This window comes from Pseudomonas sp. LRF_L74 (assembly GCF_965644255.1).
In the GTDB taxonomy this organism is placed as follows: Bacteria; Pseudomonadota; Gammaproteobacteria; order Pseudomonadales; family Pseudomonadaceae; genus Aquipseudomonas.
The window spans coordinates 279,031-334,113 of sequence record NZ_CBFFRH010000003.1 but is presented as its reverse complement, the minus strand read 5'-3'; the positions used below and the strand labels follow the sequence as shown (position 1 = coordinate 334,113).

The following is a 55,083-nucleotide window of genomic DNA, read 5'->3' as shown; positions in this document are numbered from 1 at the left end:
GGGGTCATGGTGGCATTGTGCCTGGGTCGCGGGTCGAGTGCTGGATTGCGTTGCTCTGCGATAACGAATGGCAACGTCATCGATTGAGGCGGGCGGAGCTCGTTGCGAGCCCCGCCGGGGAACTCGGTTCCTACTTCATGAAGGCTTCTTTGAGCAGCGCTTGCATATCCGCCCAGGAGCGCTCGTCCGCTTCTTTCTGGTAGCCGACGTCGAGGCCATGGCCTTTGTGCGCATCGGCATCCGGGTTGCTGAAACCATGCTTGGCGCCTTCCAGGGAGACGAGTCGATAGTCCGCGCCGGCCTTGTCCATTTCTTCCCGGAACGCCGCGACCTGCTCCGCCGGCACCATGCTGTCGGCTTCGCCATGCTCGACCAGGACCTTGGCCTTGACGCTGCCGGGCGTTGCCGGGGTGTTAGTCGCCAGCACGCCGTGGAAGCTGACCACGGCTGCCAGCGGCACGCCCTGACGGGCCATGTCCAGCACCACTTTGCCACCGAAGCAATAACCAATGGCGGCCAGACGGCGGTCGTCGGTCTGTGGTTGTGCCTGGAGCAGTTGCAGACCGGCTTCGAAGCGCGCCTTGGCCGCTTCGCTGCTGGCCAACGCCTCTTTCATGAAGGCTTGCGCATCGGCGGGGTGTTCGGTGTGCTTGCCTTCGCCATACATGTCGATGGCCAGGGCGCTGTAGCCCAGTTCCGCGAGGTCGTGGGCACGGCGTTTGGCGTAATCGTTGAGGCCCCACCATTCGTGCACGACGATTACCCCAGGCCGCTCACCTTCGACGGCGTCGTCCCAGGCGTGGTAGGCGATCAACTGGGTGCCATCGGCTGCCGTGTAGGGAATCTCACGACTCTGGATGGCGGCCTGGGCCAGGGAACTGGCGCAGAGCAGCAGGCCGAGCAGGGCGGTTCTCATGATGGTTCTCCAAGACGGTGGCGGGTTTCGTGGCTGCATTGACCGCCGGAAACCCGCTGCGTTTCACACTTGCTTGCTTTTCAGCATATAGATGAATGCGGCACTGCACAGGCCGAACATGACCAGGGCGCCCAGCCCGATGAGCACTTTGCCGGCGATGAGCAGGAACAGTCCGCCAGCGACCATCAGCAGCGAGAATACCAACAGTATCCACAGGGTGGGTTTGTTGTGGCTGGCCGCCGAGTTGCGATAGCCCTCCTTGAGGGTCAGTTTCTCGGTACTGAGTGGGCAGTCCTTGAGCAGGGTTCGGGTGTGGATCAGGAACCAGGCGACCAGGCCGATGGTGGCCGGGACCAACAGAAGCCAGAGGCGGAATACGCTGAGCACGATGATCACTGGCAGGGTGATCTGGTAGTAGAGCTTGACGAAGTTGCGCAGGCGAACGCGGGTTTCCTCATCTGGAATGACGCGTCCCTTGCCCAGCACCCCCCAGGGATAGAAAACCGTGTTGCCTTGGCTGTCCTTCTTGAACGTGCCATCCGCCAGACCGTCGAAATAGCCCACCTTGAATCCTCCTGTATGGGTGAAGGCGTCTTTATGCCAGATCGGCCGGCTCATGTCCTTGCGGCATGCCCCAGAGAAAACGAAACGGGCCCCGCAGGGCCCGTTCGATGAAGCAACCGCTGTCTCAGAAGCGAGACGCCAGTGTCGAGCAGATGCCGTCCGTCACATCACCACAGAAGTGATTCAGCGAGGTCATCAGTACCTGGCCCGGCGTGGACTGGGAGTCGACCGACATCATCACGCTCAACGCGGTGATGGTCACGATGGAGAACACGAACAGCTTGCGTGCCCACAGTTTGTCGTCGACGGCCTTGTAGCCGGAAACACCCATCCACAACCAGTACGCGCCACTGACGGCGGCAACCACGAAGTAGTTGTAGCCGGCATAACCGCTGATGGTGAGCATCAGGGTGGCGACCAGGAACGCGGCGATGTACAGGACGATGCTGCGCTTGGCAGCGGGTACGCCCTTGATCACCGGCAACACCGGAATGTTGGCGGCCTGGTAGTCGTTGAAGCGGAAGATGGCGATGGCATAGGAATGCGGCATCTGCCAGAGGCTGAAGATCAGCAGCAGGATCGCTGCCCCTACATCGAACTCGTTGCTTACAGCGCAGTAGCCCACAACCGGCGGAGCGGCGCCCGACAGACTGCCAACCAAGGTTCCATAAACCGAATTCCGCTTGAGGTACAGGCTGTACAGCCCGACGTAGACGACGAAGCCCATCAGGACCAGGGCGACTGCAAGCAGGTTCGTGGCTTTATAGAGCAAGGCAACGCCTGCGATCCCGAGGATGCAGGCGTAGACGATGGCATGAGTCGGCGGAACCAGGCCTTTTACCAGCACCCTGTTCTTGGTCCGCTCCATCTTTTCATCGATGTCCCTATCGATGTAGTTGTTGAACACGCAACCGGAAGCAATGACCAGCGCGACGCCGAGTGCCGTTGCCAGGAACAGCATCAGGTCGATATCCCCCTTGGAAGCCAGGAAGAAGCCACCGGCGACGGAAATCATGTTTCCGAAGACGATGCCTGGCTTGGTCAGGAGCAGGTATTGCTTGAACATCGCGGGCCGCTCTCTTTAGTTGGTCATCATGTAGTGGTGCATGCTCCAGATGATCCAGATCGAGAGCGCGACAACGATGATGGTGATCAGCACGGTGAACACGAAGGCAACGGTGTTCCAGCGTTGCTCGGAGGAGGTGTTCATGTGCAGGAAGTACACCAGGTGCACGAAGATCTGCACCACGGCCAGGCCTACGACGGTCAGCAGGGTGGCCGCCTGGGGCATGACCGGGTGCATCACGAGTGCGAACGGGATCACGGTCAGGATTACCGACAGGACGAAGCCGGTTACGTAATCCTTGGTGCTGCCGTGGCTGGCACCTGCCGAGGAGTGGTGATCATGAGCCATTACAGAGCCCCCATCAGATAGACAACGGTAAACACGCAGATCCAGACCACGTCGAGGAAGTGCCAGAACAGGCTCAGGCAGCTGAGACGGGTTTGGTTCACCGGGGTCAGGCCACGAGAGGCGACCTGATGGATCAGGATCGCCATCCACACCAGACCGGAGCTCACGTGCAGGCCGTGGGTACCGACCAGGGTGAAGAACGCGGACCAGTAGGCGCTTACCTGCGGGCCGGCACCGACGTGGATCAGGTGGTGGAACTCATAGAGTTCGATCCCGATGAACACGGCGCCGAACACGAAGGTAGCGGCCAGCCAGGTCAGGACCTTGCCCTTGTCGCCACGGTACATGGCGAGCATGGCGAAGCCGTAGGTGATACTGGAGAACAGCAGGGCGAAGGTTTCGACCAGAACCAGTTTCAGGTCGAACAGCTCCTTGGGAGTAGGGCCGCCGGCGAACGCGGTGCTGAGCACCGCGAAGCCTGCGAAGATACTCGCGAAGAGGATGCAGTCGGTCATCAGGTAGATCCAGAACCCGAAGACCTTCATTTCACCTGCGTCATGGTGATGCTCATGATGGTCATCATGAGCGGCGTGGTTGCTCAACACTTCACTGGACATGATTTACGCCTGAGTAGCTTTAGCTTGAATGTGTGCCTGTTCGATACGGGCAATTTCGTCAGGTTGTACGTAGTAGTCGACATCCTGGTTGTAGCTGTTGCGAATCAGCGACACGAAGGTACCGACGAAGCTGATCGCGGCCAGCCACCAGATGTGCCAGATCAGGGCGAAGCCGAAGATCAGGGCGAACGCCGACATGACCAGGCCGACACCGGTGTTCTTCGGCATGTGGATCGGCGCGTAGTGGCTCGGTGCAACTGGCAGACCTTCACGCTTGGCCTCGAAAAACGCGTCCAGCTTCTCACCGTTCGGAGTGACGGCGAAGTTGTAGAACGGAGGTGGCGAGGAGGTGGACCACTCGAGGGTACGGGCATTCCATGGGTCGCCGGTGACGTCGGCCAGTTCCTTGCGCTTGATGATCGATACGACGATCTGGATGACTGTGCACAGGATACCGATACCGATCAGCACGGCACCGACCACGGCGAGGTGCAGCCATGGCTCCCATTCTGGGTTGGTGGTGTGGTTCAGGCGACGGGTCATGCCCATGAAGCCCAGAATGTATAGCGGCATGAATGCCAGGTAGAAACCTACCAGCCAGAACCAGAACGATGCCTTGCCCCAGCCTTCGTGCAGCTTGAAGCCGAACGCTTTGGGGAACCAGAAGGTGATACCGGCCATGTAGCCGAATACCGCGCCGCCGATGATCACGTTATGGAAGTGAGCGATCAGGAACAGGCTGTTGTGCAACAGGAAGTCGGCACCCGGAACGGCCAGCAGAACGCCGGTCATGCCACCGATGGAGAAGGTGATGATGAAGCCCAGGGTCCACAGGATCGGGGAGTTGAACTCCAGGCGACCGCGGTACATGGTGAATAGCCAGGTGAAGATCTTCACACCCGTCGGGATCGCGATGATCATCGTGGCGATACCGAAGAAGGCGTTGACGCTGGCGCCAGAGCCCATGGTGAAGAAGTGGTGCAGCCAGACAATGAAGGACAGGACGGTGATCGCAACGGTTGCCCAGACCATCGAGTGATAGCCGAACAGACGTTTGCGAGCGAAGGTCGCGGTGACTTCGGAGAACATGCCGAATGCCGGCAGGATCAGGATGTACACCTCGGGGTGGCCCCAGGCCCACAGGAGGTTGACGTACATCATCGGATTTCCACCCAGTTCATTGGTGAAGAAGTGGAAGTCCAGGTAACGATCCAGGGTCAGCATGGCGAGCACGGCGGTCAGGATCGGGAAGGCGCCGAGGATGATCACGTTGGCACACAGGATGGTCCAGGTGAAGATCGGCATTTTGAACAGGGTCATGCCCGGTGCACGCATCTTGATGATGGTGACGAAGAAGTTCACACCTGTCAGCAAGGTACCGATACCGGATATCTGCAAGGCCCATATGTAGTAGTCGACACCGACCCCAGGGCTGTACTCCTTGCCTGACAAAGGCGGATAGGCGACCCAGCCGGTCTGGGCGAACTCACCGACGAACAGCGAGATGTTGGTCAGCAGGACGCCGACGACGAACAGCCAGAAGCTCAGGGAGTTCAGGAACGGGAAGGCGACGTCGCGTGCGCCGATCTGCAGCGGCACGACGATGTTCATCAGGCCTACCACCAACGGCATCGCCACGAAGAAGATCATGATCGTACCGTGGGCGGTGAAGATCTGATCGTAGTGGTGAGGCGGCAGGTAACCCTCGTTGCCACCGGTGGCGATGGCCAGTTGGGTACGCATCATGATGGCGTCGGCGAAGCCACGTACGAGCATGACCAATGCGACCAGAACGTACATGATGCCGATTTTCTTATGGTCGACCGAGGTCAGCCACTCGGTCCACAGGTAGGACCATTTCTTGAAGTAGGTGAGGGCTGCGAACAACCCAAGACCGCCCAGTGCCACGGCGATCATCGTGACGACGAGGATCGGCTCGTGTAGGGGTATTGCGTCTAATGTCAGTTTTCCGAACATCTTTTACTCCTCCGCACCAGATTCATGATGCGCGGCCTCGCTCACATGTTTCTTGAAGTCGATGTACTGGCCGATCACCTGCCGGAACAGGCCAGGCTGGACGTTGAAGTACTCGACGGGGTTGTTTTCGCTGGTCTTGGCCAGCGTCTTGTAGGATTCGAAGTCCAGGGTGTTAGGCGATTGCTTGGCCTTGGCGACCCATTGTTCGAACTCTTCGTTGCTGCTGGCGTAGGTCTGGAACTTCATGCCAGAGAAGCCGTGACCGCTGTAGTTGCCGGACAGGCCGAAGTACTGGCCAGGCTCATTGGCGATCAGGTGCAACTGGGTGCGCATGCCGCCCATCGCGTAGACCATGCCGCCCAGTTGCGGGATGAAGAAGGTGTTCATCACGCTCTGGGAAGTGATCTGGAAACTGATCGGGGTGTTGGCCGGGATGTGCAGTTCGTTGACGCTGGCGACGCCTTGCTCCGGATAGATGAACAGCCATTTCCAGTCGAGGGATACCACTTCGACGGTCAGCGGCTTCACGTCCGATTCGATCGGCTTGTACGGATCGAGAGAGTGAGTGGTCTTCCAGGTGATGATCGCCAGGATGATGATGATGATGCAGGGCACGCCCCAGACGATCATCTCGATCTTGTGCGAATGGGCCCACTCCGGCGCGTAGGTCGCATCCTTGTTGGATGAGCGATAGCGCCAGGCAAACGCCAGGGTCATCAGGATGACGGGGACCACCACGATCAGCATCAGCAGAGTGGCGGTAATGATGAGGTTCCGTTGCTCGATGCCGATCTGTCCTTTGGAATCGAACAGAGCCCAGTCGCAACCGCTCAGCGAGACGGCGGCGACGATCATCAGAAGCGTACGGAACAAGCGGTGGTACTTCTCTTCTCTCATTTCACGACCTTCAGCAAGTGATATTCCACATATCGTTTCGTGTTTTGCCTAAGTCCAGGCTTGGTGCCCGAAGATCTGCAACTCCCGGTTAAGGCATTAGCCGCTACCGCGCCGAGGCGATCTCGCAACTGCCAGTCGACTGCGAGTCTTTCCTTCGGTCTTTTTCTTGTTTATTTATCCAGCTTGCGGGGCGTCTTACAGGTTCGGCGGCGGCGAAGTATACAGGGCCAGGTCTGATAGGGCCTTGCCAATTTGTCGACATTCACTTGTCCAGAACCGCCCGCCAGGCGGCCTGCCGTGCTCGTTGTCCTGGCCCGCTCAGTGCGGGAGCGATCTGCCGGTGGCGCCAGACATGGCTGCAACTCCCGGAAGACGTGGCTTTTCGGCACTGAAATGACAGGTTACGAAAGGGCAGGCGATACCCCTTGAAATCCCGAGGGAATAATAACGGACGTTCTTCCATCGATAGTGCGGCAATGGGTCGCACCTGTTGTCGCGGCTTGCGTTCAGTGGTTTTGCGCTGGGTCAGGGCTTTTTCTGTCGGCCCAGTCGCAGTAGCAGCCGACCGCCATGGTGTTGGCCGCTGAAACGTGCCGATCCAGGGCGAGCGCATCGAGGACCGGCTCGACGAAGCTGTTCGACGAGTTGCATACCAGGCCTTCGCTGTATGGGCCGGCATAGGCCAGTTGGCCATTTTTATCCCAGATGGCGATGGCCGGGCTGGCCGGAATCGACTCCATGCCTTCGAGCGTGTCCAGCGGCTTCAGCTTGCCCTTGAGGTAGGGCGACATTTCACCTTCGCTGCCGGGTTTCTGCACGCTGTAGAACTCGACGCTGGAGAAACGGTAAAGGCCGATCAGGTAATTGAGGTGGGCGTCGGTTTCCTGGTGGCAGGGGCACTGGGGGTCCCAGAAATGCACCACGCGGATCGGGCCAGGGCCGGCCAGTTCCTTGGGCAGCTTGAGGCCACTGCCCTGGAAGAACACGGCCTGCTCGCTATAAGGGCGCAGATAGGCGACACCGAAACGCGACCAGATCCAGCCGCCGACGATGAGCAGCGAACCGACGACGAGCAGGGAGAGGATCAGCAGCAGGCGTCTCGATGGCATGCGCAGGTTCTACCGTGGATCGCGGCCGAACTTGATCTTGAACTGCTTTTCCATTTCCTTGCAGCTGTCCGTGGCGAAGGCACGTGAGGTCTGGGCCACATCGGGATCGTTGGCGCGCGCCCAGCATGCGGTAATGGCGGCTTGTTCGTTGGCTTCGACTTCGGGCGTCTTGTCGCGGGTGATGGCGTAGATGATGATCGCGAACACCAGCACGATGAACGCCAGGCCGGCCAGGATCAGCCAGAGACAGCCGCCGCGCTTGCCGGAATCTTGATCGTTGGGGGATGTTGCCATGACTGCACTCCTCGTCGAGGGCGCGCAACATAGCATTTTTGCTCTAAGGCGGGCAGTGGATATGTGTTTCCGATCCTTGTCGCCAGGCTTTGCAAATGGCTCGCTACCACTCGTCAGCCAGCGTGCCGTAAGGGCTGCGGGCGAGCCTGGCATTCTAGCCGAACCTATTGCGCTGAACTTAACTCCTAACTTGAGCGAGCCTTGATCAGAGTGGCGTCGGCCAACCGCAAGGTTCGTGAATGCGGGCCGTTCGGCGGCCCGCGATCAGGCGAGCCATAGGAGTCATGTCATGATCAATCATGTCTGGGGGCTGCTGTCCCATCCGGGGCGCGAATGGCGGTCCATTCATCGGGAAGGCGAGACCATCACCCACCTGTATGCCCATCACGTCCTGCTGATGGCGCTCATTCCGGTGATCAGCGCGTTCATCGGTACCACGCAGATCGGCTGGCGCATCACCACGGAAGAAGTGGCGAGAGTGGACCTGGCGACTGGCGCCGTGCTGGGGGTTACCTTCTATGTCCTGATGCTGTTCGCGGTCGGGATCATGGGCAACGTGATCCACTGGATGTCGGACCGTTTCCCCAGCCGGCCAAGCCGTGAGCGCTGCGTCATCTTCGCCGGCTATGTGGCTACGCCGATGTTCATCGCCGGTATCGCGCTGCTTTATCCAGCGATCTGGCTGCTGGCGATCGTCGGCGTGATCGGCCTGGGTTATTCCAGTTACCTGCTTTATGTCGGTTATCCGGCTTTCCTGCGCATCCCGTTCAAGGAAGGCCTGGCGATTTCCGGCGGCACCCTGGCTATCGGTTTGCTGGTCCTGGAGTTGCTGCTCGGTCTGACCGTGGCCCTGTGGGGGCTGGGATTCGACGAGTACGCGGTGAGCTGGTCGCTGTTCAAGTGGTAGGACCATCACCCGCCTGAGTGGCGGTCCGCTCTGGCGCAAGCAGCGTTGGCACGGCCCGCCCTGGTGGCGTGATACCCATGGAGACATAGATGCTGGTGAAGGTATCCATGCCCATGTCGGCTGGCTTCACCCATTCGACCGGTACATAAAGGAGACCGCCTCCAATCGGAATCGGCGCGGTCGGTACCAGGATCGCGTAGTAGTCACGCCCGTCGATTTCTATTACTTGTGGATTGGGTAGCAGGGCGAGGACAGCCGTGCCTTCGCCGCCAAAGAAGCACCATACCGGGCTCATCGCCGCCAGGTCGGCGTCCTGCTTCTTGTCCAGCAGGCCGACGAAACGATCGGCCAGGCCATAGAGGTTGCCGAATAACGGTATGCGCCGCAGGGTCAGGTCGATGAGCTTGCTCAGTGGGCCTTTCAGGCCCAGCTGTACCGCCAGTCCCAAGGGATAAAGCGCCAGGATCAGGATGCCCGATCCGATGAGCCAGGCCAGCAACGGATTGTTGACGAATGGCTGGCCGAGGCCGGCGAACAGTTGACCAATGGGGCTGTTCGGGCCAACGAAGCGATTGAGCAGACTGACCAGCCAGCCCACCAGGGCCAGGCTCAGGACCAGTGGTAGCAAGGCGAGAAGGCCAGCCAGCCAAGTGGTGATCAGGGACTGGATACTGCGTTTGACGATCATCTACGGGCTCCATTCTTGGCTGCATGCCTTCTCGCGGGGCCAAGAGGGCGGCTAGGAATCATACGGATTTGCGCATCCATTGCGTGCTTGCCATCGGGGCGAAGTCGTCCAGTCGCTGCGGGATAACCGCCACCCATTGGCGGATAGTCGCCACGTTGCGCGCTCATGTGTTCTTTTTGTTCTATCAATATGTTGATTTATATGGGTTTTATATGATTTTTGCCAGGTGGCATATGCTTTGCTAATGGGGTTGCAACCTCTCTCCCGATAGAGAGCCAACAACAAATCCCTCCAGTGCAGGAGGGTTAGCGCTGAACGCGGCTGTACGACATCAGAGGGACATTGACGTCGAGCAGCGAGGTGAGGACCTGCCATGACCCGCAAACCTTTATATAAAAGCCTGTATGTACAGGTGCTGGTGGCCATTGCCATCGGTATTCTCCTTGGCCATTTCTCGCCTGACCTGGCCGTCACCTTCAAGCCTCTTGGCGATGGTTTCGTCAAGCTGATCAAGATGGCCATCGCGCCGATCATCTTCTGTACCGTCGTTACTGGTATCGCTGGCATGCAGAGCATGAAAGCGGTTGGCAAGACTGGCGGCTACGCGTTGATGTATTTCGAGGTCGTTTCCACTGTGGCCCTGCTGATCGGCCTAGTCGTGGTCAACGTGTTCCAGCCGGGCCATGGCATGCATGTCGACCCCGCGTCGCTGGATACCTCGGGCATCGCTGCCTACGCTGCCGCTGGCGAGAAACAGTCGACCATCGAGTTCCTGATGAACGTGATCCCGGGCACCGTCGTTGGCGCGTTCGCTTCGGGCGACATTCTGCAGGTCCTGTTCTTCTCCGTACTGTTTGGCTACGCCCTGCATCGCCTGGGTGACTATGGTCGCCCAGTGTTCGATTTCATCGAGCGTATTTCCCACGTGATGTTCAACATCATCAACGTGATCATGAAGGTCGCTCCGATCGGTGCCTTCGGTGCCATGGCCTTCACCATCGGCAAATACGGCGTTGGCACCCTGGTGCAGCTTGGCCAACTGATGGCGTGCTTCTACATCACCTGCCTGCTGTTCGTCCTGGTGGTGCTGGGGGCTATCGCGCGGGTTCATGGCTTCAGCATCCTGCGCTTCATCAAGTACATCCGCGAAGAGCTGATGATCGTTCTGGGTACCTCGTCCTCCGAGTCCGCCCTGCCGCGCATGATCTCCAAGATGCAGAAGCTGGGTGCCGACAAGTCCGTGGTGGGCCTGGTCATCCCGACTGGCTACTCGTTCAACCTCGACGGTACTTCCATCTACCTGACCATGGCTGCCGTGTTCATCGCCCAGGCCACCGACACGCCGATGGACATCACTCACCAGATCACTCTGCTGCTGGTGCTGCTGATCGCATCCAAAGGGGCAGCCGGCGTGACTGGTAGCGGCTTCATCGTCCTGGCCGCAACCATCTCCGCCGTGGGCCACCTGCCGGTTGCCGGCCTGGCACTGATCCTCGGTATCGACCGCTTCATGTCCGAAGCCCGCGCATTGACCAACCTGGTCGGTAACGGCGTCGCTACCATCGTGGTCGCCAAATGGTGCAAGCAGCTCGACGAGACTGCCCTGCAGAATGAATTGGCTTCGGGCGGCACGCCTGACGAAATCAGCCTGCAGAAAAGCGCCTGATCGTTATCTGATCCGCTGACCAAAAGCCCGTCTCCGACGGGCTTTTTCATTGAGGAAGGGGCGGGTAGGGCGTATGCCCGGCTTCCATTTCACCTGGGATCCGATGCGCACTATCTGGCCCGGGTAGGCAATCCGGGGGATTGCTGCATTGCCTTTTCGATACGGCAGCGAATGGCCATCTATCGGCATGGCCATTTCCATATGTCGGAATGCCACTTCGTGTAACATTGCGCCACTGGGCAGGCGCCAGAAAATCGCCTAGCCTCTTCTTCAGTTGCACGGTGTTCTTCTTGTTGAAGTGTTGCGCGGGAGGTTCGGTATGAAAGTCTGGTTCGAGCGATTCACCTGGAAAATCATGGGGTGGCTGGGGCTTCAGCCGCGAATGCAGCCGATTCCCGTGCGCCATGAAGGCACAAGCCCGGTGCGTGACCGTCGTTCGGCGCGTTAGTGCTGGCTGGTGTCACGACACGATCCGTCAGTGTTTTCTGTATTGGTTTCTGCGTAAGGTGGGCGGCGGCCAGGAAAGGACATTCGTTGATTTTCTGCGCCGCCATGCCGAAGGGCATAGTCTGTGCTAGACAATAACGGTGAGTCAGGAATTCCACCGTCATTCAGTCAAGGATGGTCGCGATGCGCCAAAACCAACCTGTCACCCAGCGGGAAAGAACCTTTGCAAATGCTGATCGCCTTATCTCCACGACTGATCTGAACAGCACTATCACCTACTGCAATGATGCGTTTGTCGAGATCAGCGGCTTCAGCCGTGAGGAGTTGATCGGCCAGCCGCACAACCTGGTCCGTCATCCGGACATGCCGCCTTCCGTATTCGGCCACATGTGGGAAACCATCAAGCAGGGCAAGCCCTGGATGGGTATCGTCAAGAACCGTTGCAAGAATGGCGATTACTACTGGGTCAGCGCCTATGTCACGCCGATCTACGAGAACGGTCGCATGGCCGGCTACGAGTCGGTGCGTTCGGTACCCAGCGAGGCGCAGAAGCTGCGTGCGGAAAAACTCTATGCCCGCCTGAGCGCCGGCAAGCCGCCAGTGCCGCTACTGGAGTATTGGACTTACGACCTGCTGCGTTCCTGGCCGCTGATCCTTGCGGGCCTGGCGCTTTTCGCTTCGCACAGGATATTGAGCGGTCCCTGGCTGCAGGGCTTCACCGTCGTGGCCTTGTTCGCCCTGGGTTCCTGGCAACTGTACAGCAAGTGTCAGTTGATCCGCCGCACCCTGTCCGAGCATCCCAAGGCCTTCACCAGTGCGCTGGTCGCCCTGACCTACAGTGATAACCGGGGTGCCCAGGCGCTGCTGGACATGGCCATGATCAGCGAGGAGGCGCGCCTGCAGACGGCATTGACCCGCCTGGAGGACACGGGGAATGGCGTGCGAACCCGCGCTGCACAGTCCGCCCAGTTGTCGCGTTCGGGAGCCGACCTGCTGGAGCAGCAGCGTAACGAAACGGACCAGTCTGCCACGGCGATCAACCAGATGGCCGCGACGATCCAGGAAGTCGCCAGCAACGTACAGAACACCTCGCATGCCGCCGAAGAAGCGGAAGGCCTGGCCAATCTGGCCGGCAACTGGCCGACGGCAGCCTGGAGGCGATGCGCAACATGGAGAGTGCGGTTCAGGCCATTGGCACGGCAGTCAACGAGCTGGCGGGAGCGACCCAGTCGATCGGCAGCGTTGCCGATGTGATTACGTCCATCGCCGAGCAGACCAACCTGCTGGCGCTCAATGCGGCTATCGAGGCGGCGCGTGCGGGCGAGCAGGGGCGTGGTTTCGCCGTGGTTGCCGATGAGGTGCGAGCGCTGGCCGGGCGCACACGGGAGTCGACCGAGCAGATCCATCAGATCATCTCGTCGTTGCGCAATGGCGCGGACCGGGCCGTGCTCACTGCCAGCCGTGGCGAAGAAATCTCGCGTGAAAGCGTACGCAGCGTGGAAGCGGTTCGCGAGGCGCTCAACGGCATCAGCCAGGCGGTGAGTCGCATCAATGGCATGAGCCAGCAGATGGCCGCCGCGTCCGAGCAACAGGCCCATGTTGCCGAGGACATCAGTCGGCAGATCACCCGTATCGCCCAGTTGTCCGATAACAGTGCCGCCCAGGCCAACCAGGGCGCCGAGCTGGGGGTCGAACTGGAGCGCATGGCCGAGTACCTGCACAGTCTGGCCGAGCGTTTCAATCGCTGATCGGCGCCAACCGGGCTGTGGCACACTGTGTGGCCATTGCCCGGAGCCGTCATGTCCCGCCCTCGCTGCCCTCGTTGTTGCCGGCCATCCAGCCACTGCCTGTGTGGGCTGATTCCCTCATTGTCGAGTGCTACCCGTGTGCTTGTCTTGCAGCACCCGGATGAGCAGAGCCATGCGCTGAATACTGCCCGACTGGCGGTTCTGGGATTGCGCAATGCACAGTTACAGGTGGGCGAGATTTTCGAGCCGCTGCCGCCTGACGTCAGCGAGGCCTATCGTATTCGCCTGCTGTTTCCGGGCGAGCGGGCCGCAGTCTTGCCGTTGCCCGATTCGCCGCAAGAGAAGCTGCGACCTTTGTTGCTCGTGGTTCCCGACGGAACCTGGCGTAAGGCACGCAAGCTGTTGCACCTCAACCCCTGGCTCGCGGCCCTGCCTCGCGTCAGTCTGCCCGAGGGACGGGGCTCGCGCTACCGCTTGCGCAAGGCGCCGGCCGCGGATGCGTTATCGACCATCGAGGCGATTGCGCTGGCGCTGGAGTTGCAGGAAGCATGCGACTATTCGGCCCTGTTGAGACCGTTCGAAGCGCTGATCGAAGGGCAGATCGAGGCGATGGGGGCGCAGACTTTCAGGCGCAATCATTGTCGGGAAGATCGAGGGCTTTGAGGGGCGGTGGACCGAAGCACGCAGCCAGCGCTCTGTTTATCCGCCATTGGCGATGCGCAGCGGTGGATAATGCGCGTCCCGACCCGCCTGGCGAATTGTCGTGTCTTCAACACCAGCGCTTAGGCTCTTTCAGCGTTCGCGCATGGCTTCCGAGCGGGCCTTGAGTACCGGTTTGAGGAGGTAGTCGAGCACGCTCTTTTCGCCGGTGACGATGTCGACGGTCGCCACCATGCCGGGAATGATCAACAGAGGGTGTTCTTCGCTGCCCAGGTGGTTCTTCTCGGTACGCACCTGGATCGGGTAGAAACTGTTGCCGTCCTCATCGGCGATGGTGTCGGCGCCGATCAGTTCCAGGCTCGCCTTCATGCCTCCGTAGATGGTGTAGTCGTAGGCGGTGAACTTGACCGTGGCTTTTTGCCCGGGGTGGAGGAAGGCCACGTCCTGCGGGCGGATGCGTGCTTCGATCAGCAGGTTGTCTTCCAGCGGCACGATCTCGAGCATGTCATTACCTGGCTGAACCACGCCGCCGATGGTGTTGACCTTGAGCTGCTTGACCACGCCCTTTACCGGCGAGACGACGAGGGCGCGATTGACCCGGTCGTCGATGGCCACCGTGGTCGAGGTGATTTTCTTCAATTGCGTGCGCGTTTCGTTGAGTTCCTTGAAGGCGTCGGAGCGGAAGCTCAGGGTCGATTCTTCCTGGCGGCTGCGGATTTCCTGAATCGCCGATTCGGCACGGGGAATGGCCAGGGTGGTGGCATCCAGGGAGCCGCGTATTTCTACCGCGCTGCGGCGCAGGCGCAGGATCTCCACGGGTGAGATGGCGCCGGTGTTGACCAGCGGTTCCGACATGTTCAGTTCCTGCTGAACCAAGGCCAGGCTGTTGCGGTATTGCTGGGCCTTGGAACGAAATTCGGCCAGTTCCTGGGTCTTCTGGCTGAGCTGTTCGCCCAAGGTGTTCTGCTCGCTTTTCAGGCGTTGCTGGCGCGAGCGGAACAGGGCCAGTTCGTCTTCAGCCAGTTGTGGTGCCTGTTTGACCAGATCGTCCGAGAGGCTCAGCTCGCGCCCTTCGGCCTCCGCGCTCAGGCGTTCGATGCGTGCGCTCAGGGCGAAGCGGTCGGCTTCGGTCTCCCCGCGATTGGATAGAAAGCGTGTGTCGTCCAGGCGCAGCAGCTTGTCGCCCTTGTCCACGACCTGGCCTTCGCGCACGAAAATCTCGGTGACGATGCCGCCCTCGAGGTTCTGGATAACCTGGATCTTGCTCGATGGAATGGCCTTGCCTTCGCCCGTGGTGACTTCTTCCAGGACCGCGAATCTGGCCCAGACCAGTGCTGTTAGCAGGCAGGCCGAGACGGCCCAGACGGTTATCCGGGCCAGCCATGGCGAGTCCTGCTGGACCGCGCCATCGACTTCGGGCATGAATTCCGTGTCTTGCCGCGCGCCGCGAAAGTAGCCGCGCAACGAGTGTCCCAGCTCCATCGCAATCTCCTAGACGCTGGCCAGGCCGACACGGCCTTTGCGCAATGCTTCGATGACGGTGTCCTTCGGGCCATCGGCGACGACCTGGCCCTTGTCGATGACGACCAGGCGATCCACCAGGGTCAGCATCGAGGCTCGGTGGGTGATCAGCAGCAGCGTCTTGCCTTGCGCGATGCCGTGCAAGCGTGTGCGCAAGGCATCCTCGCTGGCGTTGTCCATGGCGCTGGTTGGCTCGTCGAGCAGCAGAATCTGTGGGTCGAGCAGCAGCGCGCGGGCCATCAGCACGGCCTGGCGTTGCCCGCCCGAGAGCAACTGGCCGCGCTCGCCGACGGGACGGTCGAAGCCTTGCGGGTGCTGGCGCGCCAGTTCGGAAACCCCGGTCAGGTCGGCCACTTCGAGCATGCGCGTATCGCTGACGTAGCGTGCGCCAAGAGTCAGGTTGTCGCGCAGGCTGCCGGCCAGCAGCGGCATGTCGTGCGCCACGTAGCCGATGTGATGGCGCAGGTCGGCTACGTCCAACTGGCGCAGATCGAGTCCGTCGAGTAGCAGTTGGCCTTCGCCGGGACTGAAGAAATTCATCAACAGGCGGGCCAGGGTGCTTTTGCCGGAACCGCTGCGGCCGATGATGCCGACCCGCTCGCCGGCGCTGACCTGAAGGCTGATCTTGTCGAGGGCGGGGATGTCCTGGCCGGCGTAGTTGAAGCTGACCTGCCGGGCTTCGATGGCGCCTTTGATGTGGGCGCGCTCCAGCGGGCGTTGACCGGCCTCGCGCTCCTGGGGCAAGGCCATCAGGGCGTCGGTACTGGTCATGGTCAGGCGGGCTTGCTGGTAGCGGGTAATCAGGCTGGCGATCTGCCCCAGCGGGGCCAGTACGCGACCTCCGAGCATATAGCAGGCCACCAGGGCGCCGACGCTCAGTTGGCCGGCAATGATGATGTAGACCCCGGCGACGATGGTCGACATGCCGGCCAGTTGCTGCAGGAACAGTGTGCCATTGGTCGCCAGGCCGGCGAGAAAGCGCGCGTGGTTATCCAGGCGGGTGAGGGCGCCGTGGGTCTTTTCCCAGCGGTGCTGGCGTTCGCTTTCGGCGCCACAGGCCTTGAGGGTTTCCAGGCCGCCCAGGGTTTCGATCAGCAGTGCCTGGCGCTCGGCGCCCAGGGTCAGGCTCTTTTGCACCGTATCGCGCAGCCGAGCCTGGATGATCAGGGCGAACAGGGCCGTCAGCGGAAAGGCGAGCAGCGGGATAGCCACCAGCCAGCCGCCGAGCAGGCCGATGATCAGGATCATCAGCAGCGAGAACGGCAGGTCGATGAGGCTGGTCAGCGTCACGGCGGTAAGGAATTCGCGCAGTCCCTGGAAGTCATGGATGCTTTGGGCGAACCCCCCGACCGTGGCGGGGCGCGCGCGCATGGCCATGCCGGTGATGCGTTCGAACAGGGTGGCCGACAGCACCACGTCGGTCTTCTTGCCGGCGATGTCCAGCAAGTGCGAGCGCAGTACCCGCAGCAGCAGTTCGAAGCTACTGCCGATGAACAGGCCGATCACCAGTACCCATAAGGTCGCGGTCGCCTGATTGGGCACCACGCGGTCGTAGGTCTGCATGACGAACAGCGGTACCGCCAGGCCCAGCAGGTTGATCAGCAGGCTGGCCAGCAGCGCGTCGGCATAGAGCCTGCGGGACAGCCGCAGAGTGTCGCGGAACCAGGCATCGACCCTGGGCACCAGTGGTTTGCGCACGCTTTCCAGCGGGTGTTGCGGGCGGGCGAAGAAGGCCTGCCCGCTGTACTCCTGGTCCAGTTCTTCGGCTTCGATCCATTGTTCGCCACCATCCGCCTCGCATGGCAGGATCAAGAGGCGGCCCTGTTCGCCAATCCGGCTCAGCACCGCGCTGCGGCCATGCTTCAAGAGCAGGAGAAGCGGCAGGTTGAGGGGCGAGATGCTGCTCAGCTCGCGGCGCAGCACGCGACCTTGCAGGCCGGCACGGGCGGCCGCGCGCGGCAGCAGTTCCGTGCTCAGGCGTTGGGCGGGCAGCGGGAGCCCGGCGGTCAGGCTGGCGCGGCTGGCCTTGCAGTCATGCAGGGAGCAAAGAATCAGCAAGCCATCGAGCAGCGGGTCGTCGTGGCTCTGGCGCTGATCGTGCGCAGGAGCGGGTTCCATGTGGGTCAAGGTGTCTTCTCCTGAGCGGCGAGCAGCGTCATCAGGGCGCTGCTCGCCTGGCCATCGTCACTTCAGCTCAGGCAGGCGTGCTTCGCTCTTCACTTCCGATGCGGCGACCGCTTCCGCAGGCAGTACCACTTGCTGGCGCCGCAGCAGCTCACCCATCGCAGAGATCACGCGGTACATGGAAAACTCTTCGGTGTAGCGGACTTCCACATAGCGTCGGTTGGCTGTGAACAGTTCGTTCTCGCTGTCCAGCAGGTCGAGCAGGGTGCGTTGGCCAAGGCTGAACTGTTGCTGGTAAGCCGCACGAACCCGGGCGGTGTAGTCGGCGTAATCCCGTGCGCGCGGTGTTTGCTGGCGGGCGTTCTCCATGGCGTTCCAGGACAGCGCCAGGTTTTCGTTGAGCGTACGCAGCGCGTTGTTGCGAATGTCCATGGACTGGTTGATCTGGTGCGCCGCCGACTCCAGGCGGGCCTTGTCACGGGTACCGTTGAACAGGTTGTAGTTCATCACCACACCGGCTCGCCAGGTGTTGTAGTGGCCTTCGTCACCCTGGACGTTGTCGTTGGCGGTGGTCGCCAATTCCACGTCGAAACGCGGGTAGAAGGGGGACTTCGCCACTTCGTACTGTTTCTCGGCGGCATTGACGTCGGCCTGGGCCGATTTCAGGAAGGGGTTGTTGTCGATCACGGCCTGGCGGGCTTCGAGCAGGTTTTCCGGCAGGCTGCCGTTGAGCGAGGCGGGGGCTTCCAACTGATCCGGCAGGCGGCCGACGGCGCTGATGAAATTGGCTTCCGCGTCGGACAGGTTGACCTGCTCGGTGTAGAGATTGTTCGCGGCCAGGGCCAGGCGCGCTTCGGCCTGGTCGAAGTCGGCGGTACTGCCGACGCCACGCTGGCTGCGCAGGCCGATCTGGTCGTGGATGCGGCTGTGGGCCTGCATGTTGTTCTCGGCCAGGGCGACCATTTCGCGGCGCTTGAGCACTTCCAGATAAACCTCCACGGCCCTCAGCGCGAGGCTTTCCGAGGTGCCTTGCACGTAATAGGCGCGGGAGTTGACCACTTCCTTGGTGCGGCCGACTTCGTTGAGCGTATTGAAGCCGTCGAACAGCATCTGCCGCAGGCGCAGCTCGGCGTCGCGGTAGTTGAGGTTTTCCTTGTGGTGATTGCCCTGGGCTCGGGTGCTTGGGCTGTCGGTACTTTCCCGGCCAGTTCCGGCCATCAGGTCTACAGTCGGAAGGTAGCCACCCTTGGCGTACTTCAGGTCTTCATTGGCTGAGAGACGACTATTGATGCTTGCCCGCAGTTCGGGGTGCGTGTCAATGGTGCTCTGAATGGCCTCGGTCAGGTTCATTGCCAGTGCCGACGAGCATGCGGTGGCCAGCAGTAAACCGCCATACAGAGGGGCAAGCGCGCGCATTCTATCTCTCCTTGCTTAGTGTTTTTTCTGTTAGTCAAATTAATGACTTAATTCCATTCTCAAGCTGACTGCGCTTGTAAGTTCAAGTCTATGAACATATTTTTCAGCTTACTAAGAAATATTTGGAATTGGACATATTCCAAAAAAATATTAGTGGAAATGGGAGAAGCAGCACATTGTCTCGCCGAATAACAGGTAAAAAGACGCCTGGCAGGCGTTTCATGCTGCTTTTTGGCGGGAAGGTCACGTTTTCGAGTTGTGTGTGGGGATGTTTTTTCTGATGGATTAGGCGGTTTCCGGACGTGACGTTTTTTTGTCATTTCCCGCTTGAAAGGTGGTCGTCCAGTATTTCCAGGCAGTGTTTCCTCCGTATCAAACCAGGTGATGGATCCCCTTACATGGAGTGCGTCCACTTGATCGGGCGCGGTACGGAGGAAGGTGTATGGCGAGGTTGATGGGGGTCGTTGTCCAGGTTGTCGGCGAGGTCTTCGCACTGGCGAGCGATGGGTCGCGGCGATTGCTGATAGAGGGCGACCGAGTCTATTCCGGTGAACGGTTGCAGACCGGTGCGGGCGGCGCTGTCTCGGTGAACCTGCCGGGAGGCCAGCAACTGGTGCTTGGCCGCGACAGCGAGATCGTACTGAGCGAGCAGTTGCTCAGCGGTACACCCGTGGAGCGACCCGCCAATGATCAGCCTGCGCCGGCAAGTGATGCGGACCTGAACGACGTCGAGCAACTGCAAGCGGCCATCGAGGCTGGCGTCGACCCGACACGACAGGCCGAGGCGACAGCCGCCGGGCCGGCGGTAGGCGCTGCTGGCGCGGGCGGTGGTGGCGGAAGCTCCTTCGTGCTGCTCGATGCCGTTGGTGGCGTCGTTTCATCCACCACCGGTTTTCCGACTGCTGGGTTGGTGGCGGTGCCGCTGTTCCCGGAAAACGAGTTCGATGCGCTGGACCAGGAGCCCGACGCGATACCTGGCGTCACGCCCAGTGGCTTGCCAGGCACCGGCGAAAATCTGCTGGTGTTGATGGACGACGACGCGTTGCCGGGAGGCAACCCCGGTGGTGTGAACGATATCGAGGACTCGCTGAATACGACAGGCATCCTCAGTCACGATTTCGGGCCGGACGGTGCCGGCACTATCGTCCTGTTGGCGACGGGCGCGCCAGAAGGTTTCACCTATGTGCAAACCAACGATGGGCTGCTGGTCCGGCAGGGCGCCGTGGATGTGCTGCGGATCACCCTGGACAGCGCCTCGGGAGAATATTCGGTTACCCAACTGAATGCCTTGAAGCATCGGCCGAGCGAGATCAACGAGGGCACTCTGACGTTCAACTTCGACTATCAGGTGACTGACGGCAATGGTGACGCCGCAGTGGGAAGCCTGACCTTGCAGGTGAACGACGACTCACCTGTAACCCAGGTCGATTCCGCCAGCTACCATGCCGGTCTGGACGGCACCGTAAGCACCCTGGCGGGCAATCTGCTGGCTGGCGACAGTCACGGTGGCGTGGCCGACCAGGCTGGGGCCGATGGCTGGTTGAAGGATGCCGATGGCAATGGCATTCCGCTGGTGGCGGTGAGTTTCGAGGGGCGGGTCCACCCGTTGCTCGATGGCAATCCGGTGAGTATCGAGCTTGGCGGCGGGCGCGGCACCATTCAGTTTTTCGCCAGCGGCCAGTATCTGTATACCCCCGGAGAGCTGGAGCCCGGGACCGAGATTCTGAACTTCCAGTATCGGGTCATGGATGGCGACCGGACTGTGGTCCCCGGCCAGTTCAATTTGACGCTGACTGGCCATAACCACTTGCCCGAAGTGGGCACGGCTACAGTGGATCTTTACGAAAGTGGCCTGGATGGTGGCAGTGGAGTCGGTATCACCACGACCCGGATCGAGGGCTCGCTGAATATCAGTGACGCGGATGGCGATACGCTGGCGGTTTCGCTGGTGGCTCCGCCGGACGGCGAGTTCACCTCCAACGGCGAGCCTGTGCTCTGGAGCAGTGATGGTGCGGGCGGGCTTGTCGGCAGCGTTGGTGGGCAGGCCGTGGTCAGCCTGAGCATCAATGCCACTGGCGAGTACAGCGTAGAACTGAGCGCGGCGCTCGATCATCCGGCTGATTCGGACAGCGTGGGTTACGAATTCGTGGTGCGTGTCGAGGATAGTCATGGCGGGGTCAACGAAGGTTCGATCCGCGTCAACATCCGCGACGACGCCCCCCTGGCCCAGGACCTCCAGGTCTCCACGCCTGAACCGAGTGCCGACACCAACCTGATGATCATCCTCGATACCTCGGGCAGCATGGACTACGAGGCGAGGGGCACTGACTTCGCCAACAGGATGGCCCTGGCCAAGGCGACGATCATCAACCTGATCAATGCCTACGACGGCCTGGGCGACGTGATGGTGCGCCTGGTCGGTTTCGCCTCCGAGGCGACCTCGGACCTGGCCAATTCCGGGCAGCTCTGGCTGACCGCCGAGGATGCGATCAAGGTCATCGAGCAACTGTCCGACATGTTCGGCAATGGCCTGACCAACTTCGATGCCGCCTTGCTCGAAGCCCAGCAGGCCTTCGCCGATCCGGGCAGGATCGTGGATGCGCAGAACGTCTCCTACTTTCTCTCCGACGGCCAGCCCACGGCGAATTCGGACTGGGGGATCGAGGGCTCGGCCGGGAATGAGGGTATCGATGGCGTCGAAGAAAGTGCCTGGATCGCCTTTCTCGAGGAAAACCTCATCAAGTCCTATGCCCTTGGCATGGGGCTGGGCAGCACCAAGGATCAGCAGCAGCTCGATCCCATTGCCTATGACGGACAGACCGCAACGGATACCGATGCGCTACTGGTCAAGGACCTTGCGCAACTGGACGAGACCTTGCAAGGCACCGTCGGTGCGGCGGTTGTCTCAGGTAACCTGCTCGACTACAACGCTGCTGCCGGAGGGGGCTTCGGTGCCGACGGTGCCGCCGCGCAGCCTTTGCTTTCGATCAGCCATGCTGGCGTCGTCTACGACAGCAGCTCTCCTGGGTATGCCGCCGACAGCAACCTGCTGACCTTCACCACCCAAGAAGGCGCGATCTTCACCATCGATCTGCTCACTGGCGCATACACCTATAGCCTGGACAGGGATATTGCCGACGATGTCCATGAAACCTTCGCCTATGTTCTGCTCGACAGCGATGGTGACCAGTCCCAGGGCAGTTTCGTGCTGACCGTCGAGGATCGCAGCGAAGTGCAGGCCTACGATAATTTCGCCGAAGCGCTGATCCAGCAGGTAGTGCGCGCAGGGGGCAGCGAAACCCAGGTGCTGGCCAACTTTTCCACTGTGCAGAATGGCCTGGGCGGGGTCGATAATCCGTGGATTTTCGACAAGGTGAACAACAGCAACGTCGATGGCGACGAGCGCAGCGTGACGGTCAGCACCGATGTGTTCGGCGCGGATGACAGTCATTGGGGCATCAATGGCTCGGAGGTCGCTTTCGTTGCTGACAAGGCCTTGCAACTGGTGGATGGCAGTGGCGATAGCGATGCTCGGACCGAGGTTCTCACCCCGGTCTTCACGGTGGACAGCGGCACCACGGCAACGCTTTCCTTCGAGCTGGGCATCGCCGCGCAGGCCGGCGGTGACGAGGTGAGCTGGACGCTCTATCGCTTGGGCGACGAGGGTTGGGAAAGCACGGGGTTGGGCGGCACGCCGAATACCGGCAGTACCATCACCACCGATACGCTCGAGGCGGGTCGCTACCGCTTGCTGGTCAGTGCCAACGACCGCACCGACAACAACCAGCAACTGCGGGTGGCCCTGGATAACCTGACAATGGTCACCACCGCGGCGGCGATGTGGGTAACCGATGTGACGCCAGTAACCGGCAATCTGTTGACCGATCCCAATGACCTGTTCGACAGCCGGGAGGCCTGGGGCACCGTCGATGACAAAGGCAGTGAGGGCGCGACCCTGCAACTGTTCGATGGCAGTGATTTCATCGACGTGCAGAGCAGCGTCACCATCGCCGGGCAGTATGGCAGCCTGACCCTTTATGCCAGCGGCTCCTATACGTATGTGCCCGATGCCGAGCTGGACAACGTCGGCCAAGAGGAGCGCTTCACCTACAAATTGGCGCAAGCCGATGGCGACAGCGATACCGCCAGCCTGGTGATCCGCCTGAGCGACGTTGCCCATGTGGCGCCCAATGTCGTCAGTGATAGCGGCGATCTGCTCGGTAGCGAAGCCAGCGATGTGTTGCTGGCCGGTAGTGCGGGGCAACTGCTCGATGGCGGCGCGGGTGACGATCGACTCGAAGGCGGCAGCGGCGCTGACCGACTGCTCGGTGGCGAGGGCGATGACAGACTCATCGGAGGGCGCGGCGACGATATCCTGGTTGGCGGCAACGGCGCCGACCTGTTCGTCTGGAACGCCAGCGACCGTGGCAGCGATGCCCATGACGTGGTTCGGGACTTCAATGCTGCCGAAGGCGATGTCCTCGATCTGTCATCCCTGCTGGTCGGGGTCGATGACCCGACGGATGCCGATGTCTTGAGCCAGTACCTGAGCTTCGACGTGACCGATACGAGTACCGTGGTCAGTGTTTCCAGCACCGGCCAGGTGGCTGACGCGGCGAAGATCGATCAGACCATCACCCTGGAAAACGTCGTGCTGTCTGGCGGAGACGCCGGCAGCATCATCCAGGGCATGCTCGACAACCATACCCTCGTCGCCTGAAGGAGCCTCCCGGCCGAGAGGCCGGGTCAGGTTTTTTCCAAGGTCTTCTGCCGCAGGATATAGATCGTCACCAGGATCGCGCTGGTCAGCATGAAGGCGCGGGCCCAGAGCAGCGGGACGACGTAGCTGGAGACAGCAATGCTCAGCCACATCAGGCCGATGGCGTAGAGCTTGCCCTTGAGCGGGATACCGTTGCCTTCCAGGTAGTCACGAATCCATGGGCCGAGCCGGCGATGGTTGACCAGCCACAGGTAGAAGCGCTCGGAGCTGCGCGCAAAGCAGGTGGCGGCCAGTAGCAGGAAGGGGGTGGTGGGCAGCACCGGCAGAAAAATGCCGAGAATGCCCAGGGCCACGCTCAGCCAGCCCACCGCGATCAATGCATAACGGATACTGCGATGGTGGCTGCGATGAATGGTGCGCGGCGCCAAGGCTCAGTGCGGGCGGGGTTTCAGCAGGGCGGGCTTCTCGTCCGGTGCCTGGAACAGCAGGAACAGGGCGGTCAGCAACTCGGGGATCTGCGCGACCATGCTGTCGACCAGATCGACATCACGGGCGATCTCATCGAATTCCGGCTGCTCATCGAACAGTCCCGAGGCCACCATGATCGGTAGCAGCAGTTCGCTGACTTCGTCTTCGGCGCGCTCGAACCAGACGGCTTCGCGCAGGAATACGCCTTCCATGAAGCCGATGCACCAACCGCGCAGGTCGGAGTCGTCCGGGTCATCGCCCAGGTCCAGCTCGCAGGGCAGTTCCGGATCGTCGTCACTGGCCAGTTGCCGGGCGATATGGGCCTTGAGCTGGACCAGGGCGATTTCGATGGCATCCCGCTCGATGTCGTCACGGTAATGCGGTGGCTCGGCGAACAGGGCATCGATCCATTCGCGTTCACCCACTGGCTCCGGGCAGATAGACAGGGCGGTCAGGTAGCCATGGGCGGCGACATAGTCCAAGGCTTCCTCGTGCAGGTCATCGGCGTCGAGGAATGTTTGCAGACGGGACATTTGCTCGGCGAAGGACATCGTGGCACTACCTAGAAAGTGAGGATCAGCGCGGATTCTAGACCGCATCGGGGCTAAAAGCACGGACTGCGACAGGGGGCGGCGTCACTTGGGTGCCATTGCCGTATACTGCGCCGCCTCGCAACGGAGACCGGTATGCTCGACCAGGCACAACGCATCCTCAAAGACGTATTCGGCTACGACGCCTTTCGCGGCAACCAGGCGGCGATCATCGAATGCGTCGCGGGCGGCGGCGATGCTCTGGTGCTGATGCCCACCGGTGGTGGCAAGTCGCTGTGTTTCCAGGTGCCGGGCCTGTTGCGCGACGGCCTGACCGTGGTGGTTTCTCCGCTGATCGCACTGATGGAGGATCAGGTCGCTACGCTCGATGAGCTGGGCGTCGCGGCCGTGGCGTTGAACTCGACCCTGGACATGGACCAGCAGCGCGACATTGCCGAGCGTATCCGCCGTGGCGAGATCAAGATGCTCTACCTGGCGCCAGAAAGGCTGGTGCAGCCGCGCATGCTGGCTTTCCTGCAGCGTCTGCGGATTGGCCTGTTCGCTATCGACGAGGCCCATTGCGTATCGCAGTGGGGACACGATTTCCGTCCTGAATACCTGCAACTCGGGCAACTCGCCGAGCTGTTCCCGGGCGTGCCGCGCATTGCCCTGACCGCCACGGCGGACATGCGTACTCGCGAAGAAATCATTCAACGCCTGCACCTGCAGGGCGCCGAGCGTTTTCTCTCCAGTTTCGACCGGCCCAATATCTTCTACCGCATCGTGCCGAAGGATCAGCCGCGCAAGCAGTTGCTGGGGTTCCTTGCCGCGCGCAAGGGCGACGCCGGGATCGTCTATTGCCTGTCGCGCAAGAAGGTCGAGGAGGTCGCGGCCTTTCTTTCCGTCCAGGGTTTTCCCGCGCTGCCGTATCACGCCGGGCTGAGCAACGAGTTGCGGGCCTTCAACCAGAAGCGCTTTCTCAACGAGGAAGGGCTGATCATGGTGGCGACCATTGCCTTCGGCATGGGCATCGACAAGCCCAACGTGCGTTTCGTCGCCCATCTCGACCTGCCCAAGTCCATGGAGGCTTATTACCAGGAAACAGGCCGGGCCGGACGCGATGGCCTGCCGGCCGATGCCTGGATGGCCTACGGCCTGCAGGACGTGATCTTCCTGCGGCAGATGCTGAACAACTCCGAAGGCGACGAGCGCCACAAGCGCGTCGAGCAGCACAAGCTCGACGCGATGCTCGCCTTGTGCGAGGAAACCCGCTGCCGGCGCCAGGCGATGCTGGCCTATTTCGACGAGAAGCTGCCGCAGCCCTGCGGCCATTGCGACAACTGCCGCGATGGCGTGAGCACCTGGGATGCCACCGAGCCGGCGCGCCAGGCCCTGTCGGCGATCTATCGCACCGGCCAGCGTTATGGTGTCGGCCACCTGGTCGACGTGCTGCTGGGGCGTGACAACGAAAAGGTACGTACTTTCGGCCACCAGCATCTGGCTGTATTCGGCGTCGGCAAGGGTTTGAGCGAGCACGATTGGCGGACGCTGTTTCGTCAGTTGGTCGCCCAAGGGCTGGTGGATGTCGATCTGGATGGCTATGGCAGCCTGCGTCTCTCGGAAACCTGTCGTCCATTGCTGCGCGGCGAGGTGAGCCTGGAGTTACGGCGCGACCTCAAGCCGCAACAGGCGGCCAAGGCTTCCGGCAGCAGCGCCAGCCAACTGGTGCGCGGTGAGGAGCGCGAGCAGTGGGAAGCGTTGCGTGCCCTGCGGCGCAAGCTGGCGGAAGAGCACAGTGTGCCGCCCTACGTGATTTTCCCCGATGCGACCCTGCTGGAGATGCTGCGCAGCAAGCCTTCGTCCCTGAGCGACATGGCGCGGATCAGCGGGGTGGGCGCGCGCAAGCTGGAGCGATATGGGCAGGCCTTCCTGGCTGTCCTGTCCGCTGGCGAGGCCGCCGCTCCTGCTCCGGTGGCCGACCTGCGCCACGAACTGATCACGTTGGCCCGTGCGGGGATGACGCCGACACAGATCGCTGCGCAACTGTCCTGCACGGAGCGCAACGTCTACGCATTGCTGGCGCAAGCCATCGGTCAGCAGCAGCTTGGCCTGGACCAGGCGCTCGACTTGCCCGAGGATCTGCTGGGCGAGGTTCAGGAGGCGTTTCTCGATGGCGAGGGTGAGCTGCCTAGCGTCGCCGAAATCGCCGAGCAGTTTGCCGGACGAGTGCCTGAGGGCGTGCTGCATTGCGTGCGCGCCGCATTGCAGGCGGAGTTCGATGTATAGCGCAGGGCAATGCACACTTGGCGTGGCGGCCAGCGAAGGTTAAGGTTAGGCCACTAATGATTAGGCCTGCTTGCCGGACAAGGTAATGGCGGCCGGTGCCACACGAATCTTGCAAGGTAAGCGATGCAAAAGTACGCGCAACATAGTTTCGGCATGCAACTCGCCCAGGTTTCCCGTGGCTGGCGTGCCGAGCTGGATCGTCGATTGTCGGATCTGGGGTTGTCCCAGGCGCGCTGGCTGGTGCTCCTGCACCTCAAGCTGCTCGGCGAAACCCCGACCCAGCGCGAGCTGGCCAAGACTGTTGGCGTGGAAGGCCCGACCCTGGCCCGTCTGCTCGATGGTCTCGAAGCCCAGGGGCTGGTGCAGCGCCTTGCGGTGCAGGAGGATCGCCGCGCCAAGAAAATCGTGCTGACGCCCCAGGCGCAACCGCTTATCGAGCGCATCGAAAGTATCGCCGTGCAACTGCGCCGCGAGATTTTCGTTGGTATCGATGAAGAGGACATCCAGCATTGCCAGCGCGTGCATGCCAGGATTCTGATGAATATCGAAGGCCTTTGATCCATCCGCAAGCGCTGGCTCTTTCAATTGTCCCATTCGAGTTCTCATGCGCCAGGGCGAGGCCCTTGGCTATATTTAATGAATAAATAATGGGACTCGGTTGGCATTTTTCTTGCCGTCTCATATGCTCCCCCTATGCACGTATCCTTGCGCAAGCACCGCTGCTGCGGTGTTTGCGGCATACCAGTGGATGACCGGAGTGATAGGGGCTTTCCTCCCGACGCTGTCTGGATGTCGCTACTTCTGCGCAACGATCCTGTCGTGCGTCGCGCACCGAGAGGGAGGGCCAATGGCTCCTGTTCGACAAATCATGCTGGTCCTGGCATCGGGGTCGCTGCTCTACTCTGGACTTGCGTCGGCTCTCGGGCTGGGTGAGATCAATCTGTATTCTGGGCTTCACCAGCCGCTGACGGCAGAGATCGAGCTGCTTCAGCCCGGCGATCTGGAAGCGCACGAGATCAAGGTGCAGTTGGCGTCCCCTGAGGCGTTCTCACGGTCCGGCGTCGAGCGTTTCGCTTTTCTCAGTGACCTGCGTTTCACCCCGATGCTGGGCAATGGCAAGAGCATCATCAAGGTTCAGTCGAGCCGCCCGGTCGACGAGCCCTATCTCAATTTCATCATCGAGGTCGCACGTCCCAACGGTAACCTGTTGCGTGAGTACACCCTGCTGATCGACCCTCCGGGCAGTTCCTACATCGCCAGCGCACCATCGCCAGCGGCGGCAGGTGACAAGCGTTTCCGTGTCGCCGACGAGGCCGCGCCAGCCCGCTCTCGTCCCGTGCCGGCCGCAACCCAGGGCAATCGCTATCAGGTTCGTAGCGGCGACAGCCTTTGGACCATCGCCGGTCGTGTCCTGGGCGAAAATGCGAGTGTCAGCCGCGAGGCGCTGATCGAGGATATCTACGCGCTCAACCCGCAGGCTTTTTCCGGTGGCAGCCGCAATCGCCTGCGCGCCGGTGCCAGCCTGCTGCTGCCCGACAGCGTTTCGCCCAGGCGCGTCGTTCCTGAGCAACAGGTCGCCGTTTCTCAGGAGGCCGCTGCCGACGTGCCGTCCGAGGCTCCCGCAGCCTCGCCGGCCGACGATCAGGGTAATGTCGACGCCCAGCTCGCCAGCCAGAACGCCCAGAATGCCGAGCTGCAGGACGCGATCAGTGCCTTGCAGGCGCAGCTCGTGCAGCTACAGAAGCAAATGGCCGACAAGGACGAACAACTGGCGACCATCCAGGCACAGTTGGAGCAACAGCGCGATAGCCAGGCAATGGCCGCTGACGAGAACGGCGCTGGCAAGCCTGATGCCGCTTCCCAGGCCGAGCCGGCCCAGGCACCCACTCAGGCAGCGGTTACGCCGGTGGTTTCCGAGGAGACCGTCGATTCTGGTTCTTCTCTGTGGCCGTGGTTGTTGGCTGGTCTTGGCCTGCTGCTGGCGCTGTTATTGGGCGCGGGGTTGTTCAAGCGCCGCTCCCGGCCAACGCCCGTCGCGAAAACGCCCACAATTACGCCGGTGGTCGTGGCTCCCGTTCTGGCCGAGCCAGCCAAGGTCGAGCCTGGGCCTGTAGCCGAGCCAGAGCCTTTGGCTCCACCCACCTTCGCGCATGTCGCACCACGTGTCCCGACAGCCAGCTCTGATGCTCTGGAAGGTGCCAACCTGTATATCGCCTATGGCCGCTTCGGTGAGGCGCGTACCGCCTTGCGCCGGGCTATAGACCAGGAGCCTGGCCGCATGGAACTGCGTATCCGCCTGTTCGAGGTACTCGGGGAGCTGGACGATGCGGTGGCGTTCGAGGCAGAAGGGCGACAGCTCGAGGCGCTGGGGGCGGATCCGCAGCAACTGGCAGAGATCCGCGAGCGTTACCCGAGCCTGCGCCACGATGACTCGTTCGCCGATGCCGTATTGCATCTGGATGAAACGCCCGGCCATGTCGCGAGCGATGATGCCAAGCCTGACGATTTCCAGCTCAACCTGGACGATTTGTCGCTGGATGCGGACTGGGACCTGGTCAGCCCGTTCACGCCTGAGCCTCCCGTGCGTGGCAAGGTGGTTTCCACGCCTGCCGAGGACGATTCGTTCCGCTCCAACCTCAGCGAACTGCCCGAGGTGTTCGAGTTGCATGTGGATGACACGCCTGTGCCTCAATTGCAGGTGGAGGACGATACGTTATTGGATGAGCCATTGGACTTCGACCAGTTGGCCGGCAATCGCGAGCATCTGGTCACCCTGAACATGGCCCTGGCCTATATCGATCAGGGCGATATCCCCAGTGCCTGCAATATCCTCAACGAGTTGCTCAGCGAAGGCGACGACGAGGAAAAGGCCCGCGCTCGCGAGTTGCTCGCCCAGATCGCCTGAGCCGCGGGGCGCTATCATGGCGCCCCGAAGTCGTTATTCGAGTGGCGCATGACGAGGCGCAGGCAGATGAGCAAACCCGAAGTCACCATCATTTACTGCACCCAGTGCCAATGGCTGCTGCGCTCGGCCTGGCTGGCCCAGGAGTTGTTGAGCACCTTTGCCGATGAGTTGGGCAAGGTCAGCCTCCAGCCCGCGACAGGTGGAACCTTCCTTATCCAGTGCGATGGCGTGCAGGTCTGGGAGCGCAAGGCCGATGGTGGATTCCCGGACGCCAAGACCCTCAAGCAGCGCATTCGCGATCTCATCGATCCACAGCGAGACCTCGGCCACAACGATCGCTGAGGTTGGTCGCAACGGAGCCAGGCGGCTTTTTGTATCAGGTTATTTACCTGGTTTTTACCAGGTTGTGACGTCGCTGAAGCACGCCCGGACGGATAATCCTCGACATGGGCCGCAGCCCTTGCGCCCCTTGTGTGACGAGGTGTTGGAACATGAAACGAGCTTTTCGCAATGTTGGCGCAGGCCTGCTGCTGAGCTGTTTTTCCGCGTTGACCCTGGCTGGTCCGCCGGGGCCGGGTGGTGGACCAGGCGGACCGGGTGGCTGGGGGCCGGGACATCGCGGTGGCGATCACGGCTTGCCCTCCGCGGCCCGTGAATTGTGGATCGGCAGCGCCCTGTATTTCGTCGCCGCGGGTAGCTACTACCTGTGGAACGCCAACAATCAGCGCTACGAAGTGGTGAGCCCGCCGCCTGCCGTGCAGGGCAACGCCGTGGCCAGCTATGAAGTGATCGCTTATCCGGCCCAAGGGCAGACGCCCGACCAGCAGGCGCGTGATCGTTATGAATGCCACTCCTGGGCGGTCAGCCAGAGCGGTTTCGACCCATCGGTGGCGACCCAGCCGGTCGGCGCGGAAACCACCGAGCGCTATCGTCGCGGGCTGGGGGCCTGCCTGACCGGTCGTGGCTATAGCGTCAACTGAGCCTTGGCGTTGTCGGCGTGCCTGTTCAGGCGCGCCGACAGGACGGTGGCGAATACGATCAGGCAGCCGCCACACAGCATGCGCAGGCCCGGTTGTTCACTGAACAGCCACCAGGCGAAGGCGATGCCGTAGACCGGTTCCATGGCGAACACCACCGAGGCCGTGCGGGCGTTGAGCACGCTCAGGCTGGCCACGAACAGGCTGTGCGCCAAGGCCGTGCAGAGCACGCCCAGCAGAGCGATCCACAGCCAATCCAGGGCTCTGACCTCTGGCAGCAGCGGCCAGGCCAGCGGCAGGCAGCAAAGAACGATCGCCAGGTTCTGCCACAAGGCGGCCTGGGCCGCCTTGATGCCTCGGGTCACCGCCCGGTTGGCGACTGAAAGCACGGCGAACAGCAGACCTGAGAGCACCCCCCAGGCCAGCCCCTGAGTGGCATGCTCACGAAAGTCGAAGCTCGGCGTGACCAGCACCAGCCCCAGGCAAACCAGCCCGATCACCAACAGCTCGCCCCGGCGAATCCGTTCCCTGAAAAAGATACTTTCGAGCAGCACGGTAAACGCTGGAAAACTGGTGAAGCCCAGGGTCGCGACGGCCACGCCGGCAACTTTCACCGCGACGAAGAAGGTCCACCAGTGCGCGCCGAGCAGTAAACCGATACCCAGCAGGGCAAGTATCTGCAGGCGTTGCAGTGGTGTTTTCCGAGCGCTCGCATGGGCGACGAAAAACAGCGCCAGTACGGCGAACAGGGCGCGGCCGAAGACAATGATCAGTGGTGCGGCGAGTGCCAGCTTGCCAAAGATCCCGGACAAGCCGAAGAACAGCGCTCCCAGGTGCAAGGCCAGTAATGCGGAGCGCTTGTTCATGCCAGGCGTGCGCCGTTGGGCAACGGCTGGTCGAAACCGGCCAGCACGACATTGCCCGCGTGATCGTGCGCGCCGGTCAGCAGAACTTCCGAGCGGACGCCCGCAATGCGTTTGGCGGCAAAGTTGCACACGCACAGGACTTGGCGACCGACAAGATGTTCGGCCTCGTAGTGGGCCGTGATCTGGGCGCTGGAGGTTTTCACGCCAACCTCCGGCCCCAGGTCGATTTCCAGTACATAGGCGGGGTTGCGGGCTTTTTCATTGGCTTTTGCACTGATCACAGTACCGACGCGCAGCTCGACGCGTTCGAAGTCCTGCCATTCGATGGTCTGCATGGGGCTCTCCTGATGTCGTAAGAGTCTATGCAGCTAGGCGCCCGTTCGTCTGTCGCGTCACTCGCGCGAATTGTCGCGAGACTCGCGGCGAAGCTGGCGCGGCGTGCAGCCCCATTGGCGGGCCAAGGCGGCGGTGAAGGCGCTTTGCGAGCCGTAGCCGACTCGCGCGGCGATCTCGCCCACGGACAACTGGCTGCCGAGCAGCAGATCGCGACCTCGCTGCAGGCGGCGCAGGCGTACGTAGTCCATGGGCGTCTGCCCGCTTTCGTCGAGGAAGCGTGTGTGGAAGCGCGCGGCTGACAGGCCGCAGAGCCTTGCCAGGTCGGCGACCTGCAAAGGATGGGCGCAGTGTTGGTCGATATGGGCGTCGATAACACTCATCGGCAACCGTTGGCGGGGCGCCGACGAACCCTGGCTCAGGCTGGCCAGCAGCAGGGCGGCGCCTTGCTGGGCGATGACCTCATCGGTGATCGGGCTGGCTGCGAGCCAATTGACCAACTGACTCTGCGCCGTATCGAGCAGCAGGCGCTTGGGGCGTTCCAGCAAGCGCCGGCTGGCATCGGCATGCTTGCCCAGGCGTTCGCACAACCAGCCTTCGGAAGGTATGTCGAGGACCAGGCACTGGCTGCCCTGGGCGCTTTCGCAGATGTGGTGCATGCCGGGTGGAACGATGGCCATGCTGCGGGTCAGCACCTGGCAGCCTTTGCCGGAGACCTCGAAGTCCAGGCAGCCGGACAGGCCGAACACCAATTGCGCGTGCTCATGGCTGTGGGCGATCTGCTCGTGGACGTAATGGCGCAGGAAAAGGGCCGGGTGCATGGTGTTGATCCCCATGGAGAGCCGGCAGTCTACACCGAGCCTTGTCGTTCGTACGCCGTCATCTGATAGTCATGAAAAATTCATGGTTGTTTCACCGTGTAAGCGCACCCTCTGCCAAACAGAGCCGGAGGACGTCGATGAGTATCGTCGAGCGCAGCAAACCCAGTCGCAAGCAACGCATCCGCACGCTGTGGATATCCGATGTCCACCTCGGCACCCGTGACAGCCAGGCCGAACGATTGTCCGCTTTTCTCAAGCGCTATCACGCCGACAAGATTTATCTGGTTGGCGACATCATCGATGGCTGGAAGCTGCGCGGTGGAATCTACTGGCCCCAGGCCCACACCAACGTGATCCGACGCCTGCTGACCATGAGCAAGCGCGGCACCGAGGTGATCTACGTCACCGGCAACCACGACGAGTTCCTGCGCCGCTACTCGAAGCTGATCCTCGGCAATATCCAGTTGCTCGACGAGGTCGTGCACACCACGGCGGACGGGCGCAAGCTGTTGGTCATCCATGGCGACCAGTTCGATGTCATCACCCGCTACCACAAGTGGCTGGCGTTCCTCGGCGACTCCGCCTACGAGTTCACCCTGACCCTCAATCGCTGGCTCAATCACTGGCGTGAGCGCTGGGGCTACGGCTACTGGTCGCTCTCCGCTTACCTCAAGCACAAGGTCAAGAGCGCGGTGAATTTCATCAGCGACTTCGAGGAAGCCATTGCCCACGAATGCGTCAAGCGTGAACTCGACGGTGTGGTCTGCGGCCACATCCACCATGCCGAGATTCGCCAGGTCAACGGCGTCGAGTACATGAACTGTGGCGACTGGGTCGAGTCCTGCACGGCGCTGATCGAACACCTGGATGGCAGCATCACCCTCTACCGTCTGGCGGACGACGATGCGGCCACTGCCGAGGTGAGCAGGATCGGCCAGGTTGCCTGAGCCTTGTCACCGCGCTGTAAACCCGTGCCTCCATGCTGGTCATGAATCAGTAATGGGAGTTCGCCCATGAGCCGTCTGTTTTCCCCATTCAGCCAGGGCCGGAGGCACGCATGAGGGTGTTGATCGTCAGCGACGCCTGGCATCCGCAGGTCAATGGCGTCGTCACGTGCCTGCAGGCGCTGGTCGATGAGTTGGGTGCCCTGGGACACGAAATCAGGGTGCTGTCGCCACTGGATTTCCGTTGTATGCCTTGCCCGAGCTACCCGGAGATCCCGCTGGCCTGGAATCTATGGAAGGTCGGCCAGTTGATCGAGCGTTTCGCCCCGGATTGCGTGCATCTGGCCACGGAAGGCCCATTGGGTTGGGCTGCGCGTCGTTGGCTCAAGCGTCGCGGGCTGCGCTTTTCCAGCGCCATCCACACACGCTTTCCCGAGTACGTGCATACCCGCTGGCCGTGGGTGCCGTTGAGCTGGGGCTATGCCTACCTGCGTCGTTTTCATCGGCTCAGCCAGGCGGTGCTGGTCAGCACCGCACGAATGCGCGACGAGTTCGCGGCGGCACGCATCGAGCGTTTGCGCATCTGGTGCAAGGGCGTGGATACCCAGGTGTTCCAGCCTCGGGGAGAGCGGGGCGTACGCGCGGTTTTCCTCTACGTCGGCCGTTTGGCGGCAGAGAAGAATATCGAGGCGTTCCTGGCGCTGGACCTGCCGGGTGAAAAGCGCGTGGTCGGCGATGGACCGTTGCGCGCGCAGTTGCAGGCGAACTATCCGGAGGCGAAGTTCCTTGGCTACCAGCATGGCGAGGCGTTGGCTCGCAGCTACGCCGCTGCGAATGTGTTGGTGTTTCCATCGAAGACCGATACCTATGGCCTGGTGATGGTCGAGGCGCTGGCCTGCGGTACGCCAGTGGCGGCGTTCCCGGTGGCCGGCCCGCTGGATGTGCTGGAGCCTGGTGTGACTGGTGTCATGCATGAGGATTTGCGCCAGGCCTGCCTGGACGCCTTGCTGCTCGATCGCGCCCGCTGTGCCGAACGGGCGGCGCTGCAGTCCTGGCGGGTATGTGCCCAGGAGTTCCTCGGCATGCAGGTCTGCCTGCAGGGGCGGCCGCTGCGCCTGGACAAGCCGGCGACCGTTACAGGATGACCTTGTCGCGCAGTTTCTCGGCGGCCTGGTTGAGGGCCAGGATGACTTTTTCCTTGTCGTAGTTCTGGATGCCGTTGGTATCCAGGTACATGGAGAACCCCGGCATCTCGTGCTCGACGTAGCTGGAGCGGGCACCGAGGTCGCGACGGAAATCCACGACCTGATAGATCTGCACCGGACGGCTGAAGCCCTTGACCGCGATCTGGCCCTTGTCGCGGCACATGATCACGTCCTTGATCAGCGAGTAGGTCTCGTGGGAAATCAGGATCTCGCCGGCTTCCGACGAGCTTTCCAGGCGACTGGCCAGGTTCACTTCGCGACCGATGATGGTGTAGTCCATGCGCGTGTCGGCGCCGAAGTTGCCCACGGTGCAATAGCCTGTGTTCAGGCCCATGCGGATTTCCAAGGGCTTGGTGATGCCCTGGGCGCGCCACTGCTGGCGCAGCACCTTCATGTGCTTGCGCATGGCGACGGCCATCGACACCGCGTTGACCGCGTCCTTCTTGGCACCCTGGCTGCTGGGGTCGCCGAAGAACACCATGACGCTGTCGCCGACGAACTTGTCGATGGTGCCGCCATACTTGAGGACGATCTTCGACATTTCCGTCAGGTAGCTGTTGAGCAGGTCGGTCAGTTGCTCGGCTTCCAGTTCTTCGGACAGTTCGGTGAAGCCCTTGATGTCGGAGAAGAACACCGTGAGCTTCTTGCGCTGGGTTTCCAGGCGCACGCCGCGCTTGCCACTGAAGATCATTTCCCAGACTTGTGGTGACAGGTACTTGGCCAGGTTGCGCGCCAGGCGCGCGGCCTTTTCCTGCTCCTTCTTGATCTCGCCGCGAGCCAGGGCCAGGCGCAGCCCCTGTTCATGGATGAAGAAGGCGGTGATGCAGATATAGAGCGTGGTCAGCAGGATGCTGACGATCGACACCAGGATCGGTGTGTCGGCCTTGACCTGCGGGTGCAACAGGCTGGTGCTCAGGGCCATGCTGCCGGCGGCGACCAGCAGGCCGAGCGCCATGGCGCGCGGGCCGCGGGATACCAGGGCGCTGAAGCTGAGGATCAGCAGGAACATCAGTCCCGGTACCACGGAGAAGCCGAGCAGCACCGCACCGCTGCCGGCGTGTACGGCGTCGATGAACAGCAGGACCAGGTAAGTGCGCTGCGGATGGTCCTGTTTGAAGCGGTTGCCCAAGTGGTAGGCGAGATGGGGATAGAGCAGGGCGTAGGGCACCATCCACAGGATGTCGTAGCCGAAGTGCTGGCAGTAAGTGCCGGCGGCAATGCTGGCAGCCGCTGCGATATAGGCCAGAATGCGTGAATAGTACTCACGCAGGAACAGTGAAGAGTAGGTCTTCGTATCCGTGGCGACGGGCTTCATGAAAGACAGCGATCCCTGTGAATGTCTCGTACGTCGAGTCGAACACAGCTAGCAAAAGAGAGGCCGGATGTGTGCGAAAGCATGGATGATACCGACGCGCGGGGTTTGCGGCCAAGTGCGCCTGCCGAGTGGAACAAGTGGCCGGCTGGCTGGTCGTCAGAAGCGGATTCGGCCTGTCAGTGCATCTTTGAACATGACCCAGTCGCCAAGCAGGCTGTACAGCGGATACTTGAAGGTGGCGGGGCGATTCTTCTCGAACACGAAGTGCCCGATCCAGGCGAAGCCGTAGCCGGCCAGCGGCAGCGCGAGCAGCCATGCCCATTGTTGGCTGAGCAGCGCGTAGGCGAGTATGCCGAGTACCAGCGTACTGCCGGCGTAGTGCAGGCGGCGGCAGGTATCGTTGCGGTGTTCCTGCAGATAGAAGGGGTAGAACTCGGCGAAGCTGTGGAACCGTTCGTTGGCTGCGATGCTCATGGCGTGCCTCCTGTCTTTATTCTTCGACGGCTTTCGCAGTCTAGGCGCGAGGACAGGATGACGCGAGCGTTATCGGACCGTTGATGGCGTCATGCCGTCAACGGTCCGCCAGGCACGATCAATGCCTCCAGAATGCAGGCATCAGCAGCACCAGTACGGTGAGGATTTCCAGGCGGCCCAGCAGCATGCCCATGGTCAGCAGCCACTTGGCAGCGTCCGGCAGGCTGGAGAAGTTACCGGCCGGACCAATCACCGGGCCCATGCCCGGGCCGACGCCCGAGACGGTACTGGCGGCGCCGGTAAGGGCCGTGATCCAGTCCAGGCCGCAGAGGGTCAAGCCAAGCGCCAGGGTGGCGATGGTGATGGTGAAAAAGAAGGAAAAGGTCAGGATCGAGCGGACGATGTCCTCGTCCAGGCGATGGCGGTTGTATTGCTGCTTGATCACCGCTCGGGGGTGGACCAGTTGCTGCAGGTTGGCCTTGAGCAGGATGTAGGCGACCTGGAAGCGGAAGATCTTCAGTCCGCCAGCGGTGGAACCCGAGCAGCCACCGATGAAACCGAGGTAGAAGAACAGCATGGTCGAGAAACCGCCCCACAGGCTGTAGTCACCCAGGGCGAAACCCGTGGTGGTCATGATCGAGGTGGTGTTCACCGCCACGTGGCGCAGGGCTTCCAGCCAGTGCAGCTTGGTGGTCAGGGCGTACCAGGTGGCCATTACCAGCCAACTGGCGATCAGCACGAAGAGAAAGCCCCGTACCTGCTCATCGCGAATCAGCGCCCGGTAGTTGCCACGCAGGGTCGAGACGTAGAGCACGAAGGGCAGGCTGCCGAGGATCATCACCACCACGGCGACCCAGTGCACCGCCGGCTGCGGCCATTTCGCCAGGGACTGGTCGGAGGTGGAGAAACCGCCGGTGGAGATGGCCGACATGGCGTGGTTGATCGCATCGAACAGGCTCATCCCGGCCAGCCAGAACGCCAGGACCGAGAGCGCGCTGAGCCCCAGGTAGGCGACGACCATGTACTTGGCCACCATGTGCGAGCGCGGCATGACCTTGTCGGAGCGGTCGGAGGACTCGGTCTGGAACAGGCGCATGCCGCCGATGCGCAGCATGGGCAGGATCGCCACCGCCATGGCGATGAAGCCGATACCGCCGAGCCAGTGCAGCAGCGAACGCCAGATCAGGATACCCGGCGACATGTGATCGAGGCCGGTGAAGATGGTCGAGCCGGTGGCGGTGATGCCCGACATGCTCTCGAAGAACGCATCGGTGTAGCTGATGTGCTGGATGAGGACAAAGGGCAGGGCGGCGAAGATACACACCAGCACCCAGCTCGACACCGTCAGCATGTACATGTCACGCGGGCGCAGGTGGCTGTCCTTGGGGCGGCCCTGGAGGACCATGGCCAGACCGACTGCGCTGGTGATCAGCGCCGACCAGAGGAAGGAGTCGATTTCCTGCTGGCGGTGGAAGATCAGCAGGGTTCCCACTGGAATCGCCATGGCCACGGCCACGGTGATCAGAAAGATGCCATTGATGTAGGCGATGATCCGCAGGGTCGACAGGGCCATCAATCAGGCTCTGGCAGGAGAAGGGTTGCGGACGGAACGGGCTGGGCCATGCAGGGCTCGGTGGGCTTGGGAACAGGCCGCCATTCTAGCGTGCATGCGCCTGCTGTAAATCCGCTCGGCGAGGGGGCTTCACAGCCACTCATGGATGCATAGAATGGCGACCGGGTTCAGCGAGATATCCGTGCACTTCCCCGTGCAGCCCCGTTGAGCCTAGGGTCGGCCCTCCGCCGGTTTGCCAGTGTTCCTGATCATGTCCGATAGCCCTTGCTTGAGCTGTGGCGCGTGCTGCGCGCATTTTCGTGTGTCTTTCTATTGGGGCGAGTGCCAGTCCGCTGGCGGTGTCGTTCCCGATCACCTGGTCGAGCCGATCGGCCCCCACCATGTGGCGATGCAAGGCACGACGACCAAGCCCGTGCGCTGTGTCGGCTTGCTCGGCGATGTGGGGGGCGGTGTGCGCTGCAGCATGTATGAGCAACGCTCCAGTACTTGCCGGGAGTTTTCGGCGAGCTGGGAAAATGGCCTGGCCAACCCGGCCTGCGATGCTGCCCGGGCGGCCCATGGCCTGCCGCCGATCACGCCGCCGGTGAGTCCGGAGCGGGTCGCCTGAATCCGCTGTTGCGATCTTCGTTGGCTAGCAGGCTGTTGAAAAACTACCTGCGTTGGCAATCCTGCGTTAAAAACGGCCTCAAAATGCTCATTTACAGCTCGTAAACTCCGCTTTTTCGGCCGTTTTTGCCTTGTCTTTCCTGCCTCACCTACGTTTTTCAACGGCCTGCTAATGGGATTCGTCGCTGTTTCGGCGCGGTTCGCGTCGAGGCACCGACAGACCCTAGAATACCCACCGGTTCTCCAGGAGATAACGATGGACGCCCTCGACCTGCTACTCAATCGCGCCTCCGTAGCGCGCCTGCATGACCCTGCGCCGACCACGGAGCAGCGTGATCTGTTGTTTCGCGCCGCGTTGCGTGCCCCGGACCATGGCCAATTGCGGCCATTTCGTTTCATCTGCGTGGAGGGTGAGGGACGGGTGCGACTGGGCGAGCTGTTCGCCGAGGCGGTTGCCGCCGGCAAGCCCGAGGTCGCTCCGGAAGCCCTGAGCAAGGCCCTGGCCATGCCTCTGCGGGCTCCGTTGCTGGTGGTCGTGGTTGCGTGCCTGCGCGAGCATCCCAAGGTGCCGCAGGAAGAGCAGGTGATCACGGCGGGTTGCGCCGCCCATGGCGTGCTGCTCGCCGCTCAGGCGATCGGCCTGGGAGGCATCTGGCGAACCGGCGAACTGGCCAGCAACGCGGTGGTCGATTCCGGACTGGGCCTGGCGGCCAATGAGCGGATCGTCGGTTTCCTCTATCTGGGCAACCTCGATGGCGAGCGCCGCACGCCGCAGTCGCCCGCGCCCGCGGAATACGTCAGCGGCTGGCCCGCATAGGGCAGAAGACCTCGACGAGAAGCGATATCCATCATGTGGTCACGTGGCCCGCTGTTTATCGCTGCTCGGTTGTCAGGTCGACTCGGGTAGCGTCAGCTCGAGCGTGGCGATGAACCCGCCTTGTGGATGGTTGGCCAGTATCAGCCGGCCCGCATGGCGTTCAGCGGCGCGCTTTGCGATCGCCAGGCCCAATCCATGGCCAGGGGCGGCCTGGCCAGGGGCGCGGTAGAAGGGCTCGCCGAGCTTGTCCAGGACTTCGCTGGGGGCGCCCGGCCCATGGTCGCGGACGCTGATGCGCGCCTGCTGGCCCTGGCGGACCAGGCTGATCTCGATGCACTGTTGCGGCGGGTTGAAGCGCAGGGCGTTGCGGACCAGATTGTCCAGCGCCCGCTCGAGCATGTCGGGCCAGCCTTGCAATGGTAATGGCTGGCTGTCCAGATTGACGGTGAAGCGCTGCTGGGGCGCACTCAGGCGAGCATCGTCGAGCAGTTTGTCGATCAGCGGTTGCAGCGCGATTTCCTGGGTCGGGCCCGGGTCCGCATCCAGCCTGGCCAGGGCGAGGATCTCACTGATCAGGTCTTCGAGGCGGTCGCATTCGCGCACGAGGCGCGGCCACAGGTGTTCGCGCTCTTCGTCTGTGGCGCGCTCGGCCAGGGCCAGGGCAATGCGCAGGCGGGCGAGCGGCGAGCGCAGTTCGTGGGAGACATCGCGCAGCAACTGGCGCTGGCTGGCGATCAGGTCTTGCAGGCGCGAGCCCATGCGGTTGAAGTCGCTGGCTAGTACGCCGAGCTCGTCACGGCGCGAGGACAGTTGCGCAAGGCTGGTCTGCTGATAGGCGGTTTGCCCGAGATCATGCACGGCGCTGCGCAAGCGGCCGAGTGGACGGGTGATCGACAGCGTCAGTAGAACGCTGAGCAGGGTCAGGACGACCAGGGCTATGCTGAGTGCGCTCAGTGGCCAGAACAGCCCGCTGCGGTTCCAGTTGGCCAGGTCCGGGATCGGCATGCGGAAAATGAACAGGTAGGTATCGCCCGTGGTCGGGCTGGTGTACTCGGTGGTCAGGCGCCGCCAGGGCAGGCGCTTTTCGTCATGCTGGCGGGCTTCGAAGGCGGCGGCACGGGGCGGAAAGGTGCCGCGGATCACGGGTTGCCCGTCGGAGTCGAGTACCTGGGTATCCAGATGCGCGCGGTCTTTTCGGCGCTCCAGGTAGGTCTGCGCCGCGTCGGCACCCTGCTGTTCATAGATGCTCACCCACTGCTGGGGAACGTCTTTCAGGGCCGGATGACGCTTGAGGATCCAGAAGTCCTGGTTCAAGGCATGCCCCAGCAGGATCGACAAGCCTGCCACCAGGGCGATTGCCAGCCAGAAGCTGGCGAAGATCCGCCAGAACAATGAACGCATGGACTTTCCTCTTCGGTTATCCCGGCCTGCTAGGGTCTGGACAGGCAGAAACCCGACCGGCGCGAGGCGGGTCGGGTTGTCGGTTACAGCACGGCGGTGATTACTGGGCTTTCTTGTCGCGTTGGGCTTTCCAGGTTTCGAACTCCTCGCGATCAGCGCGGCGTTGTTCCATTTCCTTTTTCTTTTCCTCGAACTTCTTCAGTTGCTCGGGGGTAAGAATGGCCTTGAAGGCTTTTTCCTGTTCCAGGCGAGCTGTCTCCAGCTCTTTCTTCATGGCTTGCTTGTCGGCTTCAGGCAGCTTGTCCAGGTACTTGCGGGTGATTTCACGCGGGTCGTCCTTGCGCTCATGTCCGAGCTTTTCGATTTTCTCGCGTTGCTCCGGGGTCAGGTTCAGGTCCTTGAACAGGCGATCGCCGGGGCCGTGCTGCTCGCCACGCGGGCCGCCTTCAGCGAAACCGTGGTCGCGAGGACCGTCGGAAGGGGCGCCAGCCATGGCCAGGGTCGGCAGGGTGGCGGCGAGGAACAGGGCGGTCAGGGTCTTGCGCATGGTGTCTCTCCTTCTCTGAGCCGGTGGGTTACCGGATGTGGCTCAGTTTATGGAGCGCAAGGTCAAGTGCGGTCAGTCTAGGGTAAAGGCTGGGTAAAGGCTTTCATACGTTGTAGTAGTAGCCACGGCTGCGCAGGGCGACGATGCGCGGGCGCCCATCTGGATGCGATCCTAGCTTCTTGCGCAGGTTGCTGACGTGCATGTCCAGGCTGCGGTCGTAAAGTGTCAGCTTGCGGCCGAGGGCGAGCTGCGCCAGCTCCTGTTTGTCTACCGGTTCGCCTGGCTGCTGGATCAATGCCTCGAGCACACGGCTTTCCGAAAGGGTCAGGCTGATTTCCTGCTCGCCGATGCTCGCCACGCCACGCGCCTGGCTGAAACTCAAGTCGCCGATTTCCAGGCGGGCGTTGCTGGCCGTTGGCAGGCTGCGACGTAGAACCGCGCGCAGGCGGGCAGTCAGTTCACGAGGGTCGCAGGGCTTGGCCAGGTAGTCATCGGCACCGAGTTCGAGACCGAGGATGCGGTCCAGAGGCTCACCGCGGGCCGACAGCATGACCACTGGCAGGTCAGGGTGGTCGTTGCGCAGTTGCTTGAGCAGCTCCAGGCCGCTGCCATCGGGCAGCATCACATCGAGAATCACCGCCGATGGCGTCAGTTTGCCCAGGGCCGAGCGGGCGCTGATGCCATCGTGGGCGGCGTGGACGATGAAGCCTTCGTGTTGCAGCCAACTTCCCAGCAGTTCACAGAGTTCGCGATCGTCATCGATCAGCAGCAATTCATTCATGATTCGGTCAGACCCATTGACTCTGGCGCTTGTTACGACGTCCGCCGGTGAAAATGCCGAGCAGGAAGGCCAGCACGGCAACCCCGGCGCCCGTGGCAAACCAGGTCTGCTGTTCATTGAGCAGGCGCCCGTTGGCGGATTGTGCGAGCGCTTGTTTGAGCTGCAGCTTGAGACGCTGGTTCTCCTGGCGTAGGCGATTGGCCAGGGCGCTGTCCTGTTCGCCGCTGTCGGCTTGCTGGACGCGCAGCTGCTCGCTTTGCGCGAGTTGCTGGCGCAGTTCGGCAAGCTCTTCGGCGTGTGGGTTGCCGGTCTGAATGGTGAGCGGCAATGCCTGTGGGGCGTTTGGCTCGGCCATGCTCGGGGGCACCGCGAGCAGGCTGGCGAGCAGCAGGGGCAACGAGCCTTTGCGCATGATCAGGGCAGTACGCGCTTGAATGGTTTGACCTGGACGTCGACGTAGACGCCGGCCGCCTTGTACGGATCGGCATCGGCCCATTGCCGTGCCTGCTCCAGGGACGCGAACTCGGCGACGATCAGGCTGCCGCTGAAACCGGCCTGGCCCGGGTCGTTGCTGTCGATGGCCGGGTGCGGGCCGGCAAGGACCAGGCGACCTTCGCTTTTCAACTGTTCCAGGCGCTCCAGGTGCGCGGGGCGGCTGGCGAGGCGGTTTTCCAAGGATTGCGGAGCGTCGGTGGCGATGATGGCGTAGAGCATGTCAGTCCTTGCTTTGCTGGGGCGCGTCGTCGCGCATGTGGCGGGCCAGGTAGATGCCCTGGGCGATCATGAACAGCAGGGTCATGCCAAGGCTGCCGAAGACCTTGAAGTCGACCCAGATGGATTCGAAGGTGAAGGCAACGAACAGGTTGGCGCAGCCACTGAAGATGAAGAATACGATCCAGGCGATGTTCAGGCGCGTCCAGACTTGCTGCGGCAGGTTGACGGCATGACCCATGATGCGCTGCACCAGGACCTTTTCGCCGACGAAATGGCTGGCGGCGAAACCCAGGGCGAACAGCCAGTTCACCACCGGGGCTTTCCACTTGAGCACGGTCTCGCTATGGAAGGCCAGGGTGAATCCGCCGAACAAAAGGCAGGCGAGCAAGGTCAACCATTGGCCTTTCTCCAGCTTGCGCTGCACCACCAGCAGGGTGCCATAGACCACCACCGAACTGGCTATGAGCACGGCCGTGGCGCTGAAGATGCCGCCGACCTCGATGGAGTGGCCGGCGATCTCATGGGTACGTGGATCGAGTTTGTAGACGATGAAAAACAGAAGCAGCGGGATGAAGTCGATGAATTGTTTCACGGCGGCAGCCAGAAGCGGGATGTCGCGGCATAATAACAAACATCATTAACGGCGAAAGCGGCCCCATGAAAGTTGATCTGCATTGCCACAGCACCGCATCGGACGGCGTTCTCGCGCCGGCCGCGCTGGTCACTCGTGCCCATGAGCGCGGTGTGCAGATGCTCGCCCTGACCGACCACGATACGGTCGAGGGGCTGGAAGAGGCACGCGTGACCGCCGATCGCCTGGGCATGCGCCTGATAAACGGCATCGAGCTTTCCTGTACCTGGGGTGGGGCGACCATCCATGTGCTGGGCTATGCCTTCGCCTGCGAGGCCCCGGCATTGCGGGCAGCCATCGCTGAGTTGCACCAGGGGCGCTGGTTGCGCGCGCAGGAGATTTCCCGGCGCCTGGACGCCAAGGGCATGGCCGGGGCGCTGGAGGGCGCGCGTGCCGTGCAACAGCAACTGGGCGACAGTGGTAACGCACCGGCCAGGCCGCATTTCGCCGAATTCCTGGTGCGCAGCGGCCATGTGCGCGATCATGCCGAGGCATTTCGCAAATGGCTGGGGGCCGGCAAGCTCGGTGATGTCAAGCAGCACTGGCCGACCCTGGAACAGACTGTGACGACCTTGCGCGATTCTGGCGCCTGGATCAGCCTGGCCCATCCCTGGCTATACGCCTTCACCCGCAGCAAGCGGCGGCGCCTGGTCGCGGACTTCATTGCCGCGGGTGGCCATGCCCTGGAAGTGGTCAACGGCCTGCAGCCCGCCGAGCAGGTGGGCGGGCTGGCGATCCTGGCTCGCGAGTTCGGCCTGCTGGCGAGTGTCGGCAGTGATTTCCATGCGCCAGGCGACTGGTCGGAGCTGGGGATGTACCGGCCGTTACCCGATGACCTGCCACCTTTGTGGGAGCGCTTCGATCATGCCCATAGCCCACGCTCTGCTGCCGTCTGAACAGGCCCCTGTCATGAGTCAATTCTTCCAGATTCACCCGGAAAACCCGCAGCCGCGGCTGATCAAGCAGGCGGTGGATATCATTCGCCATGGCGGCGTCGTGGTCTATCCCACCGATTCGTCCTACGCGCTGGGTTGCCTGACGGGCGATAAAGCCGCGGTCGAGCGTATCCGCCGCCTGCGCCAGCTCGACGAAAAGCACAACTTCACCCTGGTCTGCAGCGACCTGTCGCAGATCGGCCTGTTCGCCAAGGTCGACACCGGTGCCTTTCGTCTGCTCAAGGCCCACACGCCAGGCCCCTATACATTCATTCTCAACGCGACCCGTGAAGTCCCGCGCATGCTGTTGCATCCGAAGCGACGCACGATTGGTCTGCGGGTGCCGGCACACCCTATCGCCCTGGCGCTTGCCGAGGAGTTGGGCGAGCCGTTGATGAGCGTCAGCCTGATCATGCCGGGCGAGCAACTGCCGATGAGCGATCCCTACGAGATCCGGCAGGTGCTCGAGCATCAGGTCGATCTGGTGATCGATGGCGGTTTCGGCGGCCTGGAGGCGTCAACCGTGGTCAACCTGGCCGAGGGCGAACCGAGCGTGATTCGTGTCGGCTGTGGTGACCCGTCGCCATTCCAGGATGATGCCGAGTGAGCGAGGCCGTCGAGGATCGAGCCCCGGCTCAGCAGCACGACGTTCAGCAGCAACTGCCACTGGCCCTGGTCTATGGCGAGGCACTCACTGAACTGCCGGTCGATCTCTACATCCCGCCCGATGCATTGGAGGTGTTTCTTGAGGCCTTCGAAGGGCCGCTGGACCTGCTGCTGTATCTGATCCGCAAGCAGAACATCGACATTCTCGATATCCCGGTGGCCGAGATCACCAAGCAGTACATGGGCTACGTCGAGCTGATGAAGTCGGTGCGCCTGGAGCTGGCCGCCGAATACCTGGTGATGGCGGCGATGCTGGCGGAGATCAAGTCGCGCATGCTGCTGCCGCGCTCCGCCGAAGCCGAGGCGGAAGAAGACGATCCGCGTGCCGAACTGATCCGACGCCTGCAGGAGTACGAGCGCTTCAAGGCGGCCGCCGAGGACCTCGATGGTCTGCCCAGGGTCGGTCGTGACCTTACCGTGCCCAGGCTGGAGGCACCCGAGGCGCGGGCCCGCAAGCTGTTGCCGGATGTCCCCCTGGAAGACCTGCTGCTGTCCATGGCCGAGGTCCTGCGCCGTGCCGACATGTTCGAAAGCCATCAGGTGACTCGCGAGGTCCTATCGACCCGCGAGCGCATGAGTGAGGTGCTGGAGCGTCTCAAGGGCGGTGCTTTCGTGCCGTTCGTAAAGCTTTTCAGTGAGGAAGAGGGGCGCCTTGGCGTAGTCGTGACCTTCATGGCAATTCTCGAGTTGATCAAGGAATCGCTGGTCGAACTCGTTCAGAATGCACCGTTCGCCGCGATCCACGTGCGGGTTCGTGCCGAACGGGACGTCGACGAGATCGACGCGTTCGAGTCGTTGTAATCAGGAAGTCGTTTGCCAGGGGAGGTTTCGATATGAGTATTTTTTCGCGTTTCTTCGGCCGCAAGGATGCGGGCAAGGCGCAGTCATCGGGGTTGGTCGCCAACCCGCAGCTCAAGGGTAATGTCAGCCTGCAGGTGGTTTTCCCCGCTGGGTTGCCCAGGGATCAGTCCGTCCTGACGGCGCGGCTGCGTGGCTATCACCCGGAAATGGCTGGGGCGAGCTGTGATATTTCAACCGAGGTCGAACAGTTCTTCGCCCTGGCTGGCTGGGGCCGGCATGTGGTGCAGATGGTCGGCTTCGACCTGTCGTCTCCGCAGGAGTCGATCGAGGCTTGCGTGGCGCCGGCGCACTATTCGCAGGCGCTGAAGGAACAGGTGCGTGCCCACGCCAGCCATATCCTGCTGTATTACGCCGGCTACGAAGACGATCCGCTGGAGCAGTACGTCGCTCTTGCCGCCGTGTCGGGGCCTTGGCGCAGTTGGGCGCCATCGCGGTACTCAACGAAACCGCACGCACTTCGCTGCCTGCCGGTGTCTTCAGTGATGAAAGCCTTGGCAGCCAAAGCCTGGAAGTCCTGCGTGGCATGCCGTTGACCGCCCTGTACTGTGGCTTCGTCAAATATGACGTCGAGGGCCTCGACGGGACCTGGATGCGTACCTATGGTGCCGCTGTCTTCGGCCTGCCGGATTTCGCCGCGCTGGCGCAAGGGCATCATGAGGGCGAGCGTTATTCAGAGCTGTTCGACAATGTGCTGAGTTACCTGCGCGAAAGTGGCGCGCGGATGGTCGCCGGCCACACCATGCAGGTCGGAGAAGCCTCGTACATGCGCCTGCGCGAGCCGTTGCCGCACGAGTATTTTCTCGATGGGCCGGATCAGGTGCTGGTCGCGGAAATCATCGAGGAAAGCGAGATCAACCACGCCTGAAGCCAATGGCGCATGGCTTTGCTAAGCTGGCGCCGCCTTCGTTGACATTTTTGTCCGGAGCCGCGTTTTCCCGCCCGCTTTCAGGTTTTCCAGACGATGACCCTGTCCGACCCTCACCAGCTAGCCGTCCTGCTCGAAGCATTGCTGCTCGCCTCGGGCAAGCCGATGTCCCTGGAACGGTTGGCCGAGCTGTTCGAGGAAAACGAGCGTCCGGAAATCTCGACCTTTCGCGATGCCCTGAGCATCCTGGCGCGTACCTGCGAGGGGCGTGCCTTCGAATTGAAGGAAGTGGCATCCGGTTATCGCCTGCAGGTACGCGAGACCTATGCCACCTGGGTCGGGCGCCTGTGGGAGGAGCGCCCGCAGCGTTATTCGCGGGCCTTGCTGGAGACCCTGGCGCTGGTCGCCTACCGCCAGCCGATCACCCGTGGCGAGATCGAGGATATCCGTGGCGTGGCGGTCAACAGCCAGATCGTCAAGACCCTGATGGAGCGCGAGTGGATTCGTGTCGTCGGCTACCGTGATGTGCCCGGCCGGCCCGCGATGTTCGCCACCACCCGGCAATTTCTCGATCACTTCAATCTGAAGAACCTCGACGAGTTGCCAACCCTGGCGGCATTGCGTGAGATGGAGCCGGAGCCCGTGGCGATCCTCGACGATGAGGTTCCCGTGCCGGCGCAACTGCAAGCGCGCGCCGACCTGGCCCTAGAGGGCGACGAGGAGCAGGAGCCTCGCGAGGAAACCAGCTTCCGCAGCCTGCTGGCCGAACTCGACACCATGGAGCAGGGACTGAAGACCGACTTCGACGACCTGTTGCAGGCCGAGCCGGCCGTGCCTGAGCGATCCTCGGTGGAGGCCGACGACGACATCGAGCGGGAGCATTGAGCCCAGTCGTCCCGCGTTGAGCGCTTTCCTCGACTCGGCGCTCGTCTATAGTCTTCGTGCGCCCTCAAGGCGAACCGCGTATGATGCGCGACCTTTTGCCGGCCACGGCCGCCTGTCACAGTGATACACCGGGAGGTGCCCAGATGAGTGAAATCGAAGAACAACCCCGCCCCAGCGGCGAAAAACTGCAGAAAGTCCTGGCCCGCATGGGGCAGGGCTCGCGTCGTGACATCGAGACCTGGATCGCCCAGGGCCGGGTCAAGGTCAATGGCGTGGTGGCGACCCTCGGTGCCCGGGTCGACCTGCACGATGCCATCAGCGTCGACGGCCGCCTGCTCAAGCGTGAAGAATTGGCCGAGACCGTTCGCCGCGTATTGATCTACAACAAGCCGGAAGGCGAGATTTGCACCCGTGATGACCCGGAGGGCCGTCCGACGATTTTCGATCGCCTGCCGCGCCCGAAGGAAGGTCGCTGGATCAATATCGGCCGCCTCGACATCAACACCACCGGCCTGTTGCTGTTCACCACCGACGGTGAGTTGGCCAACCGCCTGATGCATCCGTCCTACGAGATGGATCGCGAGTACGCGGTGCGCGTGCGTGGCGAAGTGACCGAGGAGATGATCGAGCAGCTCAAGGCGGGCGTCATGCTCGAAGACGGCCCGGCCAAGTTCACCGATATCAAGGAAGCGCCGGGGGGCGAAGGCTTCAACCATTGGTATCACTGCGTGGTGATGGAAGGGCGCAACCGTGAGGTGCGTCGCCTTTGGGAATCCCAGGGGCTGGTGGTCAGCCGTCTGAAACGCGTACGTTTCGGTCCGGTATTCATGACCTCGGACCTGCCCATGGGACGCTGGCGCGAGATGGGCCAGCGTGAGGTCGATATCCTCAGTGAGGAAGTCGGCCTCAAGCCCGTGCAATTGCCGGCAATGAAGGAAAAGATGCGCGAGAAGCTCGACCGTCTGCAGCGCAAATCGGCCAAGCCGATGACCCGCACGGAACGCTCGGAGCGTTCAAAGCGGGTTCTGCGCCCGGCTCATGACGATGCGCCGCAAGTCGAGCCCGAGCGCCGGGCTCGTGCGCCGCGCAAACCGGCGGGGGAAGGTCGCGGCAATCAGCGTGGCACCCTCGCCGAGCGCCCTTCCGAGGTGAGAAAACGTACGCCGCGCCCGAGTGGCGATGGACAGCGTCCAGGGCCTGGCCGTAAGCGCTGAGGGCTGCTTCAAGAGGCAGGGACGTAGGCCTCAAGCTCAGGCTTGAGGCTGTTTCAACTGGCCATTGAAATCCGGTTGCGTCCGTCGCGCTTGGCTGCGTAGAGCGCGGTATCGGCGCGGCGGAGCAGGCTTTCCGCCCCTTCTCCGGCTTGCAGGGTGGCGCAGCCAAGGCTGATCGACAGCTTGATGGGCTGATTCTCTACCGCGTGCTGCAATTCCTCGATGGCCACCCGCAGGCGTTCGCCAATCATGACGCCCGCTTCGCAGGAGGTATTGGAGAGCAGGACCAGGAACTCCTCGCCACCATAGCGAAACACCATGTCGACGTTACGCAGGCTGCCCTTGAGGGCGTTGGCGACGTTTTTCAGGACTTCGTCGCCGATCAGGTGGCCGTGCTCATCGTTGATCCGCTTGAAATGGTCGATGTCGAGCATCAGTACGGACAGTGGTTGCAGGCTGCGTCGGGAGAGTTCGATCTCACGTTGCAGGGTCTGGCTCATGGCGATGCGGTTACCCGAACCGGTCAATGGATCGCGCAGGGCGATCTGCAGGGCGGTGCGATAGAGCAGGGCGTTGCGCAGAGGGAAAAGCAGGCAGGCCAGCAGCGACTCCAGTTGACTCAATTCGTCTTCGCTGAAGCGGTGGCCGCGGCGAAACACCAGTTCGCCGAGATAGTCACCTTCATGGTTCAGCCGATAACCGGCGGAGTGGGTGGCTCGCTCGCCAATTTCCAGGCGCAGGTCGCAGGAGGCAAGCTGGTAGCCCAGCGCGTCGAGCGGAATCAGTTGCTGAACCTGTACGAAGAACAGTTCTAAGATCCGTTCGACCTCGAGCGAGGTCTGCAACTGCAGGCTCAGCCTCTGGTGCAACTGCGCCAGGCTGACAGGCTTGATGGCCTGTTGCTTGCGGCTCGCATAGCCCAGGCGCTGCAGTTTTGCTGCGTCGAAATCGATGGTGTTGGAGTGATTCTTTGGAACCATAGTGCTCAACCTCTGGCGCTTGTGCGCTTTGATAGAGGTTGCTAAGCCAAGTCCGTGCCAATTATATAAATTCTTTATTTATCAATAATTTATTTTTATTTTAGACGTGTTGCGGCAAATATTTGCCGGTTGGCTGACGGGCATGCTGGCCAATTGATGCTGGTTGTCTGGCGACTGCCGGAAAACCGGCAGTCGCCAGTGTCGGGTCATTGGGCGTTGAAGGCCTGGCCGTTGGTGCCTTTGCTGTCCGGGCCCATCAGATAGAGATAGACCGGCATGATGGCGCCTGGCTCGGGATTGTCCGTGGGGTTCTCGCCAGGATAGGCCTGGGCGCGCATGCTGGTCCGGGTCGCGCCCGGGTTGACACTGTTGGCGCGTACGTTGCTGATGCCGTCCACTTCATCGGCCAGCACTTGCATCAGGCCTTCGGTGGCGAATTTGGAAACGGCATAGGCGCCCCAGTAAGCCCGCCCCTTGCGTCCGACGCTGCTGCTGGTGAAGACCACCGAGGCATCTTCGGAAAGCTTCAGCAAGGGCAGCAGGGTGCTGGTCAGCATGAACATGGCATTGACGTTGATCTGCATGACGCGCATGAAGTTGTCGCCGGACAGCTGTTCCAGTGGCGTGCGCGGGCCGACGATAGAGGCGTTGTGCAGCACGCCGTCGATCCGGCCGAACTCTTTTTCCAGCATGGCTGCCAGTTCGTCGTATTGGTGGGGCAGGGCGGTTTCCAGGTTGAACGGGATAACGGCTGGCTGAGGATGCCCGGCAGCCTCGATGGCGTCGTAGACCTCGGTCAGATTGGCTTCGGTCTTGCCCAGCAGCAGGACTGTCGCGCCATGGGCGGCGAAGGTCTTCGCGGCGGCCGCACCGATGCCACGGCCGGCACCGGTTACTAGGATGACGCGGCCTTGCAGCAGATCGGGGCGGGCGGTGTAGTCGAACATGGATGTCTCCTTCGGAGCACGACATGCCGGCAGTGGCATGTTTCGAGTCAAGGCAGGGCGCGCGGCGGCTTGCGACGAAGTGGGTCGCTACCGCTCTGGGATTCGTTCTGGGTTGACCGGTCAGCAGTTGCAGAGTGCCTGATCCAGCAGGGCGCGCAGTTCCAGCGGGTGATCGATCACTGCGTCGGCGCCCCAGTTGCGTGGGTTGTCCTCGGGGTGGATGTAGCCGTAGGTGACCGCCACGGTCCGGCAACCAGCGGCATGGCCGGCCTCGATATCGCGCAGGTCATCACCGACGAACAGCACTTCCTGAGGTGCCAGGCCGAGCTTCTTGCAAGCCAGCAGCAGCATTTCCGGATCGGGTTTGCTGCGTGTCACGTGGTCCGGGCAGACCAGTACCGCCGAGCGTTCGGCAAGGCCAAGCTGGCGCATGATCGGTTCGGCGTAGCGCACCGGCTTGTTGGTCGCTACGCCCCAGCTCAGCCGGCCGCGTTCAATATCGCTGAGCACTTGTTCCATGCCGTCGAACAGGCGGCTGTGTACCGCGCAGTGATCCTGATAGCGGTCGAGGAATTCCGTGCGCAAGGCCTCGAAGCCTTCGGCTTCGGCTGGTATGCCGAATGTCACCGAGACCATGGCCCTGGCTCCCCCGGAAACCACGTCGCGGATCGCCTGTTCATTGGCTGGCGGCATGCCGTGGGCTTCCCGCATCGCCTGGCAGATGGCGACGAAGTCCGGCGCGGTGTCGAGCAAGGTGCCATCCATGTCGAAGAGTACGGCTCGCAGGCGCATGCATCACTCCTCGTTCAGGGTCTGGATCATGTAGTTGACGTCGACATCCGCGGCCAGCTTGTAGTGCTTGGTCAGCGGGTTGTAGGTCAGGCCGATGATGTCCTTGACCTGCAGGCCGGCGGCGCGGCTCCAGGCACCCAGTTCCGAGGGGCGGATGAATTTCTTGAAGTCGTGGGTGCCGCGTGGCAGCAGGCGCATGACGTATTCGGCGCCGATGATGGCGAACAGGTAGGCCTTGGGGTTGCGGTTGATGGTCGAGAAGAACACCTGGCCGCCGGGCTTGACCATGCGCTGGCAGGCGCGGATCACCGACGCTGGATCGGGCACGTGTTCGAGCATTTCCAGGCAGGTGACCACGTCGAACTGGCCGGGCATCTCCTCGGCGAGGGCTTCGGCGGTGATCTGCCGGTATTCCACCTCGACCCCCGACTCCAGTTGGTGCAGTTGCGCCACGGCCAGCGGCGCTTCGCCCATGTCGATGCCCGTGACAGTGGCGCCACGCTGGGCCATGGCTTCGCTGAGGATGCCGCCGCCACAGCCGACATCGAGGACGCGCTTGCCGGCCAGGCCGACGCGTTCGTCGATCCAGTTGACCCGCAACGGGTTGATGTCGTGCAGGGGTTTGAATTCGCTTTCGCGGTCCCACCAGCGATGGGCCAGGGCTTCGAATTTGGCGATTTCGGCGTTGTCGACGTTGCTCATTGAGGTTTCCTTCAAATCGAATGCTTGGCGGCGATGCGGGAGCCCCAGTCACGCGCCTTGGCGATGATGGCGGCTTCGTCCAGGCGCGTCAGGCGGCCCTGCTCCAGCAGTTGCTTGCCGCCAACCCAGAGGTGCCTGGCGCAGTGGCGATCGCCGGTATAGATCAGTTGCGAAACCGGATCGTAGATCGGTTGCTGGGCCAGGCCGGAGAGATCGAAGGCGACGATGTCGGCCAGCTTGCCGATCTCCAGCGAGCCGGTGTGTTCATCCATGCCCAGGGCGCGGGCGCCGTTCAGCGTGGCCATGCGCAGGGCGCTGTGGGCATCCAGGGCGATGGCGCTGCCGGCGACGGCCTTGGCCAGCAGGGCGGCGGTACGGGTTTCGCCGAGCAGGTCGAGGTCGTTGTTGCTTGCCGCGCCGTCGGTGCCGATGGCGACGTTGACCCCGGCCTGCCAGAGTTTTTCCACCGGACAGAAGCCGCTGGCCAGCTTGAGGTTGGATTCGGGGCAGTGGATCACGTTGCTGTTGCTTTCTACCAGCAGGGCGATGTCTTCGTCGCTGACCTGGGTCATGTGCACGGCCTGGAAGCGCGGGCCGAGCAGGCCCAGGCGCGACAGGCGCTCAAGGGGGCGCATGCCATGCCGTTCGAGACTCTGCTGGATTTCGAAGGCTGTCTCGTGGACGTGCATATGGATGCCGGCGTCCAGCTCCTCGGCCAGCATGCGCACGTTTTCCAGCTTGTCGTCGCTGACCGAGTAGGGCGCGTGCGGGCCGAAAGCGATCTTGATCCGCGGGTGCAGCCTCAGTTCATCGAACAGCCTGAGGCCCTTGCGCAGGGCCTCGTCGGCGTCGCGGGCGCCTGGTGTCGGGAAATCCAGTACCGGGATGGTCAGTTGTGCGCGTATGCCGCTTTTATGCACGAGCTCGCAGGCGACTTCCGGGAAGAAGTACATGTCCGAGAAGCAACTGATCCCTCCCTTTATCATCTCGGCGATGGCCAGCTCGGTGCCGTCGTGGACGAAGGTTTCGTCGACCCAGCGGGCTTCGGCCGGCCAGATGTGGTTCTTCAGCCAGTCCATCAGCGGCAGGTCGTCGGCCAAGCCACGGAACAGGGTCATCGCCGCGTGACCATGGGCATTGACCAGGCCGGGCGTGAGCAGGTGCCCGGGGAGTTCGCGCACCTCCTTGGCCGGATGCCGCAGGGCTTCGGCGCGCGGAGCGATCAGGACGATATGGCCGTCACGGATGCCCAGGCCATGCTCGCGCAGCACCACGCCGGCCGGCTCGACGGGCACCAGCCAGCTTGGCAGGAGCAACAGGTCGAGAGGGGCGGCGGCGGTGGGCATGGAGGCGTGATCCTGTGGCTTCGAGGGTGGCGGCAGTATAACCGAGCGTCTGTGCGCGCGGCTCGCTATAATCCGCGCCTTTTCGTTTCTGCAAGTGGGGTGTGCCATGCGCGAGCGGTTGCTGGCGGCGGAGAAGGTCAAGGCCATTGAATGGCGAAATGGCACGTTGTACCTGCTCGACCAGCGTTTGTTGCCCCTGCGGGAGGTCTGGCAGGAGTATGTGACGGCTGCTGACGTGGTCAGGGCCATTGTCGAGCGGGTGGTCTGCGGTGAGGCGGCGATTGGCATCGCCGCCGCTTATGCCCTGGTGTTGGCGGCTCGTGATGCGCAGGTCGAGGGCCGTGGCGAGTGGTTGCCCGCCCTGGATGAAGACCTCCGGCGCCTGTCGGCGGTGTGTTCGGCCGCCTGGGTGATCGAACGCATGCGTGATCGCCTGCAGCGCTGTGCCGTGGACGACGACGCGGTTGCCCTGCTCGAAGCCGAGGCGCTGTCGATCCATGCCAGTGACCGCGAGGCCAGCCTGGCCATGGCGCAGTTCGGCATGGAGCAGATCCGCAGGCATCAGGGCAACTCCCAGAACCTGTTGACCCATGGCAATTCCGGGGCGCTTGCCGGCGGTGGCTTCGGCGCGGCGCTGGGAGTGATCCGGGCTGCGCACCTGGAGGGGCTGGTCGAGTGTGTCTACGTCGATGAAACCCGGCCATGGCTCCAGGGCTCACGGCTGACCGCCTGGGAATTGATGGTCGATGATGTGCCGGTGATTCTTAACAGTGATTCGGCGGCTGCCCATCTGATGAAGAGTCGCGGGGTCACCTGGGTCATCGTCGGTGCCGAGCGCATTGCCGCCAATGGCGACGTGGCCAGCAGGACTGGCACCTATCAGCTCTCGGTGTGCGCCATGCACCATGGCGTGCGGTTCATGGTCGTGGCGCCGAGTTCGGTCATCGACATGAGCCTGGAGACTGGCGAAGACATGCTCATCGAGGAGTGTGCCGCCGATGAGTTGCTGGA

The 55,083-nt window shown here is 62.2% G+C and carries 56 protein-coding genes and 1 pseudogene (2 of these 57 cut by a window edge); 24 read left to right on the top strand and 33 right to left on the bottom strand.

Annotation, left to right across the window (positions count from 1 at the left end):
- The 10 genes from ACSZPK_RS10170 to ACSZPK_RS10125 form a co-directional block, all read right to left on the bottom strand.
- Positions 1 to 8: the beginning of a 4'-phosphopantetheinyl transferase family protein gene (locus ACSZPK_RS10170; RefSeq protein ID WP_437881335.1), read on the bottom strand. It extends 694 nt beyond the left edge of the window; the window shows 8 of its 702 coding nt (coding positions 1-8); the start codon lies at positions 6 to 8; its stop codon lies beyond the left edge, outside the window.
- A 122-nt stretch (positions 9 to 130) separates the two neighbouring features.
- Positions 131 to 916: a dienelactone hydrolase family protein gene (locus ACSZPK_RS10165; RefSeq protein ID WP_437881334.1), complete on the bottom strand. Its 786-nt coding sequence runs from the start codon at positions 914 to 916 to the stop codon at positions 131 to 133.
- A 63-nt stretch (positions 917 to 979) separates the two neighbouring features.
- Entirely contained in the window at positions 980 to 1,534 is a 555-nt protein-coding gene (locus ACSZPK_RS10160) for a hypothetical protein (RefSeq protein WP_437881333.1), read from the bottom strand.
- 70 nt (positions 1,535 to 1,604) lie between these two features.
- Positions 1,605 to 2,546: a heme o synthase gene (cyoE, locus tag ACSZPK_RS10155; protein WP_437881332.1), complete on the bottom strand. Its 942-nt coding sequence runs from the start codon at positions 2,544 to 2,546 to the stop codon at positions 1,605 to 1,607.
- 15 nt (positions 2,547 to 2,561) lie between these two features.
- Positions 2,562 to 2,894, bottom strand: a complete 333-nt coding sequence (locus ACSZPK_RS10150; protein WP_437881331.1) for a cytochrome o ubiquinol oxidase subunit IV — start codon at positions 2,892 to 2,894, stop codon at positions 2,562 to 2,564.
- Positions 2,894 to 3,511: a cytochrome o ubiquinol oxidase subunit III gene (cyoC, locus tag ACSZPK_RS10145; protein WP_437881330.1), complete on the bottom strand. Its 618-nt coding sequence runs from the start codon at positions 3,509 to 3,511 to the stop codon at positions 2,894 to 2,896. The genes ACSZPK_RS10150 and cyoC overlap by 1 nt, the downstream gene beginning before the upstream one ends.
- 3 nt (positions 3,512 to 3,514) lie before the next feature.
- Positions 3,515 to 5,488 (bottom strand): cytochrome o ubiquinol oxidase subunit I, encoded by a 1,974-nt coding sequence (gene cyoB / locus ACSZPK_RS10140; RefSeq protein WP_437881329.1) that lies wholly within the window; start codon positions 5,486 to 5,488, stop codon positions 3,515 to 3,517.
- A 3-nt stretch (positions 5,489 to 5,491) separates the two neighbouring features.
- The gene (gene cyoA / locus ACSZPK_RS10135) at positions 5,492 to 6,385 is read right to left on the bottom strand and encodes a ubiquinol oxidase subunit II (protein WP_437881328.1); all 894 of its coding nucleotides are present in this window, start codon (positions 6,383 to 6,385) and stop codon (positions 5,492 to 5,494) included.
- 506 nt (positions 6,386 to 6,891) lie between these two features.
- Positions 6,892 to 7,494, bottom strand: a complete 603-nt coding sequence (locus tag ACSZPK_RS10130; RefSeq protein ID WP_437881327.1) for a DUF6436 domain-containing protein — start codon at positions 7,492 to 7,494, stop codon at positions 6,892 to 6,894.
- 9 nt (positions 7,495 to 7,503) lie between these two features.
- Positions 7,504 to 7,788: a hypothetical protein gene (locus tag ACSZPK_RS10125; protein ID WP_437881326.1), complete on the bottom strand. Its 285-nt coding sequence runs from the start codon at positions 7,786 to 7,788 to the stop codon at positions 7,504 to 7,506.
- Positions 7,789 to 8,077: 289 nt separating this feature from the next.
- Between ACSZPK_RS10125 and ACSZPK_RS10120 the strand changes: the two genes are divergently transcribed.
- Positions 8,078 to 8,695 carry a Yip1 family protein gene (locus tag ACSZPK_RS10120; protein ID WP_437881325.1) on the top strand — a complete coding sequence of 206 codons (618 nt, stop codon included), beginning with the start codon at positions 8,078 to 8,080 and terminating at the stop codon, positions 8,693 to 8,695.
- Here the strand turns inward: ACSZPK_RS10120 and ACSZPK_RS10115 are convergent.
- Positions 8,685 to 9,380 (bottom strand): DUF502 domain-containing protein, encoded by a 696-nt coding sequence (locus ACSZPK_RS10115; RefSeq protein WP_437881572.1) that lies wholly within the window; start codon positions 9,378 to 9,380, stop codon positions 8,685 to 8,687. The two genes, ACSZPK_RS10120 and ACSZPK_RS10115, sit on opposite strands and share 11 nt — an antisense overlap.
- A gap of 376 nt (positions 9,381 to 9,756) precedes the next feature.
- Between ACSZPK_RS10115 and ACSZPK_RS10110 the strand changes: the two genes are divergently transcribed.
- The 5 genes and pseudogenes from ACSZPK_RS10110 to ACSZPK_RS10090 all read left to right on the top strand — a co-directional run bounded on the left by ACSZPK_RS10110 (position 9,757) and on the right by ACSZPK_RS10090 (position 13,907).
- Complete coding sequence (locus ACSZPK_RS10110; protein WP_437881324.1) at positions 9,757 to 11,049, top strand: dicarboxylate/amino acid:cation symporter; 1,293 nt, start codon at positions 9,757 to 9,759, stop codon at positions 11,047 to 11,049.
- A gap of 319 nt (positions 11,050 to 11,368) precedes the next feature.
- Positions 11,369 to 11,497, top strand: coding sequence for a PA1414 family protein (locus ACSZPK_RS10105; protein ID WP_437881323.1), 129 nt, complete (start codon positions 11,369 to 11,371; stop codon positions 11,495 to 11,497).
- Between the two features lie 182 nt (positions 11,498 to 11,679).
- A pseudogene (locus ACSZPK_RS10100) lies at positions 11,680 to 12,169 on the top strand (PAS domain-containing protein); the annotation flags it as partial.
- A gap of 487 nt (positions 12,170 to 12,656) precedes the next feature.
- A complete protein-coding gene (locus ACSZPK_RS10095) occupies positions 12,657 to 13,244 on the top strand; it encodes a methyl-accepting chemotaxis protein (RefSeq protein ID WP_437881322.1) in 588 nt (195 codons plus the stop codon).
- Positions 13,245 to 13,295: 51 nt separating this feature from the next.
- Entirely contained in the window at positions 13,296 to 13,907 is a 612-nt protein-coding gene (locus ACSZPK_RS10090; RefSeq protein ID WP_437881321.1) for a tRNA-uridine aminocarboxypropyltransferase, read from the top strand.
- A gap of 129 nt (positions 13,908 to 14,036) precedes the next feature.
- On the opposite strand, the gene ACSZPK_RS10085 is transcribed toward ACSZPK_RS10090, so the two are convergent.
- Genes ACSZPK_RS10085 through ACSZPK_RS10075 form a run of 3 tightly spaced genes read right to left on the bottom strand, consistent with a single transcriptional unit; the run spans position 14,037 to position 18,965 of the window.
- Positions 14,037 to 15,386 carry an HlyD family type I secretion periplasmic adaptor subunit gene (locus tag ACSZPK_RS10085; protein ID WP_437881320.1) on the bottom strand — a complete coding sequence of 450 codons (1,350 nt, stop codon included), beginning with the start codon at positions 15,384 to 15,386 and terminating at the stop codon, positions 14,037 to 14,039.
- Positions 15,387 to 15,395: 9 nt separating this feature from the next.
- Positions 15,396 to 17,552 carry a type I secretion system permease/ATPase gene (locus ACSZPK_RS10080; RefSeq protein ID WP_437881319.1) on the bottom strand — a complete coding sequence of 719 codons (2,157 nt, stop codon included), beginning with the start codon at positions 17,550 to 17,552 and terminating at the stop codon, positions 15,396 to 15,398.
- A 57-nt stretch (positions 17,553 to 17,609) separates the two neighbouring features.
- On the bottom strand, positions 17,610 to 18,965 hold the full coding sequence (locus ACSZPK_RS10075) for a TolC family outer membrane protein (RefSeq protein WP_437881318.1): 1,356 nt from the start codon (positions 18,963 to 18,965) through the stop codon (positions 17,610 to 17,612).
- A 454-nt stretch (positions 18,966 to 19,419) separates the two neighbouring features.
- Between ACSZPK_RS10075 and ACSZPK_RS10070 the strand changes: the two genes are divergently transcribed.
- Positions 19,420 to 23,685: a retention module-containing protein gene (locus ACSZPK_RS10070; protein WP_437881317.1), complete on the top strand. Its 4,266-nt coding sequence runs from the start codon at positions 19,420 to 19,422 to the stop codon at positions 23,683 to 23,685.
- Between the two features lie 26 nt (positions 23,686 to 23,711).
- On the opposite strand, the gene ACSZPK_RS10065 is transcribed toward ACSZPK_RS10070, so the two are convergent.
- On the bottom strand, positions 23,712 to 24,113 hold the full coding sequence (locus ACSZPK_RS10065; protein WP_437881316.1) for a YbaN family protein: 402 nt from the start codon (positions 24,111 to 24,113) through the stop codon (positions 23,712 to 23,714).
- Between the two features lie 3 nt (positions 24,114 to 24,116).
- Positions 24,117 to 24,704, bottom strand: coding sequence for a YecA family protein (locus ACSZPK_RS10060; RefSeq protein ID WP_437881315.1), 588 nt, complete (start codon positions 24,702 to 24,704; stop codon positions 24,117 to 24,119).
- Positions 24,705 to 24,839: 135 nt separating this feature from the next.
- On the opposite strand from ACSZPK_RS10060, the gene recQ reads away from it, so the two are divergent.
- The 5 genes from recQ to ACSZPK_RS10035 all read left to right on the top strand — a co-directional run bounded on the left by recQ (position 24,840) and on the right by ACSZPK_RS10035 (position 30,854).
- Positions 24,840 to 26,969 (top strand): DNA helicase RecQ, encoded by a 2,130-nt coding sequence (gene recQ, locus ACSZPK_RS10055; protein WP_437881314.1) that lies wholly within the window; start codon positions 24,840 to 24,842, stop codon positions 26,967 to 26,969.
- Between the two features lie 123 nt (positions 26,970 to 27,092).
- Positions 27,093 to 27,527 carry a transcriptional regulator SlyA gene (gene slyA, locus ACSZPK_RS10050; protein ID WP_437881313.1) on the top strand — a complete coding sequence of 145 codons (435 nt, stop codon included), beginning with the start codon at positions 27,093 to 27,095 and terminating at the stop codon, positions 27,525 to 27,527.
- 289 nt (positions 27,528 to 27,816) lie between these two features.
- A complete protein-coding gene (locus ACSZPK_RS10045) occupies positions 27,817 to 29,874 on the top strand; it encodes a FimV/HubP family polar landmark protein (RefSeq protein ID WP_437881312.1) in 2,058 nt (685 codons plus the stop codon).
- A gap of 66 nt (positions 29,875 to 29,940) precedes the next feature.
- Entirely contained in the window at positions 29,941 to 30,216 is a 276-nt protein-coding gene (locus ACSZPK_RS10040; RefSeq protein WP_437881311.1) for a SelT/SelW/SelH family protein, read from the top strand.
- Positions 30,217 to 30,365: 149 nt separating this feature from the next.
- Positions 30,366 to 30,854, top strand: a complete 489-nt coding sequence (locus tag ACSZPK_RS10035) for a hypothetical protein (protein ID WP_437881310.1) — start codon at positions 30,366 to 30,368, stop codon at positions 30,852 to 30,854.
- On the opposite strand, the gene ACSZPK_RS10030 is transcribed toward ACSZPK_RS10035, so the two are convergent.
- From ACSZPK_RS10030 to ACSZPK_RS10020, 3 genes are read right to left on the bottom strand one after another with little or no spacing between them, the layout of a single operon-like run.
- The gene (locus ACSZPK_RS10030) at positions 30,839 to 31,717 is read right to left on the bottom strand and encodes a DMT family transporter (RefSeq protein ID WP_437881309.1); all 879 of its coding nucleotides are present in this window, start codon (positions 31,715 to 31,717) and stop codon (positions 30,839 to 30,841) included. The genes ACSZPK_RS10035 and ACSZPK_RS10030 overlap by 16 nt on opposite strands.
- The gene (locus tag ACSZPK_RS10025; RefSeq protein WP_437881308.1) at positions 31,714 to 32,052 is read right to left on the bottom strand and encodes a tRNA-binding protein; all 339 of its coding nucleotides are present in this window, start codon (positions 32,050 to 32,052) and stop codon (positions 31,714 to 31,716) included. Before ACSZPK_RS10025 ends, ACSZPK_RS10030 begins: the two co-directional genes overlap by 4 nt.
- A gap of 57 nt (positions 32,053 to 32,109) precedes the next feature.
- Positions 32,110 to 32,871 (bottom strand): AraC family transcriptional regulator, encoded by a 762-nt coding sequence (locus tag ACSZPK_RS10020; protein WP_437881307.1) that lies wholly within the window; start codon positions 32,869 to 32,871, stop codon positions 32,110 to 32,112.
- Between the two features lie 137 nt (positions 32,872 to 33,008).
- Here ACSZPK_RS10020 and ACSZPK_RS10015 point away from each other — a divergent pair, with 137 nt between their 5' ends.
- Entirely contained in the window at positions 33,009 to 33,818 is an 810-nt protein-coding gene (locus ACSZPK_RS10015; protein ID WP_437881306.1) for a UDP-2,3-diacylglucosamine diphosphatase, read from the top strand.
- Positions 33,819 to 33,928: 110 nt separating this feature from the next.
- Complete coding sequence (locus ACSZPK_RS10010) at positions 33,929 to 34,960, top strand: glycosyltransferase family 4 protein (RefSeq protein WP_437881305.1); 1,032 nt, start codon at positions 33,929 to 33,931, stop codon at positions 34,958 to 34,960.
- On the opposite strand, the gene ACSZPK_RS10005 is transcribed toward ACSZPK_RS10010, so the two are convergent.
- The 3 genes from ACSZPK_RS10005 to ACSZPK_RS09995 form a co-directional block, all read right to left on the bottom strand.
- Positions 34,950 to 36,335: an adenylate/guanylate cyclase domain-containing protein gene (locus tag ACSZPK_RS10005; protein ID WP_437881304.1), complete on the bottom strand. Its 1,386-nt coding sequence runs from the start codon at positions 36,333 to 36,335 to the stop codon at positions 34,950 to 34,952. The two genes, ACSZPK_RS10010 and ACSZPK_RS10005, sit on opposite strands and share 11 nt — an antisense overlap.
- A 156-nt stretch (positions 36,336 to 36,491) precedes the next feature.
- Positions 36,492 to 36,809, bottom strand: a complete 318-nt coding sequence (locus ACSZPK_RS10000) for an Mpo1-like protein (RefSeq protein WP_437881303.1) — start codon at positions 36,807 to 36,809, stop codon at positions 36,492 to 36,494.
- Positions 36,810 to 36,927: 118 nt separating this feature from the next.
- The gene (locus tag ACSZPK_RS09995) at positions 36,928 to 38,382 is read right to left on the bottom strand and encodes a TrkH family potassium uptake protein (RefSeq protein ID WP_437881302.1); all 1,455 of its coding nucleotides are present in this window, start codon (positions 38,380 to 38,382) and stop codon (positions 36,928 to 36,930) included.
- A 250-nt stretch (positions 38,383 to 38,632) separates the two neighbouring features.
- Here ACSZPK_RS09995 and ACSZPK_RS09990 point away from each other — a divergent pair, with 250 nt between their 5' ends.
- Positions 38,633 to 38,989, top strand: coding sequence for a YkgJ family cysteine cluster protein (locus ACSZPK_RS09990; RefSeq protein WP_437881301.1), 357 nt, complete (start codon positions 38,633 to 38,635; stop codon positions 38,987 to 38,989).
- A 255-nt stretch (positions 38,990 to 39,244) separates the two neighbouring features.
- Entirely contained in the window at positions 39,245 to 39,805 is a 561-nt protein-coding gene (locus ACSZPK_RS09985) for a nitroreductase family protein (protein ID WP_437881300.1), read from the top strand.
- Positions 39,806 to 39,877: 72 nt separating this feature from the next.
- Here the strand turns inward: ACSZPK_RS09985 and ACSZPK_RS09980 are convergent, their stop codons facing one another.
- The 6 genes from ACSZPK_RS09980 to ACSZPK_RS09955 all read right to left on the bottom strand — a co-directional run bounded on the left by ACSZPK_RS09980 (position 39,878) and on the right by ACSZPK_RS09955 (position 43,840).
- Complete coding sequence (locus ACSZPK_RS09980; RefSeq protein ID WP_437881299.1) at positions 39,878 to 41,206, bottom strand: HAMP domain-containing sensor histidine kinase; 1,329 nt, start codon at positions 41,204 to 41,206, stop codon at positions 39,878 to 39,880.
- A 100-nt stretch (positions 41,207 to 41,306) separates the two neighbouring features.
- Positions 41,307 to 41,753, bottom strand: a complete 447-nt coding sequence (locus ACSZPK_RS09975; RefSeq protein ID WP_437881298.1) for a Spy/CpxP family protein refolding chaperone — start codon at positions 41,751 to 41,753, stop codon at positions 41,307 to 41,309.
- Between the two features lie 103 nt (positions 41,754 to 41,856).
- Positions 41,857 to 42,534 (bottom strand): response regulator transcription factor, encoded by a 678-nt coding sequence (locus ACSZPK_RS09970; protein ID WP_437881297.1) that lies wholly within the window; start codon positions 42,532 to 42,534, stop codon positions 41,857 to 41,859.
- A gap of 7 nt (positions 42,535 to 42,541) precedes the next feature.
- The gene (locus ACSZPK_RS09965; protein WP_437881296.1) at positions 42,542 to 42,946 is read right to left on the bottom strand and encodes a translation initiation factor 2; all 405 of its coding nucleotides are present in this window, start codon (positions 42,944 to 42,946) and stop codon (positions 42,542 to 42,544) included.
- 2 nt (positions 42,947 to 42,948) lie between these two features.
- Entirely contained in the window at positions 42,949 to 43,248 is a 300-nt protein-coding gene (locus ACSZPK_RS09960; protein ID WP_437881295.1) for a YciI family protein, read from the bottom strand.
- 1 nt (position 43,249) lies between these two features.
- Positions 43,250 to 43,840 (bottom strand): septation protein A, encoded by a 591-nt coding sequence (locus ACSZPK_RS09955; RefSeq protein WP_437881294.1) that lies wholly within the window; start codon positions 43,838 to 43,840, stop codon positions 43,250 to 43,252.
- Between the two features lie 65 nt (positions 43,841 to 43,905).
- Between ACSZPK_RS09955 and ACSZPK_RS09950 the strand changes: the two genes are divergently transcribed.
- The 7 genes from ACSZPK_RS09950 to rluB all read left to right on the top strand — a co-directional run bounded on the left by ACSZPK_RS09950 (position 43,906) and on the right by rluB (position 49,305).
- The gene (locus ACSZPK_RS09950) at positions 43,906 to 44,775 is read left to right on the top strand and encodes a PHP domain-containing protein (protein ID WP_437881293.1); all 870 of its coding nucleotides are present in this window, start codon (positions 43,906 to 43,908) and stop codon (positions 44,773 to 44,775) included.
- Positions 44,776 to 44,788: 13 nt separating this feature from the next.
- Positions 44,789 to 45,421, top strand: coding sequence for an L-threonylcarbamoyladenylate synthase (locus tag ACSZPK_RS09945; protein WP_437881292.1), 633 nt, complete (start codon positions 44,789 to 44,791; stop codon positions 45,419 to 45,421).
- Between the two features lie 125 nt (positions 45,422 to 45,546).
- Entirely contained in the window at positions 45,547 to 46,281 is a 735-nt protein-coding gene (locus tag ACSZPK_RS09940; RefSeq protein WP_437881571.1) for a segregation and condensation protein A, read from the top strand.
- Positions 46,282 to 46,313: 32 nt separating this feature from the next.
- A complete protein-coding gene (locus ACSZPK_RS09935) occupies positions 46,314 to 46,874 on the top strand; it encodes a hypothetical protein (RefSeq protein ID WP_437881291.1) in 561 nt (186 codons plus the stop codon).
- Entirely contained in the window at positions 46,865 to 47,206 is a 342-nt protein-coding gene (locus ACSZPK_RS09930; RefSeq protein WP_437881290.1) for a DUF4261 domain-containing protein, read from the top strand. Before ACSZPK_RS09935 ends, ACSZPK_RS09930 begins: the two co-directional genes overlap by 10 nt.
- A 96-nt stretch (positions 47,207 to 47,302) precedes the next feature.
- Positions 47,303 to 48,091: an SMC-Scp complex subunit ScpB gene (gene scpB, locus ACSZPK_RS09925; protein WP_437881289.1), complete on the top strand. Its 789-nt coding sequence runs from the start codon at positions 47,303 to 47,305 to the stop codon at positions 48,089 to 48,091.
- A 143-nt stretch (positions 48,092 to 48,234) separates the two neighbouring features.
- On the top strand, positions 48,235 to 49,305 hold the full coding sequence (gene rluB / locus ACSZPK_RS09920; RefSeq protein ID WP_437881288.1) for a 23S rRNA pseudouridine(2605) synthase RluB: 1,071 nt from the start codon (positions 48,235 to 48,237) through the stop codon (positions 49,303 to 49,305).
- Between the two features lie 53 nt (positions 49,306 to 49,358).
- Here rluB and ACSZPK_RS09915 read toward each other — a convergent pair whose 3' ends face one another.
- From ACSZPK_RS09915 to ACSZPK_RS09895, 5 genes are all read right to left on the bottom strand, one after another.
- Positions 49,359 to 50,285, bottom strand: coding sequence for a GGDEF domain-containing protein (locus tag ACSZPK_RS09915; protein ID WP_437881287.1), 927 nt, complete (start codon positions 50,283 to 50,285; stop codon positions 49,359 to 49,361).
- Positions 50,286 to 50,491: 206 nt separating this feature from the next.
- On the bottom strand, positions 50,492 to 51,232 hold the full coding sequence (locus ACSZPK_RS09910) for a YciK family oxidoreductase (RefSeq protein WP_437881286.1): 741 nt from the start codon (positions 51,230 to 51,232) through the stop codon (positions 50,492 to 50,494).
- A 120-nt stretch (positions 51,233 to 51,352) separates the two neighbouring features.
- Entirely contained in the window at positions 51,353 to 52,024 is a 672-nt protein-coding gene (mupP, locus tag ACSZPK_RS09905) for an N-acetylmuramic acid 6-phosphate phosphatase MupP (RefSeq protein ID WP_437881285.1), read from the bottom strand.
- Between the two features lie 3 nt (positions 52,025 to 52,027).
- Complete coding sequence (gene ubiG / locus ACSZPK_RS09900) at positions 52,028 to 52,726, bottom strand: bifunctional 2-polyprenyl-6-hydroxyphenol methylase/3-demethylubiquinol 3-O-methyltransferase UbiG (protein ID WP_437881284.1); 699 nt, start codon at positions 52,724 to 52,726, stop codon at positions 52,028 to 52,030.
- Between the two features lie 11 nt (positions 52,727 to 52,737).
- On the bottom strand, positions 52,738 to 54,072 hold the full coding sequence (locus ACSZPK_RS09895; protein ID WP_437881283.1) for a TRZ/ATZ family hydrolase: 1,335 nt from the start codon (positions 54,070 to 54,072) through the stop codon (positions 52,738 to 52,740).
- A gap of 106 nt (positions 54,073 to 54,178) precedes the next feature.
- Here ACSZPK_RS09895 and mtnA point away from each other — a divergent pair, with 106 nt between their 5' ends.
- On the top strand, positions 54,179 to 55,083 hold the 5' portion of the coding sequence (gene mtnA / locus ACSZPK_RS09890) for an S-methyl-5-thioribose-1-phosphate isomerase (RefSeq protein WP_437881282.1). It continues 163 nt past the right edge of the window; only the first 905 of its 1,068 coding nucleotides appear in the window; its start codon is at positions 54,179 to 54,181; the stop codon falls past the right edge of the window.

Coding starts and splice junctions, on each gene's coding strand:
- ACSZPK_RS10120 (WP_437881325.1), top strand. CDS start 8,078: ATGATCAATCATGTCTGGGGGCTGCTGTCCCATCCGGGGCGCGAATGG.
- ACSZPK_RS10165 (WP_437881334.1), bottom strand. CDS start 916: ATGAGAACCGCCCTGCTCGGCCTGCTGCTCTGCGCCAGTTCCCTGGCC.
- ubiG (WP_437881284.1), bottom strand. CDS start 52,726: ATGAGCAACGTCGACAACGCCGAAATCGCCAAATTCGAAGCCCTGGCC.
- ACSZPK_RS09950 (WP_437881293.1), top strand. CDS start 43,906: ATGAAAGTTGATCTGCATTGCCACAGCACCGCATCGGACGGCGTTCTC.
- cyoC (WP_437881330.1), bottom strand. CDS start 3,511: ATGTCCAGTGAAGTGTTGAGCAACCACGCCGCTCATGATGACCATCAT.
- ACSZPK_RS09980 (WP_437881299.1), bottom strand. CDS start 41,206: ATGCGTTCATTGTTCTGGCGGATCTTCGCCAGCTTCTGGCTGGCAATC.
- ACSZPK_RS09970 (WP_437881297.1), bottom strand. CDS start 42,534: ATGAATGAATTGCTGCTGATCGATGACGATCGCGAACTCTGTGAACTG.
- cyoE (WP_437881332.1), bottom strand. CDS start 2,546: ATGTTCAAGCAATACCTGCTCCTGACCAAGCCAGGCATCGTCTTCGGA.
- ACSZPK_RS10010 (WP_437881305.1), top strand. CDS start 33,929: ATGAGGGTGTTGATCGTCAGCGACGCCTGGCATCCGCAGGTCAATGGC.
- recQ (WP_437881314.1), top strand. CDS start 24,840: ATGCTCGACCAGGCACAACGCATCCTCAAAGACGTATTCGGCTACGAC.
- ACSZPK_RS09895 (WP_437881283.1), bottom strand. CDS start 54,072: ATGCCCACCGCCGCCGCCCCTCTCGACCTGTTGCTCCTGCCAAGCTGG.
- mupP (WP_437881285.1), bottom strand. CDS start 52,024: ATGCGCCTGCGAGCCGTACTCTTCGACATGGATGGCACCTTGCTCGAC.
- ACSZPK_RS10125 (WP_437881326.1), bottom strand. CDS start 7,788: ATGGCAACATCCCCCAACGATCAAGATTCCGGCAAGCGCGGCGGCTGT.
- ACSZPK_RS10160 (WP_437881333.1), bottom strand. CDS start 1,534: ATGAGCCGGCCGATCTGGCATAAAGACGCCTTCACCCATACAGGAGGA.
- scpB (WP_437881289.1), top strand. CDS start 47,303: ATGACCCTGTCCGACCCTCACCAGCTAGCCGTCCTGCTCGAAGCATTG.
- ACSZPK_RS09995 (WP_437881302.1), bottom strand. CDS start 38,382: ATGGCCCTGTCGACCCTGCGGATCATCGCCTACATCAATGGCATCTTT.
- ACSZPK_RS09915 (WP_437881287.1), bottom strand. CDS start 50,285: ATGGTTCCAAAGAATCACTCCAACACCATCGATTTCGACGCAGCAAAA.
- ACSZPK_RS10060 (WP_437881315.1), bottom strand. CDS start 24,704: ATGTCCTTCGCCGAGCAAATGTCCCGTCTGCAAACATTCCTCGACGCC.
- ACSZPK_RS10130 (WP_437881327.1), bottom strand. CDS start 7,494: ATGCCATCGAGACGCCTGCTGCTGATCCTCTCCCTGCTCGTCGTCGGT.
- ACSZPK_RS10085 (WP_437881320.1), bottom strand. CDS start 15,386: ATGGAGCTGGGACACTCGTTGCGCGGCTACTTTCGCGGCGCGCGGCAA.
- ACSZPK_RS10000 (WP_437881303.1), bottom strand. CDS start 36,809: ATGAGCATCGCAGCCAACGAACGGTTCCACAGCTTCGCCGAGTTCTAC.
- ACSZPK_RS10075 (WP_437881318.1), bottom strand. CDS start 18,965: ATGCGCGCGCTTGCCCCTCTGTATGGCGGTTTACTGCTGGCCACCGCA.
- ACSZPK_RS10020 (WP_437881307.1), bottom strand. CDS start 32,871: ATGCACCCGGCCCTTTTCCTGCGCCATTACGTCCACGAGCAGATCGCC.
- cyoA (WP_437881328.1), bottom strand. CDS start 6,385: ATGAGAGAAGAGAAGTACCACCGCTTGTTCCGTACGCTTCTGATGATC.
- ACSZPK_RS10040 (WP_437881311.1), top strand. CDS start 29,941: ATGAGCAAACCCGAAGTCACCATCATTTACTGCACCCAGTGCCAATGG.
- ACSZPK_RS09965 (WP_437881296.1), bottom strand. CDS start 42,946: ATGCGCAAAGGCTCGTTGCCCCTGCTGCTCGCCAGCCTGCTCGCGGTG.
- ACSZPK_RS09990 (WP_437881301.1), top strand. CDS start 38,633: ATGTCCGATAGCCCTTGCTTGAGCTGTGGCGCGTGCTGCGCGCATTTT.
- ACSZPK_RS09985 (WP_437881300.1), top strand. CDS start 39,245: ATGGACGCCCTCGACCTGCTACTCAATCGCGCCTCCGTAGCGCGCCTG.
- ACSZPK_RS09960 (WP_437881295.1), bottom strand. CDS start 43,248: ATGCTCTACGCCATCATCGCCACCGACGCTCCGCAATCCTTGGAAAAC.
- ACSZPK_RS10150 (WP_437881331.1), bottom strand. CDS start 2,894: ATGGCTCATGATCACCACTCCTCGGCAGGTGCCAGCCACGGCAGCACC.
- ACSZPK_RS10095 (WP_437881322.1), top strand. CDS start 12,657: ATGCGCAACATGGAGAGTGCGGTTCAGGCCATTGGCACGGCAGTCAAC.
- cyoB (WP_437881329.1), bottom strand. CDS start 5,488: ATGTTCGGAAAACTGACATTAGACGCAATACCCCTACACGAGCCGATC.
- ACSZPK_RS10035 (WP_437881310.1), top strand. CDS start 30,366: ATGAAACGAGCTTTTCGCAATGTTGGCGCAGGCCTGCTGCTGAGCTGT.
- ACSZPK_RS10045 (WP_437881312.1), top strand. CDS start 27,817: ATGGCTCCTGTTCGACAAATCATGCTGGTCCTGGCATCGGGGTCGCTG.
- ACSZPK_RS09945 (WP_437881292.1), top strand. CDS start 44,789: ATGAGTCAATTCTTCCAGATTCACCCGGAAAACCCGCAGCCGCGGCTG.
- ACSZPK_RS10110 (WP_437881324.1), top strand. CDS start 9,757: ATGACCCGCAAACCTTTATATAAAAGCCTGTATGTACAGGTGCTGGTG.
- ACSZPK_RS10005 (WP_437881304.1), bottom strand. CDS start 36,335: ATGAAGCCCGTCGCCACGGATACGAAGACCTACTCTTCACTGTTCCTG.
- ACSZPK_RS09930 (WP_437881290.1), top strand. CDS start 46,865: ATGCCGTTGACCGCCCTGTACTGTGGCTTCGTCAAATATGACGTCGAG.
- ACSZPK_RS10025 (WP_437881308.1), bottom strand. CDS start 32,052: ATGCAGACCATCGAATGGCAGGACTTCGAACGCGTCGAGCTGCGCGTC.
- ACSZPK_RS10030 (WP_437881309.1), bottom strand. CDS start 31,717: ATGAACAAGCGCTCCGCATTACTGGCCTTGCACCTGGGAGCGCTGTTC.
- ACSZPK_RS09910 (WP_437881286.1), bottom strand. CDS start 51,232: ATGTTCGACTACACCGCCCGCCCCGATCTGCTGCAAGGCCGCGTCATC.
- slyA (WP_437881313.1), top strand. CDS start 27,093: ATGCAAAAGTACGCGCAACATAGTTTCGGCATGCAACTCGCCCAGGTT.
- ACSZPK_RS10015 (WP_437881306.1), top strand. CDS start 33,009: ATGAGTATCGTCGAGCGCAGCAAACCCAGTCGCAAGCAACGCATCCGC.
- ACSZPK_RS10090 (WP_437881321.1), top strand. CDS start 13,296: ATGTCCCGCCCTCGCTGCCCTCGTTGTTGCCGGCCATCCAGCCACTGC.
- ACSZPK_RS10105 (WP_437881323.1), top strand. CDS start 11,369: ATGAAAGTCTGGTTCGAGCGATTCACCTGGAAAATCATGGGGTGGCTG.
- rluB (WP_437881288.1), top strand. CDS start 48,235: ATGAGTGAAATCGAAGAACAACCCCGCCCCAGCGGCGAAAAACTGCAG.
- ACSZPK_RS10070 (WP_437881317.1), top strand. CDS start 19,420: ATGGGGGTCGTTGTCCAGGTTGTCGGCGAGGTCTTCGCACTGGCGAGC.
- ACSZPK_RS09935 (WP_437881291.1), top strand. CDS start 46,314: ATGAGTATTTTTTCGCGTTTCTTCGGCCGCAAGGATGCGGGCAAGGCG.
- ACSZPK_RS09975 (WP_437881298.1), bottom strand. CDS start 41,753: ATGCGCAAGACCCTGACCGCCCTGTTCCTCGCCGCCACCCTGCCGACC.